At 54.2% G+C, this 57671-nt stretch carries 39 protein-coding genes, 1 tRNA gene and 3 rRNA genes (2 of these 43 running past the window's edge); 15 read left to right on the top strand and 28 right to left on the bottom strand.

Annotated features, from left to right (window positions below):
• Window positions 1-641 carry the 5' end (the start) of an aminotransferase class I/II-fold pyridoxal phosphate-dependent enzyme gene (locus ACI48J_RS25575; protein ID WP_405080822.1) on the bottom strand. The gene continues 883 nt to the left of window position 1, outside the view, so the window shows 641 of its 1524 coding nt (coding positions 1-641); its start codon is at window positions 639-641; its stop codon lies off the left edge, out of view.
• Window positions 642-752: 111 nt separating this feature from the next.
• On the bottom strand, window positions 753-938 hold the full coding sequence (locus ACI48J_RS25580; RefSeq protein WP_009671897.1) for a sigma factor G inhibitor Gin: 186 nt from the start codon (window positions 936-938) through the stop codon (window positions 753-755).
• Window positions 939-1207: 269 nt separating this feature from the next.
• Between ACI48J_RS25580 and ACI48J_RS25585 the strand changes: the two genes are divergently transcribed.
• The gene (locus ACI48J_RS25585) at window positions 1208-1723 is read left to right on the top strand and encodes a hypothetical protein (protein WP_326055242.1); all 516 of its coding nucleotides are present in this window, start codon (window positions 1208-1210) and stop codon (window positions 1721-1723) included.
• Between the two features lie 262 nt (window positions 1724-1985).
• On the opposite strand, the gene rrf is transcribed toward ACI48J_RS25585, so the two are convergent.
• The 8 genes from rrf to ACI48J_RS25625 form a co-directional block, all read right to left on the bottom strand.
• Window positions 1986-2102, bottom strand: a 5S ribosomal RNA gene (rrf, locus tag ACI48J_RS25590).
• Window positions 2103-2279: 177 nt separating this feature from the next.
• Window positions 2280-5202, bottom strand: a 23S ribosomal RNA gene (locus ACI48J_RS25595).
• A 183-nt stretch (window positions 5203-5385) separates the two neighbouring features.
• Window positions 5386-5461, bottom strand: a tRNA-Ala gene (locus tag ACI48J_RS25600).
• 76 nt (window positions 5462-5537) lie between these two features.
• Window positions 5538-7091, bottom strand: a 16S ribosomal RNA gene (locus tag ACI48J_RS25605).
• Together the 16S, 23S and 5S rRNA genes with 1 tRNA gene alongside form the textbook arrangement of a ribosomal RNA operon.
• 463 nt (window positions 7092-7554) lie before the next feature.
• A complete protein-coding gene (gene ligA, locus ACI48J_RS25610; protein ID WP_405080824.1) occupies window positions 7555-9573 on the bottom strand; it encodes an NAD-dependent DNA ligase LigA in 2019 nt (672 codons plus the stop codon).
• A 41-nt stretch (window positions 9574-9614) separates the two neighbouring features.
• Window positions 9615-11948, bottom strand: a complete 2334-nt coding sequence (gene pcrA / locus ACI48J_RS25615; RefSeq protein WP_405080826.1) for a DNA helicase PcrA — start codon at window positions 11946-11948, stop codon at window positions 9615-9617.
• Between the two features lie 50 nt (window positions 11949-11998).
• On the bottom strand, window positions 11999-12685 hold the full coding sequence (locus tag ACI48J_RS25620) for a heptaprenylglyceryl phosphate synthase (RefSeq protein ID WP_405080827.1): 687 nt from the start codon (window positions 12683-12685) through the stop codon (window positions 11999-12001).
• A gap of 293 nt (window positions 12686-12978) precedes the next feature.
• Window positions 12979-13401, bottom strand: coding sequence for a hypothetical protein (locus ACI48J_RS25625; RefSeq protein ID WP_405080829.1), 423 nt, complete (start codon window positions 13399-13401; stop codon window positions 12979-12981).
• A 144-nt stretch (window positions 13402-13545) separates the two neighbouring features.
• On the opposite strand from ACI48J_RS25625, the gene ACI48J_RS25630 reads away from it, so the two are divergent.
• The gene (locus ACI48J_RS25630; RefSeq protein WP_405080830.1) at window positions 13546-13845 is read left to right on the top strand and encodes a hypothetical protein; all 300 of its coding nucleotides are present in this window, start codon (window positions 13546-13548) and stop codon (window positions 13843-13845) included.
• Window positions 13846-13937: 92 nt separating this feature from the next.
• On the opposite strand, the gene ACI48J_RS25635 is transcribed toward ACI48J_RS25630, so the two are convergent.
• From ACI48J_RS25635 to ACI48J_RS25660, 6 genes are all read right to left on the bottom strand, one after another.
• Window positions 13938-15137: a spore coat protein gene (locus tag ACI48J_RS25635; protein WP_405080831.1), complete on the bottom strand. Its 1200-nt coding sequence runs from the start codon at window positions 15135-15137 to the stop codon at window positions 13938-13940.
• Between the two features lie 80 nt (window positions 15138-15217).
• Entirely contained in the window at window positions 15218-15466 is a 249-nt protein-coding gene (locus tag ACI48J_RS25640) for a hypothetical protein (RefSeq protein ID WP_326052460.1), read from the bottom strand.
• Between the two features lie 229 nt (window positions 15467-15695).
• Window positions 15696-16616, bottom strand: a complete 921-nt coding sequence (locus ACI48J_RS25645; protein ID WP_405080833.1) for a DUF4340 domain-containing protein — start codon at window positions 16614-16616, stop codon at window positions 15696-15698.
• Window positions 16613-18001, bottom strand: a complete 1389-nt coding sequence (locus tag ACI48J_RS25650; protein ID WP_326052462.1) for a GldG family protein — start codon at window positions 17999-18001, stop codon at window positions 16613-16615. The genes ACI48J_RS25645 and ACI48J_RS25650 overlap by 4 nt, the downstream gene beginning before the upstream one ends.
• 5 nt (window positions 18002-18006) lie before the next feature.
• Window positions 18007-18723: an ABC transporter permease subunit gene (locus tag ACI48J_RS25655; protein ID WP_405080835.1), complete on the bottom strand. Its 717-nt coding sequence runs from the start codon at window positions 18721-18723 to the stop codon at window positions 18007-18009.
• Window positions 18716-20071, bottom strand: a complete 1356-nt coding sequence (locus tag ACI48J_RS25660) for an ABC transporter ATP-binding protein (RefSeq protein ID WP_405080836.1) — start codon at window positions 20069-20071, stop codon at window positions 18716-18718. The genes ACI48J_RS25655 and ACI48J_RS25660 overlap by 8 nt, the downstream gene beginning before the upstream one ends.
• A gap of 261 nt (window positions 20072-20332) precedes the next feature.
• Between ACI48J_RS25660 and ACI48J_RS25665 the strand changes: the two genes are divergently transcribed.
• Window positions 20333-20839: a sigma-70 family RNA polymerase sigma factor gene (locus ACI48J_RS25665; protein ID WP_405080838.1), complete on the top strand. Its 507-nt coding sequence runs from the start codon at window positions 20333-20335 to the stop codon at window positions 20837-20839.
• Entirely contained in the window at window positions 20832-22151 is a 1320-nt protein-coding gene (locus tag ACI48J_RS25670; RefSeq protein WP_405080840.1) for a DUF4179 domain-containing protein, read from the top strand. Before ACI48J_RS25665 ends, ACI48J_RS25670 begins: the two co-directional genes overlap by 8 nt.
• A 68-nt stretch (window positions 22152-22219) precedes the next feature.
• Here ACI48J_RS25670 and ACI48J_RS25675 read toward each other — a convergent pair whose 3' ends face one another.
• Together ACI48J_RS25675 and ACI48J_RS25680 are read right to left on the bottom strand one after the other, a co-directional pair.
• The gene (locus ACI48J_RS25675) at window positions 22220-24886 is read right to left on the bottom strand and encodes a DUF3656 domain-containing protein (protein ID WP_405080842.1); all 2667 of its coding nucleotides are present in this window, start codon (window positions 24884-24886) and stop codon (window positions 22220-22222) included.
• Window positions 24887-25066: 180 nt separating this feature from the next.
• Window positions 25067-27139: a glycosyl hydrolase family 18 protein gene (locus ACI48J_RS25680; RefSeq protein ID WP_405080843.1), complete on the bottom strand. Its 2073-nt coding sequence runs from the start codon at window positions 27137-27139 to the stop codon at window positions 25067-25069.
• An 811-nt stretch (window positions 27140-27950) separates the two neighbouring features.
• Here ACI48J_RS25680 and ACI48J_RS25685 point away from each other — a divergent pair.
• On the top strand, window positions 27951-29336 hold the full coding sequence (locus tag ACI48J_RS25685; RefSeq protein WP_009677029.1) for a glycine--tRNA ligase: 1386 nt from the start codon (window positions 27951-27953) through the stop codon (window positions 29334-29336).
• Between the two features lie 162 nt (window positions 29337-29498).
• Here ACI48J_RS25685 and ACI48J_RS25690 read toward each other — a convergent pair whose 3' ends face one another.
• Window positions 29499-31643, bottom strand: coding sequence for a methyl-accepting chemotaxis protein (locus tag ACI48J_RS25690; protein ID WP_326057152.1), 2145 nt, complete (start codon window positions 31641-31643; stop codon window positions 29499-29501).
• Window positions 31644-31821: 178 nt separating this feature from the next.
• Here ACI48J_RS25690 and ACI48J_RS25695 point away from each other — a divergent pair, with 178 nt between their 5' ends.
• The 6 genes from ACI48J_RS25695 to ACI48J_RS25720 all read left to right on the top strand — a co-directional run bounded on the left by ACI48J_RS25695 (window position 31822) and on the right by ACI48J_RS25720 (window position 39961).
• Window positions 31822-35043, top strand: coding sequence for an FG-GAP-like repeat-containing protein (locus ACI48J_RS25695; RefSeq protein ID WP_405080844.1), 3222 nt, complete (start codon window positions 31822-31824; stop codon window positions 35041-35043).
• Window positions 35044-35166: 123 nt separating this feature from the next.
• Window positions 35167-35418, top strand: a complete 252-nt coding sequence (locus ACI48J_RS25700; protein ID WP_009677019.1) for an acyl carrier protein — start codon at window positions 35167-35169, stop codon at window positions 35416-35418.
• A gap of 4 nt (window positions 35419-35422) precedes the next feature.
• Window positions 35423-36616 (top strand): hypothetical protein, encoded by a 1194-nt coding sequence (locus tag ACI48J_RS25705; RefSeq protein ID WP_405080845.1) that lies wholly within the window; start codon window positions 35423-35425, stop codon window positions 36614-36616.
• 11 nt (window positions 36617-36627) lie between these two features.
• Window positions 36628-37533: a hypothetical protein gene (locus ACI48J_RS25710; RefSeq protein WP_405080847.1), complete on the top strand. Its 906-nt coding sequence runs from the start codon at window positions 36628-36630 to the stop codon at window positions 37531-37533.
• Window positions 37534-37683: 150 nt separating this feature from the next.
• Window positions 37684-38835 carry an MBOAT family O-acyltransferase gene (locus ACI48J_RS25715; protein ID WP_405080848.1) on the top strand — a complete coding sequence of 384 codons (1152 nt, stop codon included), beginning with the start codon at window positions 37684-37686 and terminating at the stop codon, window positions 38833-38835.
• Between the two features lie 157 nt (window positions 38836-38992).
• The gene (locus ACI48J_RS25720; RefSeq protein ID WP_009677027.1) at window positions 38993-39961 is read left to right on the top strand and encodes a sugar phosphate isomerase/epimerase; all 969 of its coding nucleotides are present in this window, start codon (window positions 38993-38995) and stop codon (window positions 39959-39961) included.
• Between the two features lie 78 nt (window positions 39962-40039).
• Here ACI48J_RS25720 and ACI48J_RS25725 read toward each other — a convergent pair whose 3' ends face one another.
• Window positions 40040-40240: a DUF2759 family protein gene (locus ACI48J_RS25725; RefSeq protein ID WP_326050701.1), complete on the bottom strand. Its 201-nt coding sequence runs from the start codon at window positions 40238-40240 to the stop codon at window positions 40040-40042.
• Window positions 40241-40545: 305 nt separating this feature from the next.
• Here ACI48J_RS25725 and ACI48J_RS25730 point away from each other — a divergent pair, with 305 nt between their 5' ends.
• The gene (locus ACI48J_RS25730; RefSeq protein WP_405080850.1) at window positions 40546-42162 is read left to right on the top strand and encodes a nitrite/sulfite reductase; all 1617 of its coding nucleotides are present in this window, start codon (window positions 40546-40548) and stop codon (window positions 42160-42162) included.
• A 152-nt stretch (window positions 42163-42314) separates the two neighbouring features.
• Here ACI48J_RS25730 and uvrA read toward each other — a convergent pair whose 3' ends face one another.
• Window positions 42315-45206, bottom strand: coding sequence for an excinuclease ABC subunit UvrA (gene uvrA / locus ACI48J_RS25735; protein WP_405080851.1), 2892 nt, complete (start codon window positions 45204-45206; stop codon window positions 42315-42317).
• 468 nt (window positions 45207-45674) lie between these two features.
• Entirely contained in the window at window positions 45675-47672 is a 1998-nt protein-coding gene (gene uvrB, locus ACI48J_RS25740; RefSeq protein WP_326050697.1) for an excinuclease ABC subunit UvrB, read from the bottom strand.
• A 291-nt stretch (window positions 47673-47963) separates the two neighbouring features.
• On the opposite strand from uvrB, the gene ACI48J_RS25745 reads away from it, so the two are divergent.
• Complete coding sequence (locus ACI48J_RS25745) at window positions 47964-48764, top strand: flagellar motor protein (RefSeq protein WP_009676980.1); 801 nt, start codon at window positions 47964-47966, stop codon at window positions 48762-48764.
• Entirely contained in the window at window positions 48748-49572 is an 825-nt protein-coding gene (locus tag ACI48J_RS25750) for a flagellar motor protein MotB (protein WP_405080852.1), read from the top strand. Before ACI48J_RS25745 ends, ACI48J_RS25750 begins: the two co-directional genes overlap by 17 nt.
• 253 nt (window positions 49573-49825) lie before the next feature.
• On the opposite strand, the gene ACI48J_RS25755 is transcribed toward ACI48J_RS25750, so the two are convergent.
• From ACI48J_RS25755 to ftsE, 5 genes are all read right to left on the bottom strand, one after another.
• A complete protein-coding gene (locus ACI48J_RS25755; RefSeq protein ID WP_405080854.1) occupies window positions 49826-51115 on the bottom strand; it encodes a PDZ domain-containing protein in 1290 nt (429 codons plus the stop codon).
• A 174-nt stretch (window positions 51116-51289) separates the two neighbouring features.
• On the bottom strand, window positions 51290-52744 hold the full coding sequence (locus ACI48J_RS25760) for a S41 family peptidase (RefSeq protein WP_405080855.1): 1455 nt from the start codon (window positions 52742-52744) through the stop codon (window positions 51290-51292).
• Window positions 52745-52839: 95 nt separating this feature from the next.
• Window positions 52840-54096: a peptidoglycan DD-metalloendopeptidase family protein gene (locus ACI48J_RS25765; protein WP_326050690.1), complete on the bottom strand. Its 1257-nt coding sequence runs from the start codon at window positions 54094-54096 to the stop codon at window positions 52840-52842.
• A 44-nt stretch (window positions 54097-54140) separates the two neighbouring features.
• Window positions 54141-55058: a permease-like cell division protein FtsX gene (ftsX, locus tag ACI48J_RS25770; protein WP_405080857.1), complete on the bottom strand. Its 918-nt coding sequence runs from the start codon at window positions 55056-55058 to the stop codon at window positions 54141-54143.
• The gene (gene ftsE / locus ACI48J_RS25775; RefSeq protein WP_103996855.1) at window positions 55048-55734 is read right to left on the bottom strand and encodes a cell division ATP-binding protein FtsE; all 687 of its coding nucleotides are present in this window, start codon (window positions 55732-55734) and stop codon (window positions 55048-55050) included. The genes ftsX and ftsE overlap by 11 nt, the downstream gene beginning before the upstream one ends.
• Window positions 55735-55992: 258 nt before the next feature.
• Between ftsE and ACI48J_RS25780 the strand changes: the two genes are divergently transcribed.
• Window positions 55993-57435: a VanW family protein gene (locus ACI48J_RS25780; RefSeq protein WP_405080859.1), complete on the top strand. Its 1443-nt coding sequence runs from the start codon at window positions 55993-55995 to the stop codon at window positions 57433-57435.
• A gap of 127 nt (window positions 57436-57562) precedes the next feature.
• On the opposite strand, the gene argH is transcribed toward ACI48J_RS25780, so the two are convergent.
• On the bottom strand, window positions 57563-57671 hold the end of the coding sequence (gene argH, locus ACI48J_RS25785; protein WP_326050685.1) for an argininosuccinate lyase. It continues 1307 nt past the right edge of the window; 109 of the gene's 1416 nt are visible here — the last part of the coding sequence; its start codon lies off the right edge, out of view; its stop codon occupies window positions 57563-57565.

Below are 57671 nucleotides of genomic sequence, written 5' to 3' on the forward strand. Positions count from 1 at the left end.
GCAAGCGCGGACTCCGGCAGCGCCGGATGAAAGCCGTAATGCGCCCCGTGGGCCTCATCCACCAGCAGCGGCAGGCCGTGCCGGTGCATCAGATCGGCATAGGGGCGCAAATTCACTCCCATTCCGTAATAGTTCGGATTGGTCAGCAGCAGCCCCTTCGCCTCCGGATACCGGGAGAGCGCGTCTTCGACGTCGCTCAACCTCACGGAGGCGGGTATACCGCTTTCCCCGTCGGTCTGCGGGGAAATAAACACCGCGTGCGCGCCAGCCAGCATCAATCCGTGAAGCACGGATTTGTGGGCGTTGCGCTGCACGAGAAGAATGTCGCCGGGCCCGCACAGCGACATGATCATGGCCAGGTTGCCGGCCGTACTGCCACCAACGAGAAAAAACGTCTCTTCCGCCCCGAAACAATCCGCCGCGAGATCCTGCGCCTCGCGGATCGCCTCTTCGGGTTGGTGGAGATCGTCCAGGCCGCTGATCTCGGTATAGTCGAGCGCCATCAGCGGCTCAAAAAAAGGAGCGGCCTCACGGTCCGCTCCCCTGCCTGATTTATGACCGGGTACATGGAAACTGACCGGTCTTCGTTCATAATGCTCCCTCATTTTTTCGAAAAGGGGCGCGTTTTCGCGATTTGGCATATCCAAGCATCCTTTGAAATCTTATATTCATGAAGTAAATTAAGCATACCTGTCAGCCGTCCCGAAAATCAAGGCATTTTTCGCGCGTTTACACACTTTCGCCGTCCGGTATCAAGCGTTTTGCTTATAAAAAATTTGCTTTAACTGCCGGATAAAAAAAGAATATTTGACATCCATTACATCCGTACGCACAATTTCAGCCTCACAAGCATCGCAGATAAATTCCGAAGCAATCTGAATGCCTTCCTGCTTTTCTTCTCCGCACACGATACATTTCACCAGAACCGGGTCTTCCATACGGATCACCTCTACTTTTTTTCCTATTAGCAGTATGTCCGGTTTACGATTCTTTTAGACGCAAAAGAAAGGTTTCAAGCACGTAACGGCGGCCCGCTCCACGTATGTACGGGATTTGGCACTTTTGCCTGCGTGCAAAGCTCTCATTGCAGCAAGCTTTCTCGCCGTTAATCTTTAAAAACCCTGGTCTAAAATCCGATATAGATAGAGTACCCTACTTATGAGATACTGACTAGAACAACAGATGTTTTAAACGGAGGCTTTCCAATTTGAAAAAAAACTCTTCCAGCGATGCGATCATCTACACGTATACCCTTCTTCGACGAATCCCGCATCATCTCCTGCTGCTCGGCGTTTATTACGCCTTTGCTGCGGTATGGGCGGTTAAGGCCCTGCTGACAGGCAGCCTGCTCTCTTTGTGTCTCGGCTATGTTTTCGTTCAACTTCTTCATATGCTGGCAATCCGCGGGTATCTTCATTTTGTCAGAAAAGCGGAACCTCAAGGCTGGTCTTTCCGGTTTGCTCATCTTTGGACAGGCTATATTCCCGCGCAGTACGTGATGCTTCGGTCTTTCGTCCGTCTTCACCTGCACCTGCTGATCTCGGGCTTCGCCGGTATATTGCTTCTATATCCTTGGTTCAGCGCTGCAGCCTTATCCAATATCTTGTTTGTGCATTTGTGGATTTTAGGCGGGCGGTTTTATATGTTTTTGATGTTCCGAAAACAATACCAGGTCGGCTGGCTGCGCCTCCGTGCTAATGAAACTTCGTGTTACAAACAGTAAGTCTTACGCGCCTACAGACTTAACATTCCTGGAAATAAAATTGGTAAAAATGCATCTCAAAAATGGAAATGATGGAATGCAGAAATGGAAAATAAATTAAGGTGGGTGGCTTTCGTCTTGTGACACCACCCGGTCGGGACCTGCGCGGCACAAAAAAGATCGGATCAGAGGTTCTATCCTTGACCGATCTTTTTCCCGTACTAATTTATTTTTAAACAACAAAAAACCTTTTCGAACTCTCATTCGAAAAGGTTTTATTTGTGCTTGGCAACGTCCTACTCTCCCAGGACCCTTCGGTCCAAGTACCATCGGCGCTGGAAGGCTTAACGGTCGTGTTCGGGATGGGTACGCGTGGTTCCCTTCCGCCATCGTCACCAAACAGGTGTCTGTTCAGACACACCAGGGTTGCTCCCTGAAAACTAGCAGCGAAACGTGCAGCCGATCCATCCAAAGATCTTATGGTGCATACCCAGGGTATGCTTGTGATGCGGCATTTTCCTGTCGGAAAAGCCTAAGCATATGCTTTCGATGTAACCTGTACGGTCGTACAGATTTGTAGGTCAAGCCCTCGACCGATTAGTATTGGTCAGCTCCACACATTGCTGTGCTTCCACCTCCAACCTATCTACCTCGTCGTCTTCAAGGGGTCTTACATACTGGGAAATCTCATCTTGAGGGGGGCTTCACGCTTAGATGCTTTCAGCGCTTATCCCTTCCGTACATAGCTACCCAGCTATGCCTCTGGCGAGACAACTGGTACACCAGCGGTACGTCCATCCCGGTCCTCTCGTACTAAGGACAGCTCCTCTCAAATTTCCTGCGCCCGCGACAGATAGGGACCGAACTGTCTCACGACGTTCTGAACCCAGCTCGCGTACCGCTTTAATGGGCGAACAGCCCAACCCTTGGGACCTACTTCAGCCCCAGGATGCGATGAGCCGACATCGAGGTGCCAAACCTCCCCGTCGATGTGGACTCTTGGGGGAGATAAGCCTGTTATCCCCAGGGTAGCTTTTATCCGTTGAGCGATGGCCCTTCCATGCGGTACCACCGGATCACTAAGCCCGACTTTCGTCCCTGCTCGACCTGTATGTCTCGCAGTCAAGCTCCCTTATGCCTTTGCACTCTTCGAATGATTTCCAACCATTCTGAGGGAACCTTGGGGCGCCTCCGTTACTCTTTAGGAGGCGACCGCCCCAGTCAAACTGCCCACCTGACACGGTCCCTCTACCGGTTCACGGTAGTAGGTTAGAACTCCGATACGATCAGGGTGGTATCCCAACGGCGCCTCCACCCAAGCTGGCGCTCAGGCTTCAAAGGCTCCCACCTATCCTGTACAGATCGTACCAAAGTCCAATATCAAGCTGCAGTAAAGCTCCATGGGGTCTTTCCGTCTTGTCGCGGGTAACCTGCATCTTCACAGGTATTAAAATTTCACCGGATCTCTCGTTGAGACAGCGCCCAAGTCGTTACGCCATTCGTGCGGGTCAGAATTTACCTGACAAGGAATTTCGCTACCTTAGGACCGTTATAGTTACGGCCGCCGTTTACTGGGGCTTCGGTTCACAGCTTCGGGTTACCCCTAACCGCTCCCCTTAACCTTCCAGCACCGGGCAGGCGTCAGCCCATATACTTCGCCTTGCGGCTTCGCATAGACCTGTGTTTTTGCTAAACAGTCGCTTGGGCCTTTTCACTGCGGCCCCCTCGTGCTATTCACACTACCGGGGCACCCCTTCTCCCGAAGTTACGGGGTCATTTTGCCGAGTTCCTTAACGAGAGTTCTTCCGCGCGCCTTAGAATTCTCTTCTCGCCCACCTGTGTCGGTTTGCGGTACGGGCACCTTCGCCTGGCTAGAAGCTTTTCTCGGCAGTGTGAGATCAAGACCTTCGCTACTGTAATTTTCGCTCCCCATCACAGCCCAGCCTTCACGATGTGCGGATTTGCCTACACATCAGCCTCACTGCTTGGACGGACATCCATCAGTCCGCGTCCCTACCCTGCTGCGTCACTCCATTGCTCGTAACGGCTTACGGTGGTACAGGAATTTCAACCTGTTGTCCTTCGACTACGCCTTTCGGCCTCGCCTTAGGTCCCGACTTACCCTGAGCGGACGAACCTTCCTCAGGAACCCTTAGGCTTTCGGCGGATCAGATTCTCACTGATCTTTTCGTTACTCATACCGGCATTCTCACTTCTGTACAGTCCAGCAGTCCTCACGATCTACCTTCACTCCATACAGAACGCTCCCCTACCCCAAGACATCTTTAGATGTCTAAGTCATAGCTTCGGTGGTGTGTTTAGCCCCGTTACATTTTCGGCGCAGAGTCACTCGACCAGTGAGCTATTACGCACTCTTTAAATGGTGGCTGCTTCTAAGCCAACATCCTGGTTGTCTGTGCAACTCCACATCCTTTCCCACTTAACACACACTTGGGGACCTTAGCTGATGATCTGGGCTGTTTCCCTCTTGACAATGGATCTTAGCACTCACTGTCTGACTCCCGGGGTAATGTCTGTGGCATTCAGAGTTTGACTGGACTTGGTAACCCTTGGCGGGCCCCGCACCCAATCAGTGCTTTACCTCCACGACACATCCCCCGAGGCTAGCCCTAAAGCTATTTCGGGGAGAACCAGCTATCTCCGAGTTCGATTGGAATTTCTCCGCTACCCCCACCTCATCCCCGAATTTTTCAACATTCGTGGGTTCGGGCCTCCAGTGCGTGTTACCGCACCTTCACCCTGGACAGGGGTAGATCACACGGTTTCGGGTCTACGCCTGCATACTATAGTCGCCCTATTCAGACTCGCTTTCGCTGCGGCTCCGCCTTTTCAGCTTAACCTCGCATGCAAACGTAACTCGCCGGTTCATTCTACAAAAGGCACGCCATCACCCATTAACGGGCTCTGACTTCTTGTAGGCACACGGTTTCAGGTTCTTTTTCACTCCCCTCCCGGGGTGCTTTTCACCTTTCCCTCACGGTACTGCTTCACTATCGGTCGCTAGGGAGTATTTAGCCTTGGCAGATGGTCCTGCCGGATTCCGACGGGGTTTCACGTGTCCCGCCGTACTCAGGATCCGTCTAGGCATACGTTCACTTTCGGCTACAGGGCTGTTACCTTTTACAGCGGACCTTTCCAGATCGCTTCACCTAATGAACTTTTGCCACATTGACGTCCTACAACCCCAAGGAGCAAGCCCCTTGGTTTGGGCTAATCCGCGTTCGCTCGCCGCTACTGACGGAATCACTATTGTTTTCTTTTCCTCCAGGTACTTAGATGTTTCAGTTCCCTGGGTGTGCCTCCAATGCAGCTATGTATTCACTGCATGGTAACTGCGCATTACCACAGCTGGGTTCCCCCATTCGGACATCCCCGGATCAAAGCCTGCTTACGGCTCCCCGAGGCATTTCGTCGTTCGCCACGTCCTTCTTCGGCTCCTAGCGCCTAGGCATCCTCCGTGTGCCCTTATTAGCTTGACCAAACGCTCCGTTATATCCTGACTCGTGCTATTAAGCTGCGCTTAAAAAATCACTTCTCAGCATATAACCTCGCTTTACATCAAGACCAAAAGGTTTGGATGATTCTAGTTACATGTTTCGCTATCTAGTTTTCAAGGATCAACTTTGTAGTTCCCTTCGGTCTGAAGACCTTTAGGAGGTTGATGGTGGAGCCAAGCGGGATCGAACCGCTGACCTCCTGCTTGCAAGGCAGGCGCTCTCCCAGCTGAGCTATGGCCCCATAAGCTCCATCAAAACTGAACAGAATTTACAACCAGCTTTTTATCGGAAGATTCGCTCTTCCGTTATATCCATAGAAAGGAGGTGATCCAGCCGCACCTTCCGATACGGCTACCTTGTTACGACTTCACCCCAATCATCTACCCCACCTTCGGCGGCTGGCCCCTTGCGGTTACCTCACCGACTTCGGGTGTTGTAAACTCTCGTGGTGTGACGGGCGGTGTGTACAAGACCCGGGAACGTATTCACCGCGGCATGCTGATCCGCGATTACTAGCAATTCCGACTTCATGCAGGCGAGTTGCAGCCTGCAATCCGAACTGAGACCGGCTTTTCTAGGATTGGCTCCGGATCGCTCCTTCGCTTCCCGTTGTACCGGCCATTGTAGTACGTGTGTAGCCCAGGTCATAAGGGGCATGATGATTTGACGTCATCCCCGCCTTCCTCCGGTTTGTCACCGGCAGTCAACTTAGAGTGCCCAGCCTTACCTGCTGGCAACTAAGTTCAAGGGTTGCGCTCGTTGCGGGACTTAACCCAACATCTCACGACACGAGCTGACGACAACCATGCACCACCTGTCTCCTCTGTCCCGAAGGAAAGGCTTATCTCTAAGCCGGTCAGAGGGATGTCAAGACCTGGTAAGGTTCTTCGCGTTGCTTCGAATTAAACCACATACTCCACTGCTTGTGCGGGTCCCCGTCAATTCCTTTGAGTTTCACTCTTGCGAGCGTACTCCCCAGGCGGCATGCTTACTGTGTTAACTTCGGCACCAAGGGTATCGAAACCCCTAACACCTAGCATGCATCGTTTACGGCGTGGACTACCAGGGTATCTAATCCTGTTTGCTCCCCACGCTTTCGCGCCTCAGCGTCAGTTACAGGCCAGAAAGTCGCCTTCGCCACTGGTGTTCCTCCACATCTCTACGCATTTCACCGCTACACGTGGAATTCCACTTTCCTCTCCTGCACTCCAGTCTCCCAGTTTCCGGTGCGAACCGAGGTTGAGCCTCGGGATTAAACACCAGACTTAAAAAACCGCCTGCGCGCGCTTTACGCCCAATAATTCCGGACAACGCTTGCCCCCTACGTATTACCGCGGCTGCTGGCACGTAGTTAGCCGGGGCTTTCTTCTCAGGTACCGTCACCCAAAGAGCAGTTACTCTCCTTGGCATTCTTCCCTGGCAACAGAGCTTTACGATCCGAAAACCTTCATCACTCACGCGGCGTTGCTCCGTCAGACTTGCGTCCATTGCGGAAGATTCCCTACTGCTGCCTCCCGTAGGAGTCTGGGCCGTGTCTCAGTCCCAGTGTGGCCGTTCACCCTCTCAGGTCGGCTACGCATCGTCGCCTTGGTGAGCCGTTACCTCACCAACTAGCTAATGCGCCGCAGGCCCATCCGTAAGCCACAGATTGCTCCGTGTTTCACGATCTCTCCATGCGGAGATACCGGTTATCCGGTCTTAGCTACCGTTTCCGGTAGTTATCCCGATCTTACAGGCAGGTTGCCTACGTGTTACTCACCCGTCCGCCGCTAACTATCGGAGAAGCAAGCTTCTCTTCAAGTCCGCTCGACTTGCATGTATTAGGCACGCCGCCAGCGTTCGTCCTGAGCCAGGATCAAACTCTCCGATAAAGTTGTGCCGGCCAATGGCCAGCGGTTTATCTCAAGCTGATTAAGCTCAATTTTAAATCTATGCTGGTTGTAAATTAGTTCTGTTCAGTTTTCAAGGAGCTTACTTAATGTTTGCGTCACTTGCGGTGACAAGAACTAATATTATCAGGCTTTTTAACTATTTGCAACCCCTATTTTAAAAGAATTTTCTTCCAGGTGTTTAATGAGGTTGAAAAATGGGTACAAGCATGAAATTCAGGCTTCCACAGCCTTTAAAATAACCCTGAATAGCGGCTGTTTTCTCCTATTAAGCGCGGCGCTTGGCATCCACAACGATGGTCAATCACATGGCGGTTGCCCCAAAGATTCCGCGGGATAAACCAGTAAACTGTCGGAGTTCCTCTCTCGAACTTCTTCTATATACAAGAGTAAAGACAAGGCCCGTACGAACGAGCCTTGTCTCTTGTATCCAAACGGTGTCTAGCTACTCTCCGAGCAGAGCAAGAAGCTCCTGCTCGTCATCTATAATGCGGATGCCAAGAGACTGGGCCTTGGCAAGCTTGCTGCCGGCACTCTCCCCGGCGATCACGATGTCCGTCTTCTTCGAGACGCTGCCGGTTACTTTGGCCCCGAGGGCTTCGAGCTTATCCGCCGCTTCGTCCCGGCTCATCGCGCTGAGCGTACCTGTCAGCACGATGGTTTTGCCGAAGAGGGGGTGGCTCTCGTCCGCCGCGGCAGCCGGCTTTTCTTCCGCGCGAGGTGCGACGCCCGCCGCAAGCATGCGGGAGATGCTGTCCTGCATGAGCGGATCGCGGAAGAAGCTGTAGATGCTGTCGGCGACGATACCGCCGACATCCGGCAGCGCGATCAGTTCTTCGATCGACGCCTCCCTGACCCTGTCCAGGCTGCCGAGATGCTCGGCCAGCACTTTGGTCGTGGTTTTGCCCGTATTCGGAATGCCTAAAGCAAACAGGAAGGACGACAGGTCGCACTCCTTGCTTTTCTCGAACGCGGCAAGCAGCTTGTTGGCTTTTTTCTCGCCGAAACGTTCCAGCTTGATCAGATCGTCATAAGTGAGCCTGTACAGGTCCGCCGGATCGCGTACGCCCACCTCCTGATAGAGCTGTTCCGCCGTCATGACGCTGAACGTGTCGATATCCATCGCGTCGCGGGAAGCGAAATGAGTAATTCTGCCGATCATTTGAGGCCTGCAGCCCAGGCGGTTCGGACAGAATAAATGGGCCCCGCGCTGTTCAAGCGCAGTTCCGCAGGCCGGGCAATTTTCCGGGTAAACGATCTCTTCACCGTCAATCTCTTCCGTGGCCTTACCGAGTATTTCGGGGATCACGTCGTTCGAGCGGCGGATATAAACAAGACTTCCCAGAGCATGCTTCAAGTTTTTGCGCTCGATGTCACCGATATTGTTCAGCGTACAATTTTGCACGGTCACCCCTGCCAGATCGACCGGCTCCACACGCGCTACCGGCGTTATTTTGCCTGTGCGTCCCACTTCCCAGGATACGGATTCCAGAACGGTCGTAACTTCTTCGGCCTCGAACTTGAATGCGATAGCCCAACGCGGAAATTTCTCGGTATAGCCCAGCACTTCCCGCGTACGCATATCCGCCACTTTGACTACCGCTCCGTCGATGAGGAAGTCATAGTTTAGGCGATTGCTTCCAATACGCTCCAGTTCCTCCATAACATCGTCGATGGAGTCGAAAAATTTGATATCCGGATTAACTTTAAACCGATTCTCTTTAAGAAACTCCACCATCTCACGATGGTCGGTGAACCGGAGGTTATCGGAATAGCCTACATTATAGAAGAAGGCGCTCAGTTTGCGTTTCGCCGTTACTTGCGGATTCAGGTTGCGAAGAGCCCCTGCGGCCGCATTGCGCGCATTTTTGAACGGTTCGGCCGCCGTCTGATTATACTGGTCCAAAACGGACAGGAACATCAGGCCTTCGCCCTGCACTTCAATGGTCCCGTCTTTGTACGGAATCTCCAGAGGTACGGAACGGATGGTTTTCACCTGCTCCAGGATTCCCTCTCCTACTGTTCCGTTGCCGCGGGTCGAAGCTTGGACAAGTATCCCCTTGTCATACGTCAAATTGAGGGTAAGACCGTCAAATTTGAGCTCAACGACGAAGGTCGGATGCGGGAGAGGATTGTCCGGATTCTGTTTGTTGTACTCGCCAACGAGCTTCAATACTCGCGTCAGCCACGCGTTAAGGCCGTCTTTGTCGCGCGTCTTGTCCAGACTCCACAGCCGGGAGAGATGACGGTGGGGTTCGAACCCTTTCAACAGCTCGCCGCCGACACGCCTTGTAGGAGAATTCGGAAGAGTCACTCCCGATTCCCGCTCCAATTCCACCAGCCGGTCGTACAGCTTATCATATTCGGCATCGGTAACTACCGGGCGGTCCAGCGTGTAATAGTTGTAATTGTGCTGCTCGATAGCTTCGATGAGGGTCTTCATCTCCGCAGTGAAGTCGGCCATCTATTTTCTTCCTCTCGTCTCATCTATTCCTTGAATTCGGATTATTGCTTCGTAATCGGTGCAAACTTAGCCAAAAGCCGTTTGACGCCTACGGGCGCCGGGAAAGCGATCTGGAGCTCGGTATCGTCCCCCTTGCCTTTAACCGCCACGATAACGCCTGTTCCCCATTTGCCGTGGGATACCTTGTCGCCCATCTTGAAGTCTGACGGCTGGCCGTCGGCCGCCGCGGGGGCCGTACGAGGCGTGCTGCGCACCGTCCCTGCCGCCGGAGAAGACTTGCCGAACGACGAAGACTGGCTTCCCCAGGAAGAACCCCCCGCGGCCGATTGCCCGAAGCTTGTAGAGCCGGAGCTGCCGAAGCCGGAAGATGTGCGTCCGCCGAAGCTCGTACCGCCGCTGCGGGACCAGCCGGAGAATGTGCTGCCCCCTCCGCCGGACGAAACGATCTCCATGAGCTCCTGCGGAATCTCTTTGAGGAACCGGGACGGCGGGTTGGTGCTTGTCCGGCCGAAAAGCATCCGCATCCGGGCGCAGGAGAGGAACAGGTTTTCTTCGGCACGCGTGATCCCTACATAAGCCAGGCGCCGCTCTTCTTCCAGTTCCTCGTTGTCCGTGGCAGCCCGGCTGTGAGGGAAGACACCTTCCTCCATGCCTATGATAAAGACGACGGGGAACTCTAAGCCTTTGGCGCTGTGCATAGTCATCAAGACGACCGAGTCCTGAGGTCCCGCATCTTTGTCCATCGTATCTATATCCGCAATAAGCGCGAGATCCGTCAGGAACGCGACAAGGGATTTGTCTTCATTGCGGGTTTCAAACTCGCTCGTAACCGATAAGAACTCGTCGATGTTCTCCAGCCGGGACTTGGATTCCAGCGTATTCTCACGCTGCAGTTCCATCCGGTATTGGCTCATCTCCAGCACTTTCTCGGTCAGTTCCGTGACGGACAAGTAGTCCACCATCCGGTGAAGGTTATGGATCATGTCCCGGAAGTCCGCAAGCGCGTTGCGCGTTCTCGCAGAAATTTCCAGCGATTCCACTTCATCGAGCATAGCGAACATTGAGATTCCCCGTCTGGCCGCGAAATCGGCCACCTTATCCAGAGTAGTATCCCCAATTCCCCGTTTAGGAACATTCACGACCCGCGTCAGACTGATATCATCATCCGGATTCGAGATAAGTCTTAAGTAAGCCAAAATATCCTTGATCTCTTTGCGGTCGTAGAACTTGACGCCTCCCACGATCTGATAAGGAATATCGGATTTAATTAAAATTTCCTCGATGACCCGGGATTGGGCATTGGTCCGGTATAGGATCGCGTGATCCCCGTATTTTTGCGCGGAACCGATGTTCTTATTAATTTCGCCGGCGATAAAATACCCCTCGTCATGTTCGGAATCCGCCTGGTATACCCGGATTTTGCTGCCTTCGCCTTTGTCGGTCCAGAGATTCTTGGCTTTGCGGCCCGTATTGTTGCCGATCACCTTGTTGGCCGCCTGCAGAATGGTCGAAGTGGAGCGGTAATTCTGCTCCAGCAAAATAGTCGTGGCGTTCGGATAATCTTCCTCGAAGTTGAGGATGTTCGTGATATCCGCTCCCCGCCAGCGGTAAATGGATTGGTCGGAGTCACCTACGACACAAAGATTTTTGGATTTGTCCGCCAGCATCTGGCACAGCATATACTGGGCGCGGTTCGTATCCTGATACTCATCCACGTGAATAAAGCGGAATTTATTTTGATAAAAGTCCAGAACTTCAGGCACATCGGTAAAAAGCTGGATCGTCGCCATGATGAGATCGTCGAAATCCAGGGAGTTGTTGCTTTTGAGTTTTTTCTGGTACAGGGTATAAACTTTGGCCACCAAACCGTCAAAATAATCCCCGATCTTCTGCTCAAAGCGCTGAGGGGTAACCAGTTCGTTCTTGGCTGTGCTGATTGCGGCTTGAACGGCTTTGGGCTCGAATTTCTTTGTATCGATGTTGAGCTCTTTCATGCAAGTTTTAATAACGGATAATTGATCGCCGGAATCCAAGATGGAAAAATTCGAAGTAAACCCGATCCGGTCGATATCGCGGCGGAGAATCCGCACGCACATGGAGTGGAACGTGGAGACCCAGATGTCATTAGCGGACGGGCCCACAAGCTGTTCGACCCGTTCACGCATTTCGCGTGCGGCTTTGTTAGTAAACGTAATGGCCAGAATGCTCCAAGGGGCAACCCGCTTCGCTCCGATCAAATATGCGATTCTGTGGGTCAGCACCCGGGTCTTGCCGCTCCCCGCTCCCGCCATAATGAGAAGAGGCCCTTCGGTCGCTTCCACGGCTTTACGCTGCTGAGGGTTGAGCTTCTGAACGGCTTGCTGTATATCAATCATGAAATTACCTTCCTTCCACGGCTGACCGGCCGAAACCGATCCCCGCTCGTTTATATCAACGCCCGCACTGTCTCCAGCGCCCGGTCCAAATCTTCATATATAAGGTTGCCGACCACAATCGTATCGGCGGCTTCGGCCGCCAGCTTCGCTTTCTCGGGACCGTCAATGCCGCCGCCGTAGAAAAGCCGGGTGCCTTCGAGGACACGTCTCGTCCTTCTGACAAGCTCCATATCTCCGAAAGTTCCGCTGTATTCCACATAAAAAATCGGCAAACGCAGCAGATGCTCCGCCATGCGGGCATAAGCCACAACGTCACGCTCGGTCAGGTCCGTACGGGCTGACGTCACTTTCGCGGCGGTAGATTCCCCGTTCAGAATGACATAGCCTTCGACTAGAATTTCATTCCAGTCCATGATAGCCCCGTATTCTTTGAGCGCCTCGTGATGACGGCCGAGAATCCACTGGGGATCTCCGGCATTAAGCACCATCGGGATAAAAAACAGGTCAAAGCCCGGCACAATCGCTTCCGAATCGGACACTTCCAATATGCAGGGCACTTCAAATCCGCGTATCCGAGCAAGCAGATCCACGGTATTGTCAAACGTCACACCGGACGAGCCGCCGACAAGAATGGCATCGGTGCCGGACAAACAAATACGCTCCAGAGCCTCGTCGGATATTTCCCGGTCGGGGTCGAGCTTAAACACATGTTTCCAGGTTGAGCTGTCTACGATCAAAACGTTTCTTCCCTCCGCTCAAGCATAGGCGTAAATAAGCCGCCTGTCTGCACTTCAATACCCTCAGTCTATGCTACGCGTCCGGGTGTGTCAAATCAGGAAACAGACCTCTTTTTATTATAAAACAGGAATGTACGTTCGTGAAAGAGAAACTTCTATTTTGAGAGGTGGGAGTGAAAGGAAGCCCGCACTTAAAGCCGGGAAAATAAAAAAAGAAACCGGTCCGAACGCGAGGTTCGTCCGGTTTCGGCTTCTCGGGATACCCGGTTATGTAGGCCTTGAAAAGTCCGAAATCACTTTTTAATCGTTACATCGAATACTTTTTCCACATTTAAAGGAACATGATCGTTCTGCTGGAGGGACAGTTTGATCGTATGTTTGCCCGGAGGGATGTTTTCCAGGCGGACCGGGGCGTCTGTCTTAAGCATCGCTTTCTGAACGCCGTCCACGTAAATGTGGAGATGGCCTTCCCCTTGTTTGGGCGCTGCTCCCATGCTGTCGCCTGCGATCGTTAAATTGCTGACCTTGTAGGAAATAACGGCGGATGTGCCTTCCTGCGTTAAGGTTGCATCAATAGTCGGGGCCGCGCCTGAAACGGCCGAACTGCCGACCTGCTCCGATTTGTTCTGGAAGCCGCATGCCGTTAAGGCCCCGCTGCAGGCAAAGAGGAGGAGAAGCATGAGCACAAAAGATCGTTTACCGCTTATTTTACGCATGATTTAGACACTCCTTCGGTTAATAAAATGGCCGGGAGGGACATCCCTGTAACTTGTATATGTGGCGCAATGAGGAAACATGCCAGCATCTTCGGCAAGGGAATACTGTAATCGGCGAATATGCACCGGAAGGAAGAGGCCAACATGGTTAAAAAGAGAGAGCAGGGAACCTGCGAATTATGCGGACGCCGCGAGGTGAAACGGACCGAGCATCACTTGGCTCCGAAGGAAAAAGGAGGCACCTTTCTTCCTACGGCTATGCTTTGCATTCCTTGCCATAAGCAGATTCACGCCCTGTTTACGAACGAACAGCTGGAACGGGGTCTGCATACGCTTGATGCACTGCGCGGCGATGAACGGATGCGGGCTTTCCTGAAGTGGATCCGTAAACAGCCATCGGCGTCGCTTCCCCGAGTCCACAAGTCCCGGGAATTACGGCAATAAAAAAACGCCTTTGGAGGAGGCGTTTTTTTGAGGACGGCACCTTGTATTGTGCCAGGCTGCCGACAGGATTCGAAAGACCGGGGCTAGGTTCGTTAACCCTGCGGACGATATGCAGGCGGCCTGCCGCCGCCCTCTCCCCTATACGGGGGGTTGTATAGCTGCTGTGCAGACGGCGCCGTGATTGACGCCGGGCCGGGCTGCTGCGGCTGGCGGGCGTAGGGCTGCCCGTACCGCTGGGGCTGGCCGGCAGAGTAAGCGCCTGCCGCGGGCTGACCCGGCTGCGGCCGGGACTGGCCGTAAGGCTCGCGAGCCGATGCCGGGGCCGGGGCGGGACTGCGGAAGCCGCCGTAGGACGGCCCAACCGGCACGCCGGGAGCGGGCTGCCCGTAGGTCGCGGGCGGCGCTGCCGCGGCAGGCGTGCCGTAAGGCGCAGCTCCGCCTGTGGCAGGGCTGCCGTAGCGCGGAGCGGCGTACGGCGGGGCCGCGCTTGCCGCCGGGCCGGGAGCCGCCTGCTCGGGCGCTGCGGGAGCGGGCGCGCCTCCGAAGCGCGACGGTGCCATCGGCGCGGGAGCCGCGCTTGCCGCAGGGGCGGGAGCCGCTTGCTCAGGCGCTGCGGGAGCGGGCGCGCCTCCGAAGCGCGACGGCGCCATCGGCGCAGGGGCTGCGCTTGCCGCAGGGGCGGGGGCCGCCTGCTCAGGCGCTGCGAGCGCGCTCGAGCCCGTTTCCGCTGCTTCCGCGGAAACCGGTTCTTCCTCATCCGAGACTAACGTCTCGGAATCGTAGACCTCTCCGTATGAAGAATCATAGACGGAAGACGAGGAAAGAGAAGAATAGTAATCGGGACGCTCTCCGAATATTTCAAGTTCTTTCTCTTCGTAAGTAACAGGTTCTAAGCCTGCCGTTTTGTCCGCTTCGGCTGTATACGGAACCGCTTCCGGCGACGCCCCTGTTTCAACTTCTTTCGCTTCTATTCCGGCAAAATCTTTCCGGATAGCGGCTTCCAGCTCGGAGAGCGCCCGGTCATGGCTGGCAATCTCCTGCAGCACGTCTTCCCCGCTGGCGTTTTGGATCTTCTTCTTGTCCCCGCGGTCGGCCAGAAGCCTGTACAGCTTATCCTGATCGTCCAGCGTCTGCTGGAGAAGCTGGCGGTAAAGAGCGCGAATGCCGGGCTGCCGGGCATCCCATGCGGCCGATGCGTATCTGGACGCAAGCCTTTTAAAATCGGACATCGTCCGTTCGGCAGCCTCCCATTGTTTCTCTCCGGCTCGATCCGTTTGAAGTTCCTGTTTCATCTGCAGCCACCTCCATTTAGTTCATACGGTCTGTTCATTAGATCCTCTACAGCTTATAGTCGGAGATTTAAGGTGCCGGCTCATAGTTCCGTGCTTCTTAGCGCAGCCAGAAGCTGCCGGGCACAGCCGAGCCGGAGCACGGCCAATTGCTCCAGCACTTCCCGCAGCTCTACATCCGTTGAAGATTCGGCTTCTTCGGCGCAGCGTTTGGCCAGCATATGTTCAAAACGGATCAGGTCCCCTAACGACTGAAGCTCGGGAAGAGTGACCCTTTCCAAATGTTCTTCTTTGTAAACGACACGATGCTCTCCGGCATGACTGATTGTCATTCCCTCAACCCCCTGATCGGATGTTTTTATCAGCATGCCCATTTTTTACCCATCCTATGTGATTCATTCTCTCTTGGTACAAGCAGTTCACAGCAAAAAAAAGAATAAAAGCATCGTGCGCTTTTATTCTTCAGGTTTCTTCCGTCTAATAACGGAGGGAATGCAGACGGCGTTCTCTTTTTTTAGGACTTGTAGAAGTCCTGCCGGCATTAAGGCCATTTTAAGGCCGCTATTCCTTTTTCACATTAGAAGCCGCTACTTCTTCCATAGCCGTCTGCGGAATGGCATAGGCCCAATCTCCGCCCTGCTTGGCAATCCATACGGCTTTGCCGTTGGGGCGGCCGCCGTACGTATCTTTGATCTCTTTGCCATCCACGGTCCGGACAATTTCCAGCGTCCATTCCCCCGGCTTAATCGCCTCATCGGCGGCCCGTTTCGGCATTTCTTCCGTTTTCATGAATAGCAGCTTATCCAGAACCTGGGTCGCCTCCGTCCCCTCGATTTCACGGTCCGGCAGCTTCCATTTGGACTGGGCCGCCGATTTATCCGGTTCGTTCTTCGTCAGGGACCATTTATGATCCTTCCAGGAGAACATGACGCTTTTTACCTGATCGTAATCGAATTTCACCGGACTCGTTTCCACGAAATCCAGCGGCGACTTATTCAAGACGGATAGCGAGGATTCTCCCACTTGATAGACGGCAGGAGAGCTTCCCAACTGCACATAGACGTACCCTTCCACCGGCGTCAGCGATCCCGCCTTCACTTCCTGGGAAGTACCGTCCGCAAGATTTACTCTATAGACGGATGAAGGCTTGTCGAGCCCGTATTTGGCCAGATCGGACGCCTTATCTTCCACGATCCTTTCCTGTGTCAGCAAATTAAAAGAATCCATCCAGCCTTCGGTCAAGTTAGGGTTAAGCGGAGCAGCCGAGGGCTTGGTCATCGACCATTCGCCGTCCTTGCGGACCAGTTCCGTCTGCTGGTCTCCGCTCAAGATAGAGAAACTTTGGACATCCGCAACATTTACATGAACAAGAGGCTTGGATGTCTCCGCTTGTTTTTCCTTGAAAAAATCCTGGCTCCAGGCATACCAGAGACCACCCAGAAACACGAAAATCAAAAGCAGCGCGGGCGCGAACTTTTTCACCCTTTTCTCCTCCTCCACCAGATAAACCCGCCGAGCAGCAGGAAGATCAGCGGCATAAAGACGATCGCCACGAAAAAGATCGTTTTGGCCTGTCCCGGCGTTAAAGCAGCGGTTTGATACGCTTCATTCTGTCTGGGCCGGATCGTCACCTGATCTTTTTTCTCCTGAAGCCATCCGATGCTGTTCATCGCAAAATCACGATTGCCCTGCACGTTGATCTCCTGATCCATCAGGAACGTGGAACCGCCGAGTATGACGGCCTTAGGCTTGCTGTCTTTATCTTCTACGGCATAGCCCAGGTTGAGCGGGCCTTTCACATCTTTGTCGTCCTGATTGGTCTGGGATTTCATCAACCCGGCGATATCCGTTTCCCCGTAAGCCTGTGCCGACGTCTTCAAAATCGGCGTACTTTTAAAATCGCCCTCCTCCTGAGCATTCAGAGCAACTGCCAGCGACATCATCGTCAGGAGATTGTAGTTTTTCAGCTTTGTCGTGATGTCGTGATCCCCGTACTCCGGAATAATCGTAAGCGGATCGTACAGGGTGCTCTGCTTCGCTTCGATGGCGACCGCATGCTGATCCTTGACGCCGTACGTGTTCATGAGGGCATCGATGTTTTTCCATTTGGACGCCATTTCCTGGCTGAAGCCCAGGGAGACGTACAGCTTCCCTTTTCCGCTCAGGTACTGCTTGATCAGCTCGGCCTCTTTGTCGTTCAAATCGGTTTGGGGACCGATCAGAAACAGCATGTCGGCATCGTCCGGAATCTTGCCTTCCCGGTATAGATTAAGATCTTTAACCGTGTAATTTTCGCCCTCCAAGCTTGATTTCAAAACGGTCATTTCCTGGAGCGTAATTTCCTGGTGCCCCGATAAGAAATAAACCGTATGCTTTTCGGTGCTGGTCAGGCTTTTGACGGCCTGGGTCATCTTCTCTTCCCCGGCAAACTGATACGATCCGGAGCCTTGACCGGCCGTGAACATCTCCTGGAAGGTGATCACTTTTTTCTGGCTTCCGCTTTCGAAAACAAGACTGCTCTGCTGAACGCCGTACTGCTGGACTTTGGAGGGCTCTTTCAGCATGTCGTACTGATTATACGTAATCTTGCCCGTACGCTTGCTGTATTCCTGAACCATATCCGTCACTTCGCGGGTCAGCACGCCGTCCGGATCTTCCTGAGGATTCGTAAATGCCGTGACATGAATGTCTTTGCCCAGATCTTTGAGAGTTCCCAGCGTTTGATCCGAGAGTGTGTACATTTTGTTTTTGGACAAGTCGAGCTGAAAATCTTTCAACGAATGGAGAAAGAAGGTCAGCAGAATAAAAATTCCGATGACGGCGATTGAAATTACCGCCGTATTTGTACCGCGCAGCCATTTCTTCATCGCTGTCACCTCCACCGTTTTCTTTCAAGGGTCTGCATGCCGAGAATAAGGAACACGGCCGCAAGCGTCACGAAGAACAGGATATCCGCTCCTTGAAGAATTCCCTTCTGCATATTGGCCATCCGGCCGCTCATCGAGAATTGGATGATCCATTCCCGGAACTTGCCGCCGAATCCGTCGGCCATCCAGTCGATCAGCCAGAAAAACAGAAGAAAGGCAAAACCCGCAATCCCGGCCACCATCTGGTTGTTGGATAACGTGGAGGCAAACAGGCCGATCGCCATCATGGCGGCTCCCAGCAGGAACATGCTGAGGTATGACAGCCACAGGACCGGCTGGTCCAGCGTGCCGAAGGCAGACATGATCAGCGGGTAGACCAGACTGCACACAGTCAGCAGAAACTGGACGATAAGCGCGGCCATGTACTTGCCCAGCACAATTTCGCCGATGCCGGCGGGCGAGGTAAGCAGCAGTTCATCCGTGCCGTGACGAAATTCATCCGCCACCAGGCGCATCGTAAGCAGCGGGATGATGAACAGGTAAATGAACGTAATGTTTCCGACCACATACCGGATATCGATCAGGCTGGGCTGCACCATGACAAAGTTCAAGTAAAACATGATGCCCGACACCAGCACATAAAAAGCGAACGCGACATAAGAGGTCGGCGAATAGAAAAACATTTGCAGTTCTTTCGAGCAGATCGCCCACGTTCTACGCATCTTCGCCGCCCCCCTTCGATTGGCCCGCCGCCGAGCTTCCGGTCTTGTCCTTCAGCGGCAGCCATCTGCTGACACGGTCCAGTTTGGACGCCTGTCCCGGACTGGTCTCCGGCTCGTCTTCGTCAGAGCCGGACAAGCTCTCGTCGGTCGTCAGCTTCAGGAAAATATCCTCGAGGCTAAGGCTCTCCCGCTTCATCTCCAGGATGGGATAACCGGCTTCCGCCAGACGGAAGAACAGCGGCTCGCGGATGTCCGTGCTGTCGGCTGACGCGACGAGCAGCTTGACCGTATCCGGGGCAGTTCCCCCCGGAGAAGCGGTCTGCTGTCCGCCGGTCTTCGCCTGCGGTTCCGCCGAGGCCGCTCCGGCTGCCGCCGGCTCTTCGACGGCCCCCGATTGGGGCCGTCCGGGGCCGTCCGTCTGCACGGCGGAGCCGGAAGAGCCCGCCGGTTCTGCAGCTGCATCCGGCGAGACCGACGCCACAGCCGCTGTCTCTGCCGCGTCAGCCGCTGCGCCCGCCTCGGATGCCGCAGCCTCCGGGGTACTGGCCAGGCCAAGCGCCACCGCAGCGGGTACGGCGTCCGCCAGCTCCCGCACAGCGGCGATGCCGGCGGTAGAGCCCAGCAGCGAGATGATTTCCTCGCGCGGCCCCTTCACTTCGAGCGACACCTCAAATGTGTCGCCCATCGTCGCGCCGAGCATCTCCGGCTTCTCGTCGAGCACAATCTGCCCCTGATTAATAATGAGCACCCGGTTGCACAGCGTGTTCACTTCGGGCAGAATGTGCGTACTGAGCAGCACCGTATGATTTTCGCCCAGCTCGCGGATCAGATTGCGGATTTCAATAATCTGCTTCGGGTCCAGCCCCGAAGTGGGTTCGTCCAGCACAAGCAAATCGGGTTTGTGGACGATCGCCTGCGCCAGCCCCAGACGCTGCTTATAGCCTTTGGACAAGCTGCGGATGATCTGGTTTTCGCGTCCGTTAAGCCCCAGCTTGTCAATAATTTCGTTAACCCTGCCTTTTTGCGCCCGGACAGGTACGTCTCTGAGATCGGCCACAAATTTCAGGTACGACCGTACGGTCATTTCCGGATAAAGCGGCGGCGTTTCAGGCAAATATCCGATCTTGCGCCTTGCCTTGCGGGGATGATCGGCCATAGACAAGCCGTCCACCAGGATGTTCCCGCCCGTCGGATTCAAGTATCCCGTAATCATCCTCATGGTAGTCGTTTTGCCTGCTCCGTTGGGCCCCAAAAAGCCCACGATTTCCCCGCGCTGCATGGAGAAATTGATCTCCCTGACTCCCCGGGAGTTTTCGTAGAGCTTGCTGACTCCGTTCACTTCCAGCAATCCTGCCCCCTCCTTTTCAACGGTCAAATAGATGTTTATCAGTCATATGTTCTGGGATGGATAGACAACGTTCTTTTGTAGAAGCCGTACTCAATATACCCAGGGCACAATAAAACAAGCTTAAACAAAACTGAATTTCGGATTAAAAAAATATGTCTAAATTGTGAACGAAATATTTTTGCCGGAGCTCCGACGATTTTCTCTCCCGAACCGTCTAATACAATAGAAACCGGGAGGAGGGACCTTTTTCTGGACACCGAAATGCTTGTCCGGGCTGCACGGAACGGGGACGATCAAGCTTTTACACGGCTTATGGAGGAGGAAAAAGCAAGGCTGTACCGGATCGCCTACGCCTACCTTCACAGCCGACCGGACGCGCTGGATGCCCTGCAGGAAACGGCATTCCGGGCCTTTCGCAGTATTCGCAAGCTGCACGATCACGCACTGTTTTCTACTTGGATTACACGTATTCTGCTGAATTATTGCGCCGATGAACGAAAGCGCCAAAAACGTACCGTTCCACCGGATTACGCGGCACCGAAAGAAGTATCCGGCCCCCAGCCCGACAACCTGGATTTATATATGGCCCTGGACTGCCTTCAGCCTTCCGAAAAACAACTCGTTATCCTCAAATATATGGAGGACTGGAGCTATCCCCAGATCGCCGCTCTGCTGCAAATGCCGGAAAGCACCGTCAAAACGAGGGCGCGAAAGGCGCTCGATCAGTTAAAATTGATTCTCGGAAGGGAGGAGGAAGCTTATGGATGAGCACGATTGGCTGCAAAAAGAACTGCGCGGAGCGGCAGACGGGGAAATCCCGGCCGAGGCGGACCTTGCCATAGCGCAAGGTATTCAAAGAGCCAGGGCCTTGCGGCGCCGGAACCGGACATCTTTAACCGCTGCGGCCTCTTTTATCTTGCTGGTTACGGTATTTGCGGCCATGATCCATGTGTCTCCCGCCTTTGCTTCTGCGATCCGTCAGATTCCGGGTATGGAGGTTTTCGTCCGGATATTGAGCACGCAGGATAAAGGGTTGGCGCGGGCATTCGACAACGAATTTTTTCAGCCGATCGACATTTCTCGCACGGAGAACGGAGAGACCGTCACGCTTAACGGCGTCATTGCGGATGAATCGCGTATCGTGGTTTTTTATTCTTGGAACAATGCCCGCTCCGCCTCGAAACGCGGCCCCGTGATAGACCTGCGCCCTGCAGACGGAAGCCGATTGCCGGCTTTAACTAGTTATCAGCATTCTCCCGTCCCTGCCGAGCCTGTATCTTCAGGCAGCGACTATTTGGATGCGATGCTGGCTGAGGACGCGCCTATGCCGGAAGACTTCATTTTCGAAGCCAGGCTGGCGGGTGATGACGGCCCGGTGATGCAGATACCTTTCAAGCTCGACCGGGAGCTGTTCATGAACCGGGTGGAGACGATTCCGATCGGGAAAAGCGTCGTCATACAGGGTCAAACGGTTACATTTAATGAAGCCAAGCTTTACCCGACCCGAGTTTTGCTGGACGTTTCGTATGCGGAAAGCAACACGAAGCAGCTTTTCGGGCTGCGCGACATTCATTTGGTCACCGAAAAAGGGGAACGCCTCTCGAGCTGGGGTGCATCCAACGATAGCGAGGATAAAAAAACACTCATCTTCGAAAGCACCTACTTTACCCAACCGAAGGAACTGTATGTGGAAGGCAGCCTGGTGACCGCTCTGGACAAAGATCAGTTAACCGTGAAGCTGGATGCGGCGAATAAACAGATCGTATCTCCGGACAACCGGCTTCAGCTCCTGAAGCTAACCGACTTGGGCGACAGCTACTCCGTATCCCTCAAATTAAGCGGGCTCGATTCCTCCTGGGACAACATGGGTTATATGGCGGGCACAGGCAGCTGGGAAGATGCGGCCGGGAACAAGATCGAAGTGTCGAACCAGACCTCAACCAGAACTTCAGGAGCGGCCCCCGAGGAATCCGTCGAATCTTTCACGATTCCCAAAAAAGACTACGGAGGCGTGTTGACCACTACTTTGCAAGAGTGGCCAAATCCTCTAAGAGAACCGTACCGCATTCGTATCAAGTAACGGCATCATAATAATCAAAAAAGGCCCGCCGGGTTGCCGGCAGGCCTTTCTTTGTTCCGATCGGTTGCTTATTCCATCGTATCCACGCGGCCCCATTTAACAAGCTGACCGCGGGTAACGCCGAGCTGATTAGTCGCTTTGAGCGTCTTCCATACCTGCGTGCCGGTAATGTTGCCCCGGATCGCACGGCGGTACAGGTCCAGCACTTCCTTGACCTTCTCCGGCGATTCCTCCAGGAACTCGACGCGGTAAGAGCGTACGCCCAGCTCAAGGAAATGGTTCAAGTACTCGGCCCCGGATTGCTCAATGGCGTTGTAGACCGTGTTGCGGCAGCCTTCATCCACGCGAACCGGATGGGACATGCCGATCCGGTCCTGCAGGGAGGCGCGGTGATCTTCGCAAGGACGCCCGCAGTTCGTGAAATCGGTGCCTTCGCTCATAAACGTGCAGTACACGCAGTGCTCCGTGTGGAACATCGGCATGTGCTGCTGGATCACCATCTCCATCTTCGACGTATCCGTGCGCGACAGCATATCCACCATCTGCTGGATATTCAGATCGTACGACGGAGTGACCATGGAGCATCCGGCTTCTACGAAGAGCGAAGCCGTCTTGTGGTTGGCGATGTTCAGCGAGAAATCGCCGATCAGCTCCGGCTGGTACTCCTCCGGGTTCTCCGCGCGGTACTTCATGAAGAAGTACATCGCGCCGGTGTTCCGGATAAGTACCGCATCCGGCCGCAATTTCAAAATATTGCGGAAGTAGCCGGTCTCGCCGGGCATATGAATGCGCGGAGTCGCCAGCGCAATCTTCTTGCCCGCGGCATGAGCGGCCTCCACGGCGGCCGGGAACTGCTTGATGAACTCGAAATCGGCGTAGATCATATCGACGTCGGTTTCGACGGCCGCAAGCACCTGCTCGATGCCGCGGCAGAGCGCGGTCAGGCGCACGCCGTAAGGCTGCACGGCCTGTCCCCCACCGGCGGAAGGGGCGGCTCCGGTGCCGTCTGCGGCCCGGTCCGCCGCGTCAGCCGTGTGCGCAGGGTCTGCCGGCTGTGCAGCCGCATCCGCGCGGCCGCTTGCCCGGCGCTCTTCGGCGCTCACCGGCGCCTGGAGCAACTGCTCGTCGGCGTAAGCGTCGACCTCGCGCTTCATGTACCGGCGCGGCTTCTGGCGCTCGGCTTCGAGCAGCTCCACGGCGCGGCGGCGCAGGGCGTTCAGCTCGCGCATCGGGACGATCACGTCTCCGCTGAGCTGGACGTCCAGTCCGGCCAGCTCGAAGATCGTGCCGCCGAGACGTCCCAGCTGCTCCGCCAGCACCTCTTCGCCGAGAGGGCGCTTCAGGGCCGCTTCCAGCAGCGCTTCGCTTTCCACGAACACACTGTGGCTCGAGGAAGGATCGCTCCACCAGCTTTTCAGCGGCTGGCCCACCGCCCCGGTGACGCGCACGTGAACCGGGAACGTACGGTACGGCTTCTCCGTTTCGTACGTTTGGCGCAGACGCTTGTCGAGCGCCGGATCGCTCGTCTTCCAGATCCGGTCTCCGACGCGGACGCGTCCGAGATCGACATCGTTGCGTCCCGGTACGATTTCGATCAGGCCGCCCTCGGCTTCGCCTTCCATCTTGACTCCTTTGCGGCGCAAGTCATACACGCGGCCGCCCTCTTCCTTCTTCGTCGGGTCGCCCGCATCGAACACGATCCCGTCTCCGCGCTTGAGCGGCGCCTCAATCTCGCAAATGACCGCATCGCGCAGAACCTGCTTCACGCGGCCGAGGAATACGCCGCGGCTCTTGGGGAACGTGCCGTCCACGAGCTTCTTGTTATTCGTTCCTTCGAGGAACCCGCTCGTGAATCCGCGCGAGAAGCTCTGCTGGAGCTCACGGATGTCTTCCTTGGACGGCTTCGCATCCTTCCCGTCGAAATACGCATCGATAGCCCGGCGGTACTTGCTCACGACGTTGGCCACATACTCCGGACTTTTCAGGCGCCCTTCGATCTTGAACGAGGTGACGCCCGCTTCGATAAGCTGCGGAACCAGTTCGATAGCGGCCAAATCCTTGGGCGACAGCAGGTAAGCCACGTCCCCCATCGGCTTGGGCTCACCGTCGACGATCAGGTCATACGGCAGCCGGCAGGCCTGGGCGCATTCTCCGCGGTTGGCGGAGCGTCCGCCCCACATTTCGGATGTCAGGCATTGTCCCGAATAGGAAACGCACAGCGCACCGTGCACGAAAACTTCCATCGGTAGCTTCGCCTGGTCGCCGATCGTTTTGATCTGCTTCAAGTTGTTTTCGCGTCCGAGCACGACACGTTCGATATCGAACGGTTTTGTAAACTCCACCGCTTCCGGCGAAGTAATGGTCATCTGCGTCGATCCGTGGATCGGGAAATCCGGGGAGATGTCGCGGATCATTTTGACCAGGCCCAGATCCTGTACGATTACCGCGTCCACACCCGCATCCACGCAAGCCTCGATAAGTTCTTTCGCATCGCGAAGCTCGTCCTCAAACACGAGAATGTTGAACGTCAAAAAGCCTTTGACGCCATATAAATGTAGAAACGACATAATGTCGGACAGTTCATCCATCTTGAAATTGTGCGCGCGTGCGCGGGCATTGAATTTTTCAACCCCGAAAAAAATCGCATTGGCGCCGTTCGCTACGGCCGCCCGCAGACAATCCCAGTCGCCGGCAGGAGCCAAAAGCTCTATATCTTCTCTGCGTAAAGATCGCATGATTCATATCCTTTCATTGTGCAAATCAGGTAACATAACTAGTGTACCTTTGTGAATGTTCGCCCGCAACCCGCAAAAGCCCCCGCGGCGCCCTTTTTTTGTCATAATATTAAAAAAAGAGCGCCGTCGTAAGACAGCGCCCGCTTTTCTTCCTATAAGAATCTCCAAATGGATAAGTGCTTAGTGAGGCAGATCGTTGGAAACGACCGTTTGCAGCGTTTTGTTGCTGTCGGCTTCCAGCTCCCAGAACATGACGCCGCGCAGCCCTTTGGACTTCGCATATTCGTTCTTCGCGTGGATCGAAGCCTCGTCCTCGTAAGTGATGAAAATTTTGCTCGTCGGGTTGTACAGGTAAGGAGTCTTGGTCACGTCGTTCCAGTAACGCGTGAAGCCCAGGCCGCCCACTGTATATTTGCCGCTTGCGTCTTTCGTCAGGTAGCCTTTGTTCTGCAGGTACGAGAAGTTGAACGTGGAGCCGTCCGAACCCGTGTTGGAGGAGCCGGAGCAGCTTTGATACAAGCCGTCGCCTTTGGCTCCCGCGTTACAGCCGTTCCAGCCGTAGCCGTAGAACGGTTCGCCTACCGTGATTTTGCTGGCAGGAACGCCTTTGTTCAGGTAGATTTTGACGGCGGAATCCACATTGAACTGCGGAGTGCCCGACGGATCGCTCGGATCGTTGTAAAGCGGTGCTACGTGATTGCTGGAAGTATCCCAAGGACCGTGGAAATCGTAAGTCATGATGTTGATCCAGTCCAGATAGTTCGCAGCTTGGTTGATCCAGTTCGAAGTTCCGCCCGCATCCGCCACGAAAGTGGAATTAGCGCCGGAAGCGATCGTGATATAGTATTGCTTGCCGTCCTTCTGTCCGGCGGTGTCCAGTTGTTGGCGCAGGGTTTGCAGCAGCAGGATGTAGTTGGCTTTATCCGCCGCGCGCTGGCAGGTTTGACCGGAAGCGCACGGTACGCCGATGGCGTTCGGATATTCCCAGTCGATATCAATGCCGTCAAAATTGTACTGGCGGAGCAGGGAAACCGCCGAAGTCGCAAAGTTTTGGCGGGCTGTCGCATCCGCAGCCGTGTTGGAGAACTGGTTGGACCAAGTCCATCCGCCGACTGAGAAGAACAGCTTCAGCTTCGGATTTTTCGTTTTCAGCTGAGCCAGTTTTTTCAGGTTCTCGTAGCCGCCGCCTTCGCCGACATCATCGACATAAGGATCGCCCAGGACGATGGAACCGTTCGGTGCGTTATTGGCGGAGCCGTTGCCTCCCTGGCAAGGCCAAGTCTGCGCGTTCGGGTTTTCCGGATCGCTGGACGGATTGCCGTGTCTGCCGTTCCAGCAGATGTCCAGGAAAGCGTAGTTGATCACCGACACTTTAGTCGGATCAACATTGGCCGGTGTGAAAGAAGGCGTGTTATACGAAGTCCAGCTCGGGAAGTAGCCGATAATCTCGTTGCTTCCGGTCGGCTGAGTCGTCGTCGTTGCCGATACAGCCGCGCTCGCAGGGGACACGTTGCCCGCCGCATCTTTGGCTTTTACGGTAAACGTATACGCCGTGTTCGCCTGAAGGCCCGTCACCGTGTAGCTTGTCGAAGACGTGGAGCCCGCAAGCGCGGTGCCGTTGTACACGTCATAGCTTGCTACCCCGACGTTGTCGGTAGAAGCCGTCCAGCTGAGCGCCACACTGTTAGCGGTTACATTTCCGGCCTTCAAATTAGTCGGCGCGGTCGGCGCCTGCGTATCCGGGGCTGCCGTCGTAACCGTTACCGCCGCGCTGGCCGCAGATACGTTGCCGGCCGCGTCTTTTGCCTTCACGGTAAACGTGTAGGACGTGTTCGGCTGCAGGCCGGTTACCGTATAAGCGGTCGTCGTGGACGTACCGGCCAGAGTCGTGCCGTTATACACGTCGTAACCGCTTACACCAACATTATCGGTAGAAGCCGTCCAACTGAGTGCGACGGAATTCCCCGTTACGGTTCCCGCTTTCAAGCCCGTAGGCGCAGTTGGCGCCTGAGTGTCCGGAGCGGCCGTCGATTTCTTCCAAAGGGCTGGTACGTTCGGCGGTTCCCAGCCTTGCAGTGCCGTATGCGGCTGCACACATTCATAGAGCGTTCCGCTGTAGCTGACGATGTCACCCTTCTTGTAGGCCGTTCCCGGCGCCCAGTCCGACGCGCCCAAAGCGGTCAGCGGCAAGGATACGAGCAGCAGCAGGACGACAAGAGCGAACGCTAATCCTCTTTTTGCTTTTGCATTCATTCGTTAATTCTCTCCCTTCATATTTAGGAAACTTTCCAATCTCCGGACAGCCCGGGTACCCGCAAGGGGGCGCAGGCGGCCCTATACTTTCGTTCGTATCTCGCTCATCAGCCCGTTTTCTTTCGTTTATCTCCTCCTTCGAGTCGCCTGTAAAAGTTAAATGGCTTTAACTTACAGGCTGCAAAATGTGCATCTGCGGATGCATGCGTCCGGGTCAGTTTTATCGCCGCAGTTCTCTTAATACCTAAACAGTTCGACTCTCAACATTTATTTCCTTCCATTTCCAGAAAAATATTTTACCGCCCCGGCTGCGCATCTGCCGCATTGATTTTTTCACGCAACTTAGGTAAACTATTCCCAACTGCATACGATGCGGCCGTGAAGGACCAATAGTACCTGAATTTCCTTCGAATCAGCGATCCGGGAATGGTGGAAGCCCGGGCGAGGAATCAGCGAAACGGCAGTCCGGAGCCGCGTGCGGAAAGAAAGGGGATGCGCCAGCCAGGCGCCATTCGCCGCAATCCGATCCTTTGTCCGATGAGCAAGTGCCGGACGGGCACGGAATGACGGGGAACGGCGGATAGCCGGGCGGAGCATCAACTAGGGTGGAACCGCGGGTGCTCAAGCTCTCGTCCCTAGGCATATCGGATGCCTGTGGGATTGGGGGCTTTTTCGATTGGGCGGCGGAGGGCTCCGTACGGATCTGCGGAGTTTGCCCAGACGGAAATTCCCATGACCCGGGCAGCGATCAGGCGATTTGGCTTGCATCATGTTTTACCCATTCCCGAAATACGCAAAGGAGCGAACAAAAATGAGCGTCAACATGGATCAAATCGTAGCTCTGGCCAAGCACAGAGGTTTTATTTTCCCGGGTTCCGAAATTTACGGCGGCCTGGCCAACACGTGGGATTACGGCCCTCTCGGCGTAGAACTGAAAAACAACGTGAAGCGCGCCTGGTGGAAAAAATTCGTCCAGGAGTCTCCGTACAACGTCGGTCTGGACGCCGCTATCCTGATGAACCCGCAAGCTTGGGTCGCATCCGGCCACGTCGGCAACTTCAACGACCCGATGATCGACTGCAAACAGTGCAAAGCCCGCCACCGCGCGGATAAAATCATCGAAAACGCTTTGGATGCCAAAGGCATCGAGCTCGTGGTGGACGGCTTGTCCTTCGATCAGATGAAAGCTCTGATGGACGAACACGAGATCGCTTGTCCGGATTGCGGCAGCCGCGATTTCACGGACATCCGTCAGTTCAACCTGATGTTCAAGACGTTCCAGGGCGTAACGGAGTCCAGCTCCAACGTCGTTTACATGCGTCCGGAAACGGCGCAGGGTATTTTCGTGAATTTCAAGAACGTACAGCGCACCATGCGCAAAAAGCTTCCGTTCGGTATCGGCCAAATCGGCAAAAGCTTCCGGAACGAAATCACGCCGGGCAACTTCACCTTCCGTACGCGCGAGTTTGAACAGATGGAGCTTGAATTCTTCTGCAAACCGGGCGAGGACATGAAATGGTTCGAATACTGGCGCGCATACTGCCGCGACTGGCTCTTGAATCTCGGCGTGAAAGAAGCCAGCATCCGTCTGCGCGACCACTCCGATGATGAGCTGTCCCACTACAGCAACGCCACGACGGATATCGAGTACCGCTTCCCGTTCGGCTGGGGCGAGCTCTGGGGCATCGCCGACCGCACCGATTACGACCTGAAGCAGCATATGGAACACTCCGGCGAAGATTTCAACTATGTGGATCAGGAAGCGGGCAACGAGAAATACGTGCCGTACTGCATCGAGCCTTCGCTCGGCGCCGACCGCGTCACGCTGGCCTTCCTGATCGATGCCTTCGAAGAGCAGAAGCTGGAAGGCGACGACAGCCGTACCGTGCTTCACCTTCACCCGGCGCTTGCTCCTTTCAAAGCGGCGATCTTCCCGCTTTCCAAGAAGCTGTCCGAAGGCGCGCAGGCGATCTTCTCCGACCTGGCCAAAAGCTTCATGGTCGATTACGACGACACCGGCTCCATCGGCAAGCGTTACCGCCGTCACGATGAGATCGGCACGCCGTTCTGCATCACGTACGACTTCGAGTCCGAACAGGACGGCCAAGTTACCGTGCGCGACCGCGACACGATGGAGCAAACCCGGATGCCGATCAGCGAGCTGAAGGCGTTCATCGAAAGCAAAATTCAGTTCTAAGACAGCATGGAGCTGACTAAAAAGCCCCTTATGGAGCGGAATACAGCCTGAATCGAAAAAGGCTGCGCCCCGCCCCTCAAGGGGCTTCCTACATGAAAAGCCCGGCCATCGCAGGATGCTGCGTCGGCCGGGCTTTTTGCTATGCGGTTTACCAATCCGGTCCTACACCTTGAACTTCGTCAGCGATTCGCTCAACTGGCTGGAAACGTCCTCCAGCTTACCGGACAGGCGTACCAGCCCTTCGCTCACGCTCTGCTGCTCGCTGCTCAGAGAAGCGACTTCTTCGCTTGTCGCGGAAGATTGCTCCGCAACGGCACTCACGTTGGCCATCGCATCGGCAAGCGTCATCTGGGACTCGTTCAGATCATTGATGGAAGTCGAGACCTCATCCAACTGGATGAGCAGATTGTCCATCTCGTTTTTCACGGAAGAGAACATCTGGTTCGCCTCCTTCACCGACTCCGTCTGTTCGCGGAACAGCGGATAAGCGGCCGACAGCGCTTCTACCGTAGCGTCCATCTCGCGCTGAATTTCCTCGGTGATCTGGGCTACATTCACGATCGATTCTCTGGATTGGTCCGCCAGATTGCGGATCTCACCGGCAACAACCATGAACCCCTTGCCCGCCGCTCCGGCGCGCGCCGCTTCAATACTCGCGTTCAACGACAAAATATTCGTCTGCGCGGTGATTTTCGTAAGCACATCCAGAATTTTGCGGATGGAGCTGGTGCTCTGCTTGAGCGTATCGACCCGGTCTACGAGAGAGTGGGTCATCTGCTCGCTTTGCAGGGTTTTCTGCGTCAGCTCATCCATCTGCTCGATGCCCCGCTCGCTCATCTGCTGCACTTCGGAAGTGGCGATAGACATGCGGATGTTTTTCTCGATGACGTATTTCATCTGCTCGGAAATTTTCGAAGTCAGATCGTTTCCGTTCTCAGCCGCAACCGCCAGGCTTGTCGCCCCTCCGGCGATATCTTCCGTAGCCGTCGCGATTTCTCGCGCCGAAAGCGCGGTTTTCTTGGATGCGTCCGTAAGCTCCCGCGCCGTTTCGAGCACGCTGTCCGCCGAACGGTTCGACTGATTGACGAGATCCGTGATTTTGCTCATCATGCCGTTAAAGCTCTTGCCAACTTGGCCGATCTCATCCTGACGTTGCGTGAAGAGAGTGCGTACCGCCAGGTTGCCCTTCTCCCCTTCGTTCATCAGATGCCCCAGCTCGACCAGCGGTTTACCGATCATGCGGCTCATCAGCCAGCCGACCACGACGGCGAGCAAGGCGGAAATAATCGCCACCCAGACGGTCAGTACGAAAATACCGTTCGCCTTTTCCGTAATTTCATCGAGCGGCGCAAAGCCGTAGATGAGCCATCCCGTCTGTTTGCTTTTTGTATAAACGATCAGATTCTGTTCCCCGTTCACATCCGCCTTCGTGCGCCCCTGATCCTGCAGCTGGCCTTCCAGTTTAACCTGTACTTCCTTGCCGATCATGTCGGCTTTCTCGGTCACCATCAGCTGCTGTTTGGCATTCATCGCTTCGATCCTGCCCGTTTGTCCGACGTGGACGCTGGAAAGCTGGTTGTAGAGATAGTCCGTCTTAATCTCAAGCAGGACCATATAATTCCCTTGTCCGTAATCGTTCTTCATTACACGCGCGACACCGAATGTAGGGAAGGAAAGCTGTGTAAAATAGCCGTTGATTTTCGAATCGAACCAGACGGCCTTACCGTCTCCATCCTTCACGCTCTTAATGAGAGCGGCATTCTCCTGAATCAGCTTTTCCTGACCGTAACCGGTAGGAACCCCTTTTTCCGTGACCGGAATAATGTAAATGCCCGCCAGATTCTCATCCGTTTGCGAGTACTTTTTGAGGTTGCTGTCCAAGTTCATCCGGGCGATGGCGATATCTGAATCGGATATATTCGGACGAGCAAGCTGGTCCACCGAAGCCCCGACCGTTTTGTCGATCATGATATCCAGCGACATCTTCTCGTAAGTTCGGAAGAGAAAATCGAGTTTTTCCCCCGTCTGGATTACGGTTTGCTGAGCCGCTTTCGACACTTCTTCTTCCACGACGCTTCTGGAAGTCTGATAAGACAGCGTTCCCACAATCAGAACGGCGATCAGAATACTGAGAAAAAAGATGACGAACAGCTTCGTTCCTACGGCTTTAAGCACGGGAACCGAAGTGCCTGCTCTTCCCGGGCCGGAAGGGCCGCCCGCCGCAGACTTGTTAGGCGCAAGGTTCTGTATCTTTTTGACCGCGCTCCGCCAGCCTCCGGCTGCTTTCTCACTCCACTTGTTACTCATAGCAACTCCCCATTTGTCAGAATGATTTTGTATTGTAAATATTCACCTTTTGTATATATCGGCGCTTGGGGTTTTAATTATGAACCTATTTTTCGGCAAAATTTTTCGGATTCGACGAATGCGCGGAACCGCGGCGCAGCCGCCCCCAAAGTTAACAAACGGAGGGAGAAGTGCTATAATGGCAAGGATCATATACAAAAATCGAGGGATGAATTTGTCGAAAAAAAGAACCGCCATAGCGGTATTTTGCCTGGCCGCCCTTCTCCTGGCAGTCGGAGCGGCAGCCTTCCTCACAGGGAAGAAAGAGCAGGTCCGCCTGCTGTACGCAACCGGCGGCGATCGCTATGATACGGCGGCATTCGAACAGTTCCGGCAGTCGCTGGCGGCGAATCTGGAGCTTGAACGGAAGCCGATGGATGAAGTGTCGGCCCGCAAGCTGCAATCGTACGATGCGGTCGTGCCGGATCCGGAGCTCGCAAACATACCCGACAACGGATACATCCAGAAGCTCCAGGACTATGTGCAAAACGGAGGGCATTTGCTTCTCGACAATGCGTTCGCAAGCAAGTTTCCCGCCGATTTTCTGGGAGCCTATCAGACGCAGCTCATAGCGCCGCCGCAGGCCAAACCGCAGTTTCAATATCCGGCCGTGCCGGTGAACGCTCAAGGCATGCAGGAAGTCATCAAACTTTTCAGCGATAATTTCTTCAAACGGGAAACGATGGAAAATCTTCCGGGCTTCTATTGGGGCTACGGCCTTGATCCTTCAACGGCGCAGCCGCTGGTTACGCTGAACGGACAAGCGCTCGTCGCCGTCAATAAGGTCGGCAAAGGAACGGTACTCCTGAGCAGCACCTTCCTGCCTAACCGGTACTTTATTACGGGCTACGATCTTCAAAGCGGCATGGACCCCGCGCAGGGGTTCGGCAGCCTGGCCGCCAAGTACGATCAGCAGCGGAGCCTGAAACCGGGCACCGCCTATTTCGACAAGAAAGACCTGAAGCTGGAGCCCTACTTCAACTTCGCTTTCTCGGCGGCCAACGCCCAGTTCCGCACGGAATTTGTCACTTACGTGTCCAAGGAAACCTTCGGGTACAGCGTGACCAAAGTACTCGGGCCTTACGGGCGTCCGGCCATGTCCTACCAGAACCATTTCGAGGCCATGCCGGCGTTCAAGGACAAGGAAGCGATCCAATGGGCGGAGCTGACGAAGAAGTACAATCAGATCCCGTCCTTCTCGCTGGTCCGCTCCGCCTTCTATTGGGGACAGTGGAAAGAGAGCGTCTCCGTCCACCTGAACGGCGGATCCAACGAGAAGCCGCAGTTCAGCGGGGAATCGCCCGCTTCCTACTACAGCAGCGGCATGCATCTGCAGTCCGAGGAAGGCGCCATACGCTTGGCGGAGTATCCGGACTACAAATCGCTGGCCGATCCCGTAGAAGGCCCGTACCGGCTCGTACCGGCGTTCGCGGACATCAACGGGGACGGGAAGGAAGCCCTTCTCGCCGGCAGCAGCGACGGATACGTCTACGTGTATCCGAACCTCGGGCCGAAGCCGGAAGCTTACGAGCGCGATCCCGCACCGGGCGGCCTCAAGCTGCCGGATGTGTACGGCAAGCCGGAAAAGCTGCTGCTGACGAATGGCCAGCCGCTCAAAACCGGTCCGCATGCTTCCGTGCATGCGGTGGACTGGAACGCCGATGGGAAGATCGACCTTCTCGTCAGCGATGCCACCGGGGCCGTGCAGATCGCGCTCGGCCAAGGCGGCGGGCGGTTCGCAACGCCAACCGCCCTGCAGGACCCGTCCGGGCCTATCAAGGTGCCCGGACCGGCTCTCGCGGCCGCGGGAGATCTCCGCGGCCAAGGCTTTCCGGACCTGATCGTCGGAGACGCCGACGGCAAGGTCCGGGTGTACCGCGCGCCGCAGGCAGGCGCGCTGCGCCTCTCCGCCGGCGCCGTAGTCGCGGACGTCGGCGCCAAGTACGCCGCGCCGTCCGTCCGTGACATGGACGGCGACGGCCGGGCGGACCTCGTTGTCGGCAGCAACGAGGGGGATCTGCGCGTGTTCCGCCAGGAAAGCGGCGGAACCTTCACCGCCCAGGGAAGCGTAAACGGCGCCACGCTGAATCAGATGGGCACGAACGCCCTGGTCGGCGGGCACAACTCCGTGCCGGTCTGGCACGATGTGAATCACGACGGTGTCGTAGACCTGATCGTCGGACAGCTGGAGTTCGGCTCGCCCGTTCCGGTTGATTCGCCGGCCTTCCCTTACAAGGCGGAACTGCAGGAGTTCCTGCAGTATACGAAGCAGAATCATCTCGAATTGTATCCGCACATTTATGTGCACAATTTCGTCAGCGACGCCCAGGAGAAGCAGGAGATCGCTCTGCACAAACAGGCGTTCGAGAAGCTCGGCCTCCCTTGGACAATGACCGGAACGAACCAGCACACCTGGCGGATCAATTTCCCGGACCGGCTCCAGACGCTTCGTAACGAGAACGAGCAGGGAATCTGGTTCAACTTCGGCTTCACGCCGTCTCACACGCCTACGGAGCCCCGGCTCGGTACGGATTACATCTGGGGGCTTCCTTTCCTGCTGACGAAGGACAAGAGCGGCAGCGGTCAGCCTATGCTGATTTACACGCCGGCTCCGGTGCTTCGCAAAACGGGCGAAAGCTCTACGGTCGATATTTACGATTCTTATATCAAGCGCGATATGCCCATTGATTATTTCGAACACATCGAGTATCACTTCCCTGCTCGCGTAGGGGAGCTGGAGGAATTCGCTTCCTTCCTCGATGACATTCGGAATCAGTACGATTATAACTTTATGACGGAAACCCAAATGGCCCGTTCCTTCCTGACTACCTTGACAACACAGGTTACCGTGAAGCGCACCTGGGCCGACTATATCATGGATGAAGTGAAAGACCGCATTTCCGGCAAAGGCCTTCATCTGTCTCTCACGATCGGGGCGGATACGTCCGCCGTGCCGAAACAGGCGGCCGAGTACGCCAATACGCCTGGCGTGGTGGTGGAAAAAGGCGAGAAATACGCGCCTTACTCCCTTGCCGCCAAGTCCGACGTATACACCGAACGCGGCGGCAAGCTGTACCTTGGCCTTGCCCGCGAGGCGCAGCTTCATATCGGCAAGCCTGCCGGGGAAGCTCACATTGTCCGTGCCAATGTGCCGTTCGAGCTGGATACCCGCGAGAGCGGCGCCTGGAAGCTCAATTTGCAGGCGGCCGGTCTGCAGCAAATCAAGATCTACAGCCCGTCCGGGCTGACGATACCGGGAAATCCGGCAGATATCAAGCTTGAACAGGATGCGGCAACCGGCATGTATACACTTACGCGTTACGGAGATAAGACGACCATAAGCCTGTCTCTTAAAAAATAACCGGAGGGGCCGGTTAACGCCGTCCCGCTCCCGAGTACAGCCGGTGCCTGCCGTTCCTACGGCCCATCCGGCTGTACGCCTTCTTTACACCAATCTATTCCTGCCTGGGAGGCCCGACTGACTATGGAAGAAATCATAAAGCAGCTGGAAGAACACATCAGAAGCCGTTATGAGATTGAAGAAGACGACGACGATTTCGGCGTAGACGTTCATCTGTTCGATTACGGCTTTATCGACTCGATGGGCGCCACGGCGCTGATCGCTCATATCGAGCAAACGTACGGCATTCAAGTGACGAACCAGGATCTTATGCTGTACCCGATGAACACCGTTCGCGAGATCGCTCAATTCATTTCCACGAAAACCGGGAGGTAACACCATGGAATGCAAAATATCGCTGGAACGGCTTTCCGAAAGCCAGCACGGACAGGTTAAATACGCATCCGCTTTCGTGGATGAGCACATTCAGGAAATTTCCCTCGAAGACGGCTATCTCCGGATTGTTCATACGTCCCCGAACGGCGACGAGGCGATTCGCGAACGTGTTGAGCGTCTTATCGAACGCTTCTCCAAGGGCGACTTCGGCTTTAAAGAAAACGTCCTGTTCCGCAACGAAGTTTCCGTTCCATACAGCGGCGACATTATCCGCGAACTCGTGGAAAGCAAGAGCATTAAGGTGCTGGAGCCGGGCCTGTTTATTTTCCGCGAGCCGTTCTCCTCTCTCATGCGCTTTCTCGACTATTCGTTCGTTACGAAGATTGCGAACCGCTTCCAGGTGAAGGAAGAGTCTTACCCGGCCGTGATTCACTCCGAGACCTTGAACAAAACGAATCACTTCACTTCGTTTCCGGAGCACATCCATTTCCTCACGCACCTGCGCGAAGATTTGGATGTGATCGAATCCTTCTCCGACTCAATCCGTGCTACCGGCGGCTGGAAGGACGAGCTTCCGCTCGATCTGAACGCCACCATGCCGAAGCCGAAATTTACGATGAACCCGTCCACGTGCTACCACTGCTATGAAGGCCTGCAGGGTGAGACTCTCGAAGGAGACGGAATCGTAGTAACGGCTGTCGCGAAGTGTCACCGGTTCGAGTCTAAGAACCACACCGATTTCGGCCGCCTGCTCGATTTCTCGATGCGGGAAATTATTTTTGTGGGAAAACCGGATTTCGTGAAGGAAAATCGCCTGAAATCCATCGAATACATTAAAGAGCTTGCCGTAGAGTGGGAAGTGGACAGCTTGCTTGAAATTGCGAACGATCCGTTTTTCACCAACGATTTTCAGGTAAAAGCGTCCTTCCAGCGCAACCAGGAGATGAAATACGAGTTGCGTTTGACGATTCCTTATCTGGACAAGTCCATCGCCTGCAGTTCCGTAAACTTCCACAGCAACACTTTCGGCAACGCCTTCGACATCAAAGTAGGCAAACGTGCCGCCGTTACCGGCTGCGTAGGATTCGGCATCGAGCGCTGGGCGTTCGCATTCCTTGCTCAATACGGCATGGATGAAGCCGACTGGCCGGCGTCTTTCCGTGAGCAGTACCATGTTTGGCAACAAAAATCCCTATAAAGAGTGATCGTGTGAACATACTCGCTTTTTTCAAGAAGAACAGCTTCGTTCTGGGGCTGCTTCTTATTTTTGTGGTCGCTGAAGCTCTCGTCATGTGGTGGAATCCTCTGGAGACGAGCCGCCGGTTCGGCAAGGACGACTTTACGAAGACGCTCTACCATCACGGCTGGTCGCGCAGCGGAGCCGTATTTTACGGCAATTCCTCCGTTACGGGGGCTTATATCGAGGAGAAGTCGGCAGCCAAGCTGGTCGAAATGGGCTTATCCTACGGGAAGCTGACGGATTTGCAGCAGATTCTTCAGCGCGGCCTGTACACCGTGAAAGATGAGCTGGTAATCGGAATCGATGTGCATACGCTGCTGGACAAAATGGAAACCGACTACCGGTTTCCGTGGAACAAGCCTTGGTACAAACCGTACGTATACGCGTACCGGGCGGACTTTCTGGATGCGGGTAAGGAACTGGTCCGCAATCTGGCTTTTCGGGGGAGTCTCGCTTATGAGCCCCGCTGGATCGACAAGGAACTTTATCACGGTTACGCTACAGAAGAGGCGATGACCAAAAGCTGGGCCCGGTACGAGAAGGATTACAACTGGATGACGCTCAAGGACATGCGGGACAATCTGGACGCGCTCCAGTGGATACTGGGTTACAGCCGGGAGAAAGGGGTCCCGCTCCGCGTCGTTTGGATGCCGTTCCGCCAGGATCACGCAAAGCCTCCTTACACCGCTGCCATGAAACAGGAAGTGAATGCGCGTCTTAAAGCCGCGGACGTTCCCGTGCTTGATCTCATGGACCGCTACGAGCCCAAGTACTTTCACGACCTCGTACACCTTAACCGGGAGGAAGGGGCTCCCCTGTTTACGAAGGAGGTTGACGAATGGCTGCTTTCTTTAAGAAAACCTTCGAAATCCTGATTTATGTAGGAATGCTTTATTTGGTGCTCGTTTATTTTACCGGGCAAGGTTTGTTTATTTACGAAGGGTTTTAGCTCCAGCCTCTTGGGGCTTTACCTGTCCGCTTATGTATCGACCCACTCATTCTCCGTCCGTTGAAGGAGTCCTGTTATGTTTTATTTGAACATGAACGCGCTGCTCGCCATGTGCGGCATGGTGTTCGTGCTGATGGCGACGAGAAAGTGGCCGCAGAACAAACGCATCCTGATGCTGCTGTTCAACCTCGGCTTTCTTTTTCTGTGGAGCGGCAAACTGTTTGCGTTCTATATCGCCTATACGCTGCTTAATTATATATTCTTCGTCTATTTGTGCCGTACGCCCGTCTGGCAGAAATTCGCGTTCGCGCTGTTCATTCTCGCCAACATAGGCGCCGTAATCCTGTTTCACATGCTCGGCAAGCAGGGCTCGGTTTCACTCCTGGCAGACGGCGTGATGACTCTCGGCATCATGTTCAACGTTCTAAAAATTATCGATGCGCTGTATTTCGCTTATTTCTTCGGCAAAGACGGCCAAGCCAAGGTTATCGACTACGTGAACTATATTTTGTTCGTCCCCACTTTTACTTCGGGACCGATCTTAAAGTTCCGGGATTTCATGGCCGATGTGAAAGTGCCGTACAAAGTGGATGCCCCCCAGTTTGAGGCGGGCGTCAAGCGGATTATTTTGGGCCTTTTCAAAAAAGTCGTCGTGGTCGTCTGGATGACCGATCTGTTCAACAAAGTGATGGACCAGGAGCTTCATACCCATCAGAGCCTTTTCTTGATGATCTGGTTCTACCTGATGATTTACATGGACTTCTCGGGCTATTCGGATATCGCCGTCGGCTTCGGCCGTCTGATGGGCTTCACGATTCCCGAAAACTTCAAGAAACCGTTCCTCTCTCCCACTCTTACTCAGTTTTGGCGCAATTGGCATGCCACCTTGGGAGATTGGTTCCGCGATCATATCTTCATTTTCTTTTCCCGCAAAACGCCATCCAAGCTCATGACCGCCGGTCTTTCGATCTTCATTATGACGCTGATGGGACTGTGGCACGGCTTCTCGTGGCTGTTTCTGATTTACGGGGTTTATCACGGGGTCATTATCGCGATCGAGAACCTGCTTGGCAAGACGACCGTCATCCGCAGAAAGGTTTCCAAGCCTTACTTCTACATGCGATGCCTGCTGACCCAAGCTCTTGTCGTCGCTGCCATTATCATTAATTTGAATAACCCCGACGTGGTTATGCGCATTTACAAAGGTCTTTTCCATCTCCCCTTTTAATGGGAGGCAGATGGGAAGACCTTTTTATTTTTCGGAAATGAAGCAGGCCGGGTTTCCCTGGCGGAACTTGTTTCCGCGGCCCGCTTCATTTCCGGGCAAAGCGGTGATATAATGAGTGTACGCGCGTTCTTTTTATAATCCGTGGAGGTGTACAAAAATGAAACTAGGCGTGTTTGCCGTCCTTTTCGGACAAAAACCTCTAGAAGAAGCACTCGATTACATTGCAGAAAAAGGCCTTGAAGCCGTTGAAATCGGTACCGGCGGTTACCCGGGCAATGCTCACTGCAAGCCCGAAGAACTGCTTGCCGACGAAAGCAAGCTAAAGGCATTTAAACATGCGTTCGACTCCCGCGGCCTGACGATTTCCGCGCTCAGCTGCCACGGTAACCCGCTTCATCCTCAAAAGGCGGTAGCCAAACAGTTCCACGACGATTTTATCCGTACGCTAGAACTGGCTGAAAAGCTTGAAGTCCCTGTCGTAAACGGATTTTCCGGCTGCCCGGGCGATCACGAGGATGCCAAATATCCGAACTGGCCCGTAGCTCCCTGGCCGAACGATTTCCAGGAGATTCTCGACTGGCAGTGGACGAATAAAGTTATCCCTTACTGGACCGAAACCGGTAAATTCGCTTCGGACCGCGGCGTGAAAATCGCCCTTGAGCTGCACGGCGGTTTCTCCGTTCATACACCGGGCACCCTGCTCCGTCTGCGTGAAGCGGCCGGTGAAGTAATCGGCGCGAACCTGGATCCGAGCCACATGTGGTGGCAGGGGATCGACCCGGTTCAAGCCGTTCAAATTCTCGGCCGTGAAAATGCGATCCATCATTTCCATGCCAAGGATACTTCGATCGATCCGATCAACGTGAATAAGCACGGCATCACGGATATGCAGTCCTACTCGCTTATGCTGGATCGCGCTTGGCAGTTCCGTACCGTCGGCTACGGCCACGATATGAAGACATGGGCGGATATCATCAGCGCCCTGCGTCTGGTCGGTTACGACTACGTCGTGAGCATTGAGCACGAAGACGGGCTGATGTCGGTTAACGAAGGCTTCACGAAAGCCGTCGAGAACCTGCAGCAAATTCTTATCAAAGAACCGCTCGGCGACATGTGGTGGGTGTAACTAAACAAAAAGAAAAGCCTCTTATCGGAAGATAAGGGGCTTTTCTTCATGCGCTGCATATTTGTAAGCGGCAGCTTGTTACCAGCCTTTGATCATGACGACATCCATGAAAAGGAATACAACCAAGCTAACCAACGCAAATGCGATCGCGAAAACGTTTTTTCTTTTGGCCGCGAACAGACGGACCAGACCGATTGCGATCAGGATCGTAAAAATGATCACAAATGGATCGAATCCGGAAAAACTGGATGCTTGTGCTGCCTCTTCTGCAAATAACATTGTGAGAGACCTCCTTCATTTATCCAACCAGGTAACTTAACGAAATAGCCTTTTACTCTCTATGTTAGCTCTATCGGAGTGAAGATGCAAGGCCCTAGTCTTGATGTTAACAAGTTTGTCACGATTTATTCATTTCTATGAATAGGGAGGGTAATTATAAACAAAACCTGTCTCTTTCATAATAATTGTTTATACCAGCTTTTGCCCTGTACGGATTTACGCCCTGACCTAAATATGATACGATCAACCTATCCTATATCACACTTTTTCTATCGGAATTACGTATAAAAAGGGAGGTCCCACACATGGCTTATCAACCGATCTGGGCTCAAGACACGTCGAAGCTGAACAAGATGGAACTCGTCAAGCTTCAAAAAGACGGACTCGATGTGATTCGTACCATTATTGAAAAGTATGCTCTGGAAGGATACGATTCCATTCCTGAAGACGATATGAATTTGTTCAAATGGGCCGGTGTTTATCAGCAGAAGCCCAAGGACGGCCATTTTATGATGCGCGTCCGCATCAACTCCGGCGTATTGACCAGCGCTCAAGCTCGTGCTCTCGCCGGCATTGCGGAAGATTACGGACGGAATCTGGTTGACGTCACCACGCGTCAGGCGATCCAGTTCCACTGGTTGACCGTTGAGAACCTTCCCGATATCTTCAAAAGGCTGGAAGAAGTCGGCCTTTATTCTTATGAAGCTTGCGGCGACTGCCCACGTACGATTGTCGGCAATCCGCTGGCAGGTATCGATCCCGACGAGCTTATGGACACGACTGCCCTGGTAAATGAAGTAAACGATTTCTTCCTGATGAACAAGGATTTCTCCAATCTGCCGCGTAAATATAAAATGTCGATTTCCAGCAACGTCTATAACTCCGCACATGCCGAAATTAACTGCCTCGGTTTTACACCGGCCGTTAAAATCATTGACGGAGAAGAAGTACTCGGCTTCCACGCTTGGGTCGGCGGCGGTCTTTCCGCAAAGCCCCATCTGGCCAAGCAGCTTGACCTCTTCGTGCGTCCGGAAGAGGTGCTGAAAGTCGCTACCGCGGTCACGGTTATTTTCCGTGACTTCGGCTATCGCGAGAAGCGCCATCATGCGCGCCTGAAATTTCTCGTGGCCGATTGGGGCCCGGAGAAATTCCTGGCGAAGCTCATCGAGCTGACCGGACCTATGCCGACCCGCGGAGAGGAGAAAGTCGTCGGCTGGACAGCCGCATATTTTGACGGCGTTCACCCTCAAAAGCAGGATGGCTACAGCTACATCGGCTTGAACGTTCCGGTAGGCCGTCTCAATGCGGAAGAGCTGCGCGAGCTGGCCCGCATCTCGGACCAGTACGGCCAAGGCACGATCCGCACGACCATGTCCCAGAACATCATTCTATCCGATATCCCGAACGACCGGGTGGACGACGTTCTTCAGGAAACGGTGCTGCAGCGTCTGACGCCGTTCCCGAAACGCTTCATGAGCCGGACGGTATCGTGCACAGGCAACGAATTCTGCAACCTGGCGATCGTCGAAACCAAAGAACGCGCACGCCGCGTTGCCGAGTACCTGGACGCCAGTGTGGACCTGGACGAAGAAGTCCGCATCCATTTCATCGGCTGCCCGAACGCCTGCGGCCAGAAGCAAATCGCGGACATCGGCTTGCAGGGTACGCTCGTTAAAACGCCGGATGGCCCGGTAGATGCGTTCGATATCGCGGTCGGCGGTATCCTCGGCCCCGGCGCCCAGTTTAACACCGGACTGAAAGGCCGTGTTAAAGGAGACGATGTAGGCCCGGTGCTCGCCGAGCTTATCCGTTTCTACAAGGAAAATCGCAGCCCCGAGGAAACGTTCCATCAATTCTTCCTTCGCGTAGGTGCACCTGCATTCCAGGCGAAATTGACGGAAATCCTTACGGTAGCTTCTTAATTCGAAACGGGCAGGATCGTCCCAAAGTGATCCTGCCCGTTTTTCTTTATTTACTTGCCACCCAACGCAAAAGAAGCAGGAGCAAAGCGAATCGCCGCTTTGTTCCTGCTTCCTTTTTGCTTCGAGGCAAGGTGCCTAAGAGTACGCTTGCCTTAGCTGACCGCGTCCTCCAGCAGTTCCTTCGCGCGCTCGGCGTAGTCGTCCGAACGCTTGCGGTCACGGTCCAATACCGGCTTGAGGTATTGGCCGGTATAGGAGCCTTCGACCTTGACGACGGCTTCCGGAGTACCGGCTGCGACGATTTCACCGCCGCGGCTGCCTCCCTCTGGGCCCAGATCGATCAAATAGTCGGCTGTTTTGATTACGTCCAGGTTATGCTCGATAACCAGAACCGAATCGCCGTTCTCAACTAGACGGTGAAGCACTTTCAGCAGCCGGTCGATATCGTGAATATGCAGACCCGTTGTCGGCTCATCCAGGATATAGATCGTCTTGCCTGTACTGCGGCGGTAAAGCTCCGCCGCCAGCTTCACACGCTGGGCTTCCCCCCCGGACAAAGTCGTTCCGGGCTGTCCGAGCTTCATGTAACCCAAGCCTACATCGAGAAGGGTATAAAGCTTGCGGTGAATCCGCGGTATATTCTCAAAGAATCCGCAAGCATCTTCTATCGTCATATCCAGGATATCGGAGATGCTTTTGCCTTTATAGTTGACTTCAAGCGTTTCACGGTTATATCGTTTGCCTTTGCAGACTTCACACGGCACATAGACGTCCGGAAGGAAGTGCATCTCGATTTTGATAATCCCGTCGCCTCTGCATGCCTCGCAGCGTCCGCCCTTCACGTTAAAGCTGAAACGGCCCTTCTTATAACCACGGATTTTCGCTTCCGTCGTGGAAGCAAAGAGATCCCGGATATCATCGAAGACTCCCGTATACGTTGCCGGGTTGGAACGGGGCGTCCGTCCGATTGGCGATTGATCGATATCAATTACCTTGTCCACGTGCTCCAGACCCTTCATTTCACGGTACAGACCCGGACGCACTTTGGCTTTGTTAAGATCGCGTGCCAGTGTCTTATACAGGATCTCGTTAATCAAGGTACTTTTACCCGATCCCGATACGCCCGTTACGCACGTAAATACACCCAGCGGGAATTTCACGCTTACGTTGCGCAGGTTATTTTCCTTGGCTCCTTTAATCTCGAGCCATTTTCCGTTCGGCTTGCGCCGTTCCGCCGGAATCGGAATGAATTTTTTACCGCTCAAATACTGGCCCGTCAGGGAGTTGTCATTGTTCATGATCTCTTCCGGCGTACCTTGAGCGATGATTTGTCCGCCGTGAATACCCGCACCCGGACCGATATCGATGATATAATCGGAAGCCATCATAGTGTCTTCGTCATGTTCCACAACGATCAGCGTGTTGCCCAGATTTCTCATATGCTCCAGCGTCTGAATCAGGCGTGTATTATCACGCTGGTGGAGACCGATACTCGGCTCGTCCAGAATGTAGAGGACACCCATCAGCGATGACCCGATTTGGGTAGCAAGCCGGATACGCTGGGCCTCGCCCCCGGATAACGTTCCCGCTGCCCGGTGCAGAGTCAAGTAATCCAGTCCTACATTTACCAGAAATCCTAGGCGTGCTTTGATTTCTTTAAGAATCAGGTGGGCGATGGTCCGCTCTTTCTCGGACAGTCCTCCATCCAGATCCTCAAACCAGTTCTGAGCGCCTCCGATAGAGAGCTCTGTCGCATGGGCAATGTTGGTTCCCCCTACCGTTACGGCAAGGGTTTCCGGTTTAAGCCGCTGTCCTTTACATTTCGGACATGGCTTGGAGCTCATGTACGCCTCAATGTGTTCCCGGATTCCATCCGAGAAAGTGTCGCGATAACGGCGCTCCAAATTCCTTACGATGCCCTCAAACGGCACGTAAGCGTCCTTGACGGTTCCGAATTCATTCTGATAACGGAAGCGGACACGCTGTCCGTCTGTGCCATACAGAATGATTTTGAACTGCTCTTGGCTCAGTTCCGACACCGGAACATCCATCGGAATCTGGTAGTGGCTGCAAACGGCCGCCAGGAATTGAGGGTAGTAAGTGGATGTGCTTCCCGCCCAAGCTTCAAAAGCTCCCTGGTTGATCGTCTTGTTCGGATCAGACACCAGAAGATCCGGATCTACAATCATCTGGCTGCCGAGACCGTCACACTCCGGGCAGGCTCCGAACGGGCTGTTGAAGGAAAACATACGCGGAGACAATTCATCAATGCTGAACCCGCACTCCGGGCAGGCTAAATTCTGGCTGAAGAGCAGTTCTTCCTGGTCGATAATATCGACGATAATGCGGCCTTCGGACAGCTTCAGCGCCGTCTCTAGGGAATCCGCCAACCGGCTTTGAACATCGTCTTTAACGACGATACGGTCAACAACGACTTCAATGTTGTGCTTTTTGTTCTTCTCCAGCGTAATCTTGTCGGAGAGATCCATGATTTCTCCGTTAACACGCACGCGGACAAAGCCCTGCTTCTGAATATCGGCCAGCAGCTTGGTGTGCTCGCCTTTCCGTCCGGAAACAAGGGGAGCCAGGATTTGCAGCTTCGTCCGTTCCGGATATTCCATCACCCGGTCGACCATTTGTTCGACCGTCTGGGAAGTAATCTCAATGCCGTGTACGGGGCAGTGCGGTTTCCCGATACGCGCGAAGAGAAGACGCAGGTAATCGTAAATCTCCGTAACGGTTCCAACCGTAGAACGGGGATTCCGGCTGGTGGTCTTCTGGTCGATCGAGATCGCCGGTGAAAGCCCTTCGATGGAATCGACGTCCGGCTTGTCCATTTGTCCCAAAAATTGCCGCGCATAAGCAGACAGCGATTCAACGTAACGGCGCTGTCCTTCCGCATAAATGGTATCGAAGGCCAGGGACGACTTCCCGGAACCGCTGAGTCCCGTAAGCACGACGAACTTGTCGCGCGGAATGGTCACATCAATGTTTTTCAGATTGTGTGCCCGTGCCCCTTTAATGACTATGTTTTCTCTGGCCACCTTGTACGTACACCCTCTCTATTCGCAGGCCGTCCAGTCCTTTCCCCGGAACATCTGAAAGGTTCCTTCCCGGGTTCTAAGGCTGAGCTTCCTGTTAGTTAATCTCTTTGATACTCCACACACTTCAAAATCCAGTCTCTATGGTCTGTTCCGGCTTCTACATACCGACTCTTCGAATATAGCAGAACAGATTCACACCAAAAAGATATCTATGAGCAAAACCCTTCGTCCAGCTGTCGCTTGGACGCGGGTCCCATTAAATATTAGCCAAAAACGTATATACGTCAATATATACGATAATCTATCAGTTGTGCAACTGTCATCCACAACTATAAGGGTGCAGGTACTCTATTTACCATGCTTGCCTCGCTTAGTACCAGTTATGCCCGGATTGGGCCGGATATAAGCAGACAGACAGGCAGGATCCCTTTCTGTTCTCCTGCCTGTCTGTGCCGCATCGTCGCTATCCTAACCTTCCGCTTTCAGTTCAAGAAGAGCATCGCGCAATTCCGCAGCTCTCTCAAATTGCAAACTCTTCGCCGCATCTTTCATCTCTGCCTCGAGACGTTCGATTACCGCGGCGCGATCTTTCTTCGACATTTTGCCTGTCTTCACTTCTGCCAGGTATTCCGTCTTCTCTTCGGCGACCTTCGTCGCCTCGATTACGTCGCGAATCTTCTTGGCAATGGTTTGCGGGGTTATCCCGTGCTCTATGTTGTAGGCTTCCTGTATGGTCCGGCGGCGTTCGGTTTCCTTAATCGCCTTATCCATGGAATCCGTAATTTTATCGCCGTACATAATTACGCGTCCATCCGCATTCCGCGCCGCCCGGCCGATCGTCTGGATCAGCGAACGTTCCGCGCGGAGGAAGCCTTCTTTGTCGGCATCCAGAATAGCCACCAGCGAAACTTCCGGCAAATCAAGCCCCTCCCTGAGCAGGTTGATTCCCACAAGAACGTGGAAGGTACCGAGCCGCAGGTCGCGTAGGATCTGCATCCTCTCCAAAGTCTTAATATCGGAATGCAGATAACGCACCTTGATGCCGATTTCCTTGAAGTAATCCGTTAAATCCTCGGACATCTTCTTCGTGAGGGTCGTCACGAGAACACGCTCGTCCTTGGCGATCCGGTCTTGAATCTCGCCGATGAGGTCGTCGATCTGACCTTTGGTCGGCCTCACTTCAATGATCGGATCAAGCAGTCCGGTTGGGCGGATAATCTGCTGAACCATCTCCGGACAGTGTTCCAGCTCGTATGGCCCCGGCGTTGCCGAGATATAAACGATCTGATTCACTTTGCGCTCGAACTCCTCAAATTGCAGAGGACGGTTATCCAGCGCGGACGGTAGACGGAATCCGTGCTCGACCAGCACTTCCTTGCGCGCCCGGTCCCCGTTGTACATCGCACGGATCTGGGGCAGCGTCACGTGGGACTCGTCGACCATCACCAGCATGTCGTCCGGGAAATAATCGAGAAGCGTATAAGGCGTCGCCCCGCGTTCGCGGAACGTCAATGGCCCGGAATAGTTCTCGATCCCGGAGCAGAAGCCCATCTCCGCCATCATTTCGATGTCGTAGCGCGTTCTCTGTTCCAGTCTCTGCGCTTCGAGCAGCTTGCCCTTGCCGCGCAGTTCCTCAAGCCGCTCCTCCAGCTCGCGCTCGATGTTCACCAGCGCACGCTTCATCGTATCCTCTTTCGTTACGAAGTGAGACGCCGGAAAAATCGCGATATGATCGCGTTCACCCAGAATCTCGCCCGTAAGCACGTCGATTTCGGTGATCCGCTCGATCTCGTCTCCGAACAGTTCCACACGGACAGCCTGTTCACTTCGGGAGGCCGGGAAAATCTCAATGACATCCCCCCGGACACGGAATGTGCCGCGCACGAAGTTCATATCGTTGCGCTGGTACTGGATGTCCACAAGCCGGTGAAGAATCTCGTTGCGGGACTTCTCCATTCCGGTGCGCAGCGACAGCAGAAGCGATCCGTATTCCGCAGGTGAACCGAGGCCGTAAATACACGACACGCTCGCGATGATGATGACGTCTCTGCGTTCAAACAAAGAACTCGTCGCCGAATGGCGGAGCTTGTCGATTTCTTCATTAATGCTCGAGTCTTTCTCTATATACGTATCCGAAGAAGCTATATAAGCCTCCGGCTGATAGTAATCGTAGTAACTGACGAAATAAGATACGGCGTTGTTCGGAAAAAACTCCTGGAACTCGCTGCAAAGCTGAGCCGCCAGTGTTTTATTGTGCGCAATAATGAGGGTCGGACGGTTTAGCTGGGCAATGACCTGAGCCGCCGTAAACGTCTTTCCCGTACCCGTTGCACCCAAAAGTGTCTGGTGCCTCGTCCCGTTCTGTATGCTTTTGACGAGCTCTTGGATCGCAGCAGGCTGGTCTCCCTGAGGAGAAAAATCCGATACGAGTTCAAACTTGTTCGTGCTCTTGATTATTTCACTCAAAATTTATCACCCACCGTCAGGTAGTCAAATTTAAAAGCACGCGGCGGCTTGCACCCCGTATGCCCTGTCTTTATACCTATAAACTTTTACCCGTCTTGCTCCGATATAGAACATATATACTTACCTACAACGGAGATATTCGGGCTGCCGGAAATAAGAATATGTGTTCCCGTATAATTATACTCTTTTTATGATCCGGTTGCAAATATTCAGACTCATTTTCATTTCCTTATTTTAGGCGGCAGCCTGGTCTGCATCATGAACATATTTCGATTTTAGAGGTGGTCAATCGTGGATTTGGCAACATTGTTAGGGCTTATACTCGGCTTGGGGGCACTAATCGGGGGATACATGTGGGACGGCGGTCATCTGACCTCGCTCCTCGTTCCAAGTGCCATGCTGATCGTCTTCGGAGGCACCTTCGGTGCAGTGGCGGTGAGTTTCCCGGTAGCAACACTCAAAAAAATTCCGAAAGCGCTCGGAATCGCATTCAAGCAAACCCAGAGGGACACGACCGCCACCATCGACGAAATCGTCGACATGGCTTCCATCGCCCGCCGCGAAGGCGTGCTGGCCCTGGAACAGAGAGCCCAGGAGCATCCCAATCCTTTTCTGAGAGACGGTCTTATGATGGTCGTAGACGGAACGGATCCGGAGCTTACCCGGCAGATTCTGGAGCTTGAGATGGACTCCATCGAACACCGCAACGACGGCATGTCCAAAATGTTCGAAGCCGCTGGCGGCTACTCCCCGACCATGGGAATTATCGGAACGGTGCTCGGGCTTATTCACGTACTCGGCAACTTGTCCGACCCTTCCACACTCGGTCCGGCCATCGCCGTCGCTTTCTCCGCCACTCTATACGGCGTTATGTTCGCCAACGTAGTCTATCTGCCGATCGGCAACAAGATCAAGCTGCGCGGCAAAGAGCAAATTTCCGAAATGGAACTGATGCTGGAAGGCATTCTGGCACTCCAGGCCGGTGAGAATCCTCAGTTGATCCGCAAAAAGCTGGCTTCCTTCGTTCACGAGAAGAATGCCGATAAGCAAAGCAGCGGAGAGGCGGGTGCCGTTCTTGCGGAAGAGAGGTAAGAAACAAGAAGAACACGTGAACCATGAACGCTGGCTGATTACTTATTCCGACTTGATTACGCTGCTCCTGGTATTTTTTATCGTGATGTACGCGATGAGCAAAGTCGATATGAACAAATACGAGACTATGGCCAAGGCCCTGAATTCGCAATTTATGAAAAATGAATCCCTTCTGCCTCAAGGCAGCGGAATTTCCGGCACGATTATACCCACGGCGAGCGACGGAACCAAGCCTAAGAAGGATACCTCCGCGGAAGAAGCGGCCAAGAAAGAACAGCAGCTCAAGGACATGCTTCAAGCGATCCAGGCGTACATCAAAGATAACAACCTGGAAGCTAAGGTTTCCGCATCGGATACACCGAGGGGCATCGCCATTACGCTGAACGATCTGTTCCTGTTCGATCTGGGTAAAGCCGACCTCAAACCGGCCGCTTATCCCGTACTTGAAAAGCTCGCTACCCTTCTACCTACGTTGAGCAACCGGGTCAGCATCGAAGGGCATACCGATAATATTCCGATTTCATCCGGATCGGCTTACAAAGATAACTGGGGACTCTCGTTTGCGCGGTCGCTCTCCGTACTCCGCTATTTTACGAATACGGCTAAACTGAGCGATGATCATCTTATGGCGACGGCTTATGCGGATACCGTCCCTAAAATGCCTAACACAAGCGAGGAGAACCGCGCCAAGAACCGGCGTGTTGAGATCGTCGTGTTGAGGGAATTTCAAAATGACGAACAGCAGCCGCAGCAGAAAGAAGCGCCGCCGGCAGCCGTCGCGGAAGCCGCTCCAGCACAAGCTAACTAGTTCACGCTCCTGTTGCAAAGACTTGGGAAGCTGGGAAGCTCTCCTTCCCTCCCGCCTGCATCGCAACGCTAAAAAACCTCGACGGTCACCATACGGTGATGTCGAGGTTTTTATTTGGATGAAGAGCCCGCAAGCCCGTGTGCCGGTTCCTGCAGCGTCTGCTTCCGCCTGTCTCTAACCTGCTCGGCATCGAGCAGAATGCGGACATGCGCGTTTGAGAAACCGATTTCCCCGAGGAGCCCTCCGTTCGCCCCTACAAGGTTTCTTCCGAACGTTTCGTCAACAGCCCGGTCAACTTTCTCGTAAAATAAGTCAGCAGCGGCAGCTGCCGGATTTCAACGTAATACACGGCATCCTGATCCGGGCAGATGACGATGCCCAGCTGGTGATGCTCACCCGCGAAGACGGCCCGCTTGTGAAAACGGATCTCGCCTTCCATGTCGACGATCTCCAGCTTGCAGTACGCCGAGCTCACCTGGATCGCCTGGTGCAGCTCGGTTTTGCTGTGGACCCGGACGCCGTTTACCTTGTGTACAAGCTCTCCGGGTCGCAGCCCCAGCTCGGCGGCGGGGCTGCCGGGCACTACCGCCAGAATCTTCAGCCCGCGGGGCTGGTTGATAAAGCACGGGCTGCGCTGCGCTTCTTCCCATCGTCCGTACCAGATCACCGCTTCGTGCAGCACAATTCCAAGCACGGCAGCGATAACGGTGAACGGACTCCAGACCTGCGCAAGCAGCGCGGAGAGGAAGAGCACCGCTGCATAGACCAGCAGCATAGCGGAGCTTCGCCCCACCTTCTCCTTCGGAAGCCGGGTCATCGTCAGCTCCGTAAACCCGATCATGGCGGGGAATGCGAGCAAGCTCCAGCCCGCCATCAGAGCATCGCCGGTAAACAGCGGCGACCAGGGAAAATCAACCGCTCCCGTTCCCGCTTGAACCGGAACCGCGAGGAAAAGCGGCACCGGCCAGAATCCTTGGAGCTGGTAGCCTCCAACGATCTTGCCCCGCTTGCCCTCGTAGAACATGGGGCTCGCCATCCGAGCTCCCTGCGAGCGGATCAACAGGGCTTCCGCCGCATGTAGGATGGCCACCAAAGCAAGCAGGGACGGAACGTCCGCATTCCTTATCACGGCAGCCACGCCGCTCCAGAAACCGCCCCCGCCAGGGGTGGGCAGTCCGGCCAGCACAACCTGCAGAATACCGAGGAGTCCCACCGAATAAGCGAGGCACAGAAACCGGATGCGAATGAGAATCATCGCGACGGACAGGCCCCAGAGCAGCAGAATCGTATCGGCTTGCAGGGAGACGCCTACGAACAGCATAACGACCGATACGCCCAGTCCCGCGACCCAGCCCCATAAATAAGTCCGCCAGGTCTCCCCGATCAGGGAATGAAGGCGGGTGGCAAACAATTTTCGCTCAAATTGAATTTGTTTCCGGTACTGCAGAAGGACGAGAAGAAGTCCGATATACGTAAAAGGGTTCAGCCATAACCGGCCGAACGCCGTCAAGAAACGTCCGGCAATTTCCGCAATAATGTCCATAACTCACTCCCTCGAGGCTCGAAACACGCTTCTTTTTTGTAAAAATCCGACGGTCCGACTTAGTTATATACATTCGACCCGCCCCCTTCATTTCCTTCCGTCCCCATGCAATTGGCAAAAAGAAGAGGACGGCCGGACCCGCGCCGGAGCGCTCGTAGTCCTACCGTCCCTCTTTTATTTCGAAAGCTGGGTCTGCAGCTCTTTAACGGCCGCTTTCAGCTGGTTGTCGTTCTTCGGAAGCTTAACGGCTTCCAACACGGCGCTTTCCAGCTTCTTGGCCGTCGCCGCATCCACGTTACCGGTCACGGGCAGACCGCTGGTCTTCTGGAACGCCTTGACGGCATCCGCCGTTTTGCTGCTGTAGTAGCCGTCTGTCCGGCCCGGTTCATAGCCTACACCGGTCAGCATCAGCTGCAGGTTCTTCACATCGTCGCTGTTGCTGTCCGGCTTTAAAGTATCTTTCTTGGACAGAATCGATGCTTTAAAGAATGCCGGCTGCTCGACCGCGATATCCGGTTCGATCCCCTTCTTGTGGATCCAGTTCCCGTCCGGGGTCAGCCACTTGTAGACGGTCATTTTGATATTGCTGCCGTCTCCCATTTCCTTCACATACGTTTCCTGCACGGTGCCCTTGCCGAACGTGGTCTCGCCAACGGTCTTGCTGCCGACCGCTTCTTTAAACGCTCCCGCCAAAATCTCCGAAGCGCTGGCGCTTCCCTTATTCGTCAGCACGACAACAGGGTACTTCTTGCTGCCGTCCTTGGACGTAGTCGCTTCCCGTTTGCCTTCCCGGTTTTCGATCTGTACGATCGGTTTGCCCTTCGGCACGAACGGTTCGACAATATCTATCACAACGTTGAGAAGACCGCCGGGATCGTTTCGAACGTCGATTACGAGCCCCTTCATTCCCTGCGTCTCCAGCTTCTTCAGCTCCTGCTGGAAGTGTTCCGCGGTATTTGCCGAAAACTGGCGGATTTCGATTTTGCCGATGCCGCCCTCAAGCATTTCGCCGAAAACCGTCTCAATGTCGATTTCGTCACGCACTACAATCACTTGAACCGGCTCCGTCGAAGCCTGCCGCAAAATCTCCAGTTTGGCCTGAGTGCCTTTCTGGCCGCGGATTTTGACGACCGCCTGATTGACGGTCAGCCCGTCCAATTTTTCACCGTTGACCGATACGATTACATCGTTAGCCATGATTCCGGCTTTCTCGGCCGGCGATCCCTTGATCGGGGAAACGACTTTGATTTTGCCGTCTTCCGACGTAACCTCTGCCCCGATTCCTTCGAACGAAGAATTGATGCTCTCGCTGAACTGCTTCGCTTCATTGGAATCCATATACACGGTATACGGGTCTTCAAGCGACTCCAGCATTCCGTTGATGGCGCCGTTCATAATTTTGTCGTGATCGACCTTGTTCAAATACTTGCTCTCGATCAGCTGGTACGTCTTTGCAATTTTGCCGACGTCCTGACTGCTGAGTCCCGAACTTCCTGCGGTTGCCGAAGCTCCGACGGATTTGCTCCCGAGAGGCAGCAGATTCCTGCCCGTAAAGGTCAGCGTCAGAATGCTGCTTGCAAACATCCCCAGCAGAACGAATGCGATCACCGTACGCCCTTTGAATTGCACTGCCGTTCACCACCTTTGTACTTGCACCCTTATGAGCTGCTCTTGCTAGTGTATGACAAGCTCTTCCAATTTATGAGTGCCAGTCGCCGAAAACCTTAATAGCCGATATAGCTGGACGGATTGACCGGTTTCGAATTGATCCGGACCTCGAAATGCAGGTGATTCCCCGTTGATCTTCCGGTTGAACCTACCTCTGCGATTTTCTCGCCGCGTTTCACGGATTGACCTTTGGAAACCTTAATGCCGCCGTTACGTATATGTCCGTACAGGGTCCAAACGCCGCCCCCGTGATCGATAATGACACAGTTGCCGTAGCCGCTCCACTCGGAAGCAACCAGGACAGTGCCGGATTCCGCCGCATAAATATCGGTCCCTTGCGGAGAAGGCATGTCAATTCCCGTATGACCGGCATAGGAGCCGTTGATCGGGTCTACACGGCCTCCGTACCCGGATGACAGCGAGACTCTCTTCGGAAGCGGATAGCCCATGCTGCCGCCCGAACCCGCTGCCGGGCCGCCGCCGCTGGAGCCTCCGGAGAACGAAGAATTCTTCGATGCTGCCGCTGCAGCCGCCGCCGCTGCGGCTTTCGCATCCGCTGCTTTCTTGGCCTGAAGCTGGGATTCTTTCTTCGCATATTCCATAATCGCCTGTTCCTGGTCGCTGCTGATTTCTTCGAGATGCTGCTGCTCGGCTGACAAGGAAGCGATTTTCACTTCTTTTGCTTTTTCCTTGACGAGGAGATCCTGCTTAAGATCTTCCGTCTGCGCGTATAGATTTTTCACATAAGCCAGCTGTTTCTCGATCTGCTGTTTCTTCTCGGCCACAAGGGCGCGGTCTTTCTTGTTCGCTTCCAGAATCTCTTTATCCTGGCCCACGATAGATTTCAGCGCCGACATCCGGTCGATAAAATCCGAAAAGCTCGTGGAGTTCAGGACGACTTCCAGATAAGACACCGAACCGTTCTCATACATAATGCGCATGCGCTTCTTCAAAAGCTCGTCCCGGGTTTCAACCCGTTTCTCCGCTTCGTCCAGCTGCTTGGCATTCTCTTCGAGATCCTCGGTCGTGTTCTCGATTTGCACGTTCAAGCCGGAAAGCTTGGCCGTCGCGCTGTCGAGCTGGTCCATCAAGGTTTCGATGTCCTTGGCGGTTTCCTGTTTTTCCTGTTGAACCTGTGTAAGCTGATTTTGAACGTCTTTCGCCTTCTGTTCGGCTGCGGACTTCATTTTCTTCATATTCGAAATTTCCTGATCGATTTTGGCCGAGTTGGAAGCCCCGTTGGCCACCGCATACGGCAGCAATGTTGTCGAGATTCCGAGTGCAACCACTAAAGGCATGAGTCTTTTCTTCAAGTGTTGATCCTCCTCTTACACATTGTGCATGCGCCCATTCACGTCTACACTTTGAGAAACTTGCGCACGGAGATGATGCTGCCCCAAATTCCGATAAGGAAACCCAGGCATAACAGCAGTCCGGCAATGACATAACTGACTTCGGCAAAAGGCTTTAATTTGATAAAGACCATACTCAGGTCCGACTTGCTGGACTCCACCAACTTGTTGTACCCATACAGGAGCACGACCACCGGTATGGCGGAACCGCCGATTCCCAGCAGAGCCCCTTCGATGAAGAACGGCCAGCGGATAAAAGCGTTCGTCGCGCCGACCAGCTTCATGATCGAGATCTCTCTGCGTCTGGCGACAATGGTAAGCTTGATGGTATTGGCAATCAGAAATACGGATGTAAAAGCGAGAAGCGCTACAAGAACGAGTCCGACGTTGCGGACAATCTGCGTAATTTTGAACATGTTCTCAACCGTGCCTTGGCCGTACTTGACGCTGCCGATCGGCTTCGGTTCCTTGCCTTCGTTAAGCTGGTTGATTTTATCTGCAACTCCCGCCACTTGCCGGGGGTCTTTAACCTCCACTTTAAAAGCAGGCGGCAGCGGATTCTCGTCGCCTTCGAACCCTTCCAGGAACCCTTTTCCTTCTTCCCCGAGTCGGTTCCGGAGATCTTCAAGCCCTTGCTCCTTCGAGACGAAAGTGACCTTCTGGACTTCGGGCAGGGCATTCAGCTCCTGCTTCAACTGGTTGGTCTGATCTTCCGTAATGTTCAAATCCATGTACACGCGGATTTCGACTTGCTTCTCTATTTGATCTGCCACATAATTCACGTTCAATGACAGCAGCAGGAATAAGCCAAGTATAAAAAGCGAAATGGTGATGGAACTGATAGACGCGAAGGTCATCCATCCGTTGCGAATGATATTGCGAAAGCCTTCCCGCAGATGGCGGGCCATTGTCCTACTCTTCATAACCGTACTCACCTCGCAGCTCGTCACGGGCAATAATCCCGTTCTCGATAGCGATAACGCGCTTGCGCATCGTGTTGACGATTTCTTTGTTGTGGGTCGCCATCATGATCGTCGTTCCACGGAAATTGATTTCTTCCAGAAGCTTCATGATGCCCCATGAGGTTTCGGGGTCCAGGTTTCCTGTCGGCTCATCGGCTACAATCACGGCAGGGTTGTTCACTATTGCCCGGGCAATTGCGATCCTCTGCTGTTCACCGCCGGAGAGCTGTCCCGGGAAAGAATTGGCCTTATCCTTCAAGTGCACGAGGTCGAGTACTTCCATTGTGCGCTTTTTGATCAACTTCTTCGGTGCCTCGATAACTTCCATCGCAAAAGAAATATTTTCATAGACGGTCATCTTCGGCAGCAGCCGGTAATCCTGAAAAATGACGCCGATGTTGCGGCGAACATACGGGATTTTCCGCTGTTTAAGCTTCTCGATGTTAAACCCGTTCACGAATATTTGCCCTTTTGTAGGTCTTTCCTCCCGATAGATCATCTTCATAAAAGTAGATTTACCGGCGCCGGACGGGCCGACAATATAAACGAATTCGTTGCGGTCGACCTTGACGTCGATCCCCCGCAGCGCATGAGTTCCGTTAGGATACGTTTTCCAGACATCCTGCATTTCGATCAAAATCATCACTTCCTGTTAACGGCGGATTGATCCTAGCTCATACAAGTTCGACAGCCATCTTAAAAATCCTTTTAAAAAAGGGAATATTCAACATCTTTTCACAGCGGACGCGAATTTTGTTGGGGTTTGCCCTATTTTCGACTCAGGCATATTTGTCCGATGAATCCATAGACATGTAGAACAGGCATCCGTCTGAATGTTCAAGTTCAACTTGAGTCCAAAGTGTCAGTGCGCCAAATTCTTTGAAGGAGTTTACTTATGAAGCCAGTTAAGCGTGTGCTAACGACAATGGCCATCGTACTGCCGCTGGCGGCCGTTATAGGGCTGGGTTCCATAGCCTTTTACGGCTCGCGCCCGGCTTTTCCGGAGCAATTCACCGTATCGGGGTGGAAGGTGGGCGGAATGGCTTACGCCGATTTCCCCGGGCAGTTAAGCCGTCAGGTTGCGCTTCTGAATTCCGTCCCCGTACAGCTTGTGTCCGACCGGAAGGAAGTTCCTTCCCGCTCACAGAAGCTGCAGGATCTGGGATTGCGTGTAGACGATCGCGAGCTTCAGACCCTCCTTCATGACCTTACGGAAGGAAATTTGCTGGATCGTGCGCGCAACCGGTGGAAGCTCCGCCATTACCAAGCGAAAATCGGCTTGTTCATAGAAGCGGATCAGCTCGAAAAGAAGCTGCGGATTCTATGGCCGGATATCTATGCCGTACAACCGGTATCCGCCCAGCGCATCGTTACGCCCGATGACCGCGTGCAGTATAAAACGGGACAACCCGCCCTCCGCATTGACGCTTCCCGCTTGAAGGCGGACATAGAGCAGCAGATCAGGCAGATAGATCCGAAACGGGCGGAGAATCCGCTCTCCATACAAGTCCCATTCCGGCTGCAGGAACCCGAGGTGACGGAAAAAATGCTGCGCGACCAGCATGTGGACCGGCTTATCACGCAGTTCTCGACCCCGCTTAACCAATCGTCGCCGGGACGCAAGCATAACGTCCGCTCGACAGCAGCGACACTTCATGAAGTAATCCTAAAGCCGGGCGAAATTTTCGATTACGCCCCTATTATTGAACAGACCGGCGTTAAATTCGGCTTTCGGGAAGCTCCCGTTATCTTAAACGGCAAGCTTGTTCCCGGTGTAGGGGGCGGAATTTGCCAGGTTTCCACCACGCTCTATAACGCGGTTCTGCGCGCCGGTCTGGAAATTGTCGAACGAAGAAACCATTCGCTGCCGATCAGCTACGCCCCTTTGGGGCAAGATGCCACCTTTTCGACAGGTTTCATCAATTTTCGCTTCCGAAACGACACAAAAGCCCACCTCCTTATCCGAACGGAAATGTCGGATGCGGCGCTGACTATTAAACTATTCGGGAGTATTCCCTCGGATACGACGTATGAGATTATGTCGAATACCGTTGAGACCATTCAACCGCCCGTCAAATACGTGCACAATCCCGGATTGAGAGCCGGCGAACAGGTGGAGCTAAGTCCCGGCAAGCAAGGGTTTGTGGTCGATACCTACCGGATAAAAAAGCAAGGCGGCAAAGAAGTCTCCCGTGAAAAAATTTCCAGAGACCGCTATACTCCGCAAGCGAGAGTCGTCGCATCCCATACAGGCGTACTCAAGCCGCCGGCGGAATCCGCTCCTCCGCAAAAGAACGTCATTGAAGACGGAGTCACCCAGAACGGCAAGACACCTTAGCGCCTGCGAAACAACCCGTTCACCCGGCAAAAGAGGGACAGGGCGAAACAGGAAAGGCCCTGAATAACCCGTGCGCGGCACAACGGCCAAACGCATGAATTTCATGAGCCTTTCGGTTATTTCCCCATTATTTACTTTTATCAAGCTTGCTGTCAACCCAGCTTACAGTTATTCCCAGGACTTTCTCCGCACGCGAAATAGCACCCTGTACCTGGCTGCTGGCCGTGCCTCCGTAC

Source organism: Paenibacillus chitinolyticus (assembly GCF_045038035.1).
GTDB lineage: Bacteria > Bacillota > Bacilli > Paenibacillales > NBRC-103111 > Paenibacillus_F > Paenibacillus_F chitinolyticus_A.

Excerpts from the sequence above, each read along its gene's own strand:
- ACI48J_RS25720 (WP_009677027.1), top strand. The coding sequence starts at position 38,993 with ATGAAACTAGGCGTGTTTGCCGTCCTTTTCGGACAAAAACCTCTAGAA.
- ACI48J_RS25655 (WP_405080835.1), bottom strand. The coding sequence starts at position 18,723 with ATGCGTAGAACGTGGGCGATCTGCTCGAAAGAACTGCAAATGTTTTTC.
- ACI48J_RS25725 (WP_326050701.1), bottom strand. The coding sequence starts at position 40,240 with ATGTTATTTGCAGAAGAGGCAGCACAAGCATCCAGTTTTTCCGGATTC.
- ACI48J_RS25780 (WP_405080859.1), top strand. The coding sequence starts at position 55,993 with ATGAAGCCAGTTAAGCGTGTGCTAACGACAATGGCCATCGTACTGCCG.
- ACI48J_RS25665 (WP_405080838.1), top strand. The coding sequence starts at position 20,333 with ATGCTTGTCCGGGCTGCACGGAACGGGGACGATCAAGCTTTTACACGG.
- ACI48J_RS25730 (WP_405080850.1), top strand. The coding sequence starts at position 40,546 with ATGGCTTATCAACCGATCTGGGCTCAAGACACGTCGAAGCTGAACAAG.
- ACI48J_RS25580 (WP_009671897.1), bottom strand. The coding sequence starts at position 938 with ATGGAAGACCCGGTTCTGGTGAAATGTATCGTGTGCGGAGAAGAAAAG.
- ACI48J_RS25755 (WP_405080854.1), bottom strand. The coding sequence starts at position 51,115 with ATGGACATTATTGCGGAAATTGCCGGACGTTTCTTGACGGCGTTCGGC.
- ACI48J_RS25690 (WP_326057152.1), bottom strand. The coding sequence starts at position 31,643 with ATGAGTAACAAGTGGAGTGAGAAAGCAGCCGGAGGCTGGCGGAGCGCG.
- pcrA (WP_405080826.1), bottom strand. The coding sequence starts at position 11,948 with ATGATTGATATACAGCAAGCCGTTCAGAAGCTCAACCCTCAGCAGCGT.
- ACI48J_RS25635 (WP_405080831.1), bottom strand. The coding sequence starts at position 15,137 with ATGAAACAGGAACTTCAAACGGATCGAGCCGGAGAGAAACAATGGGAG.
- ACI48J_RS25700 (WP_009677019.1), top strand. The coding sequence starts at position 35,167 with ATGGAAGAAATCATAAAGCAGCTGGAAGAACACATCAGAAGCCGTTAT.
- ACI48J_RS25670 (WP_405080840.1), top strand. The coding sequence starts at position 20,832 with ATGGATGAGCACGATTGGCTGCAAAAAGAACTGCGCGGAGCGGCAGAC.
- ACI48J_RS25675 (WP_405080842.1), bottom strand. The coding sequence starts at position 24,886 with ATGCGATCTTTACGCAGAGAAGATATAGAGCTTTTGGCTCCTGCCGGC.
- ACI48J_RS25625 (WP_405080829.1), bottom strand. The coding sequence starts at position 13,401 with ATGCGTAAAATAAGCGGTAAACGATCTTTTGTGCTCATGCTTCTCCTC.
- ACI48J_RS25650 (WP_326052462.1), bottom strand. The coding sequence starts at position 18,001 with ATGAAGAAATGGCTGCGCGGTACAAATACGGCGGTAATTTCAATCGCC.
- ACI48J_RS25695 (WP_405080844.1), top strand. The coding sequence starts at position 31,822 with ATGGCAAGGATCATATACAAAAATCGAGGGATGAATTTGTCGAAAAAA.
- ACI48J_RS25630 (WP_405080830.1), top strand. The coding sequence starts at position 13,546 with ATGGTTAAAAAGAGAGAGCAGGGAACCTGCGAATTATGCGGACGCCGC.
- ACI48J_RS25685 (WP_009677029.1), top strand. The coding sequence starts at position 27,951 with ATGAGCGTCAACATGGATCAAATCGTAGCTCTGGCCAAGCACAGAGGT.
- ACI48J_RS25705 (WP_405080845.1), top strand. The coding sequence starts at position 35,423 with ATGGAATGCAAAATATCGCTGGAACGGCTTTCCGAAAGCCAGCACGGA.
- ftsX (WP_405080857.1), bottom strand. The coding sequence starts at position 55,058 with ATGAAGAGTAGGACAATGGCCCGCCATCTGCGGGAAGGCTTTCGCAAT.
- ACI48J_RS25715 (WP_405080848.1), top strand. The coding sequence starts at position 37,684 with ATGTTTTATTTGAACATGAACGCGCTGCTCGCCATGTGCGGCATGGTG.
- ACI48J_RS25640 (WP_326052460.1), bottom strand. The coding sequence starts at position 15,466 with ATGACAATCAGTCATGCCGGAGAGCATCGTGTCGTTTACAAAGAAGAA.
- ligA (WP_405080824.1), bottom strand. The coding sequence starts at position 9,573 with ATGGCCGACTTCACTGCGGAGATGAAGACCCTCATCGAAGCTATCGAG.
- ACI48J_RS25680 (WP_405080843.1), bottom strand. The coding sequence starts at position 27,139 with ATGAATGCAAAAGCAAAAAGAGGATTAGCGTTCGCTCTTGTCGTCCTG.